This window comes from Massilia pinisoli (genome assembly GCF_024753285.1).
GTDB lineage: Bacteria > Pseudomonadota > Gammaproteobacteria > Burkholderiales > Burkholderiaceae_D > Telluria > Telluria pinisoli.
On the sequence record NZ_JANUGW010000013.1, the window covers coordinates 1 to 57,671 of the forward strand.

General features: G+C 63.1%; 43 protein-coding genes and 1 tRNA gene (1 of these 44 running past the window's edge). 21 read left to right on the top strand and 23 right to left on the bottom strand.

Annotated elements, in window-relative coordinates; genetic code table 11:
• Window positions 1-3: 3 nt before the first annotated feature.
• Together NX784_RS17380 and NX784_RS17385 are read right to left on the bottom strand one after the other, a co-directional pair.
• A complete protein-coding gene (locus tag NX784_RS17380) occupies window positions 4-1,017 on the bottom strand; it encodes a cation diffusion facilitator family transporter (protein ID WP_258817957.1) in 1,014 nt (337 codons plus the stop codon).
• A complete protein-coding gene (locus tag NX784_RS17385; protein WP_258817958.1) occupies window positions 1,014-1,343 on the bottom strand; it encodes an ArsR/SmtB family transcription factor in 330 nt (109 codons plus the stop codon). Before NX784_RS17385 ends, NX784_RS17380 begins: the two co-directional genes overlap by 4 nt.
• A gap of 245 nt (window positions 1,344-1,588) precedes the next feature.
• On the opposite strand from NX784_RS17385, the gene NX784_RS17390 reads away from it, so the two are divergent.
• The 3 genes from NX784_RS17390 to NX784_RS17400 all read left to right on the top strand — a co-directional run bounded on the left by NX784_RS17390 (window position 1,589) and on the right by NX784_RS17400 (window position 7,570).
• On the top strand, window positions 1,589-6,124 hold the full coding sequence (locus NX784_RS17390) for an RHS repeat-associated core domain-containing protein (protein WP_258817959.1): 4,536 nt from the start codon (window positions 1,589-1,591) through the stop codon (window positions 6,122-6,124).
• Window positions 6,124-6,294: a hypothetical protein gene (locus tag NX784_RS17395; protein WP_258817960.1), complete on the top strand. Its 171-nt coding sequence runs from the start codon at window positions 6,124-6,126 to the stop codon at window positions 6,292-6,294. The genes NX784_RS17390 and NX784_RS17395 overlap by 1 nt, the downstream gene beginning before the upstream one ends.
• A 709-nt stretch (window positions 6,295-7,003) precedes the next feature.
• Window positions 7,004-7,570 (top strand): lysophospholipid acyltransferase family protein, encoded by a 567-nt coding sequence (locus NX784_RS17400; RefSeq protein WP_258817961.1) that lies wholly within the window; start codon window positions 7,004-7,006, stop codon window positions 7,568-7,570.
• A 3-nt stretch (window positions 7,571-7,573) separates the two neighbouring features.
• On the opposite strand, the gene NX784_RS17405 is transcribed toward NX784_RS17400, so the two are convergent.
• The 3 genes from NX784_RS17405 to NX784_RS17415 are packed head-to-tail and all read right to left on the bottom strand — an operon-like array spanning window position 7,574 to window position 11,770.
• Window positions 7,574-10,372: a M16 family metallopeptidase gene (locus NX784_RS17405; protein WP_258817962.1), complete on the bottom strand. Its 2,799-nt coding sequence runs from the start codon at window positions 10,370-10,372 to the stop codon at window positions 7,574-7,576.
• A gap of 15 nt (window positions 10,373-10,387) precedes the next feature.
• Window positions 10,388-11,287: a metallophosphoesterase family protein gene (locus tag NX784_RS17410; RefSeq protein ID WP_258817963.1), complete on the bottom strand. Its 900-nt coding sequence runs from the start codon at window positions 11,285-11,287 to the stop codon at window positions 10,388-10,390.
• Complete coding sequence (locus NX784_RS17415; protein WP_258817964.1) at window positions 11,288-11,770, bottom strand: CinA family protein; 483 nt, start codon at window positions 11,768-11,770, stop codon at window positions 11,288-11,290. It abuts the gene before it with no gap.
• 324 nt (window positions 11,771-12,094) lie between these two features.
• Between NX784_RS17415 and NX784_RS17420 the strand changes: the two genes are divergently transcribed.
• Genes NX784_RS17420 through NX784_RS17430 form a run of 3 tightly spaced genes read left to right on the top strand, consistent with a single transcriptional unit; the run spans window position 12,095 to window position 17,303 of the window.
• A complete protein-coding gene (locus tag NX784_RS17420; RefSeq protein WP_258817965.1) occupies window positions 12,095-12,637 on the top strand; it encodes a YfiR family protein in 543 nt (180 codons plus the stop codon).
• 4 nt (window positions 12,638-12,641) lie between these two features.
• Complete coding sequence (locus tag NX784_RS17425; protein WP_258817966.1) at window positions 12,642-14,714, top strand: sensor histidine kinase, YfiR-like protein-associated; 2,073 nt, start codon at window positions 12,642-12,644, stop codon at window positions 14,712-14,714.
• Window positions 14,715-14,723: 9 nt separating this feature from the next.
• Window positions 14,724-17,303 (top strand): EAL domain-containing protein, encoded by a 2,580-nt coding sequence (locus tag NX784_RS17430; protein WP_258817967.1) that lies wholly within the window; start codon window positions 14,724-14,726, stop codon window positions 17,301-17,303.
• 94 nt (window positions 17,304-17,397) lie between these two features.
• On the opposite strand, the gene thiL is transcribed toward NX784_RS17430, so the two are convergent.
• Both thiL and NX784_RS17440 read right to left on the bottom strand, forming a co-directional pair.
• Window positions 17,398-18,372, bottom strand: coding sequence for a thiamine-phosphate kinase (gene thiL / locus NX784_RS17435; RefSeq protein WP_258817968.1), 975 nt, complete (start codon window positions 18,370-18,372; stop codon window positions 17,398-17,400).
• A 26-nt stretch (window positions 18,373-18,398) separates the two neighbouring features.
• Entirely contained in the window at window positions 18,399-19,343 is a 945-nt protein-coding gene (locus NX784_RS17440; protein ID WP_258817969.1) for an AraC family transcriptional regulator, read from the bottom strand.
• Window positions 19,344-19,469: 126 nt separating this feature from the next.
• Here NX784_RS17440 and NX784_RS17445 point away from each other — a divergent pair, with 126 nt between their 5' ends.
• The 6 genes from NX784_RS17445 to NX784_RS17470 all read left to right on the top strand — a co-directional run bounded on the left by NX784_RS17445 (window position 19,470) and on the right by NX784_RS17470 (window position 27,241).
• On the top strand, window positions 19,470-20,006 hold the full coding sequence (locus NX784_RS17445; RefSeq protein WP_258817970.1) for a carboxymuconolactone decarboxylase family protein: 537 nt from the start codon (window positions 19,470-19,472) through the stop codon (window positions 20,004-20,006).
• 134 nt (window positions 20,007-20,140) lie between these two features.
• A complete protein-coding gene (locus NX784_RS17450) occupies window positions 20,141-22,453 on the top strand; it encodes an NADP-dependent malic enzyme (protein ID WP_258817971.1) in 2,313 nt (770 codons plus the stop codon).
• 353 nt (window positions 22,454-22,806) lie between these two features.
• Window positions 22,807-23,850, top strand: a complete 1,044-nt coding sequence (gene gmd / locus NX784_RS17455; protein WP_258817972.1) for a GDP-mannose 4,6-dehydratase — start codon at window positions 22,807-22,809, stop codon at window positions 23,848-23,850.
• A 10-nt stretch (window positions 23,851-23,860) separates the two neighbouring features.
• On the top strand, window positions 23,861-24,805 hold the full coding sequence (locus NX784_RS17460) for a GDP-mannose 4,6-dehydratase (protein WP_258817973.1): 945 nt from the start codon (window positions 23,861-23,863) through the stop codon (window positions 24,803-24,805).
• 5 nt (window positions 24,806-24,810) lie between these two features.
• A complete protein-coding gene (locus NX784_RS17465; RefSeq protein WP_307736035.1) occupies window positions 24,811-26,067 on the top strand; it encodes a glycosyltransferase family 4 protein in 1,257 nt (418 codons plus the stop codon).
• Window positions 26,068-26,089: 22 nt separating this feature from the next.
• Window positions 26,090-27,241: a glycosyltransferase family 4 protein gene (locus NX784_RS17470; RefSeq protein ID WP_258818104.1), complete on the top strand. Its 1,152-nt coding sequence runs from the start codon at window positions 26,090-26,092 to the stop codon at window positions 27,239-27,241.
• Between the two features lie 41 nt (window positions 27,242-27,282).
• Here NX784_RS17470 and NX784_RS17475 read toward each other — a convergent pair whose 3' ends face one another.
• On the bottom strand, window positions 27,283-28,305 hold the full coding sequence (locus NX784_RS17475) for a response regulator (RefSeq protein ID WP_258817974.1): 1,023 nt from the start codon (window positions 28,303-28,305) through the stop codon (window positions 27,283-27,285).
• Window positions 28,302-31,664, bottom strand: a complete 3,363-nt coding sequence (locus NX784_RS17480) for an MHYT domain-containing protein (protein ID WP_258817975.1) — start codon at window positions 31,662-31,664, stop codon at window positions 28,302-28,304. The genes NX784_RS17475 and NX784_RS17480 overlap by 4 nt, the downstream gene beginning before the upstream one ends.
• A gap of 235 nt (window positions 31,665-31,899) precedes the next feature.
• Here NX784_RS17480 and NX784_RS17485 point away from each other — a divergent pair, with 235 nt between their 5' ends.
• On the top strand, window positions 31,900-32,640 hold the full coding sequence (locus NX784_RS17485; RefSeq protein WP_258817976.1) for a substrate-binding periplasmic protein: 741 nt from the start codon (window positions 31,900-31,902) through the stop codon (window positions 32,638-32,640).
• Between the two features lie 105 nt (window positions 32,641-32,745).
• On the opposite strand, the gene NX784_RS17490 is transcribed toward NX784_RS17485, so the two are convergent.
• The 3 genes from NX784_RS17490 to NX784_RS17500 all read right to left on the bottom strand — a co-directional run bounded on the left by NX784_RS17490 (window position 32,746) and on the right by NX784_RS17500 (window position 36,785).
• Window positions 32,746-33,009 carry a hypothetical protein gene (locus NX784_RS17490; RefSeq protein WP_258817977.1) on the bottom strand — a complete coding sequence of 88 codons (264 nt, stop codon included), beginning with the start codon at window positions 33,007-33,009 and terminating at the stop codon, window positions 32,746-32,748.
• Between the two features lie 806 nt (window positions 33,010-33,815).
• Window positions 33,816-34,802 (bottom strand): hypothetical protein, encoded by a 987-nt coding sequence (locus NX784_RS17495; RefSeq protein ID WP_258817978.1) that lies wholly within the window; start codon window positions 34,800-34,802, stop codon window positions 33,816-33,818.
• Window positions 34,803-35,642: 840 nt separating this feature from the next.
• Window positions 35,643-36,785: an acyltransferase family protein gene (locus tag NX784_RS17500; RefSeq protein ID WP_258817979.1), complete on the bottom strand. Its 1,143-nt coding sequence runs from the start codon at window positions 36,783-36,785 to the stop codon at window positions 35,643-35,645.
• Between the two features lie 951 nt (window positions 36,786-37,736).
• On the opposite strand from NX784_RS17500, the gene NX784_RS17505 reads away from it, so the two are divergent.
• Together NX784_RS17505 and NX784_RS17510 are read left to right on the top strand one after the other, a co-directional pair.
• Window positions 37,737-38,402, top strand: a complete 666-nt coding sequence (locus tag NX784_RS17505) for a recombinase family protein (protein WP_370662948.1) — start codon at window positions 37,737-37,739, stop codon at window positions 38,400-38,402.
• Between the two features lie 146 nt (window positions 38,403-38,548).
• Window positions 38,549-39,178: a hypothetical protein gene (locus NX784_RS17510; RefSeq protein ID WP_258817980.1), complete on the top strand. Its 630-nt coding sequence runs from the start codon at window positions 38,549-38,551 to the stop codon at window positions 39,176-39,178.
• A 510-nt stretch (window positions 39,179-39,688) separates the two neighbouring features.
• Here the strand turns inward: NX784_RS17510 and NX784_RS17515 are convergent.
• Window positions 39,689-40,231 carry an MbcA/ParS/Xre antitoxin family protein gene (locus NX784_RS17515; protein WP_258817981.1) on the bottom strand — a complete coding sequence of 181 codons (543 nt, stop codon included), beginning with the start codon at window positions 40,229-40,231 and terminating at the stop codon, window positions 39,689-39,691.
• Window positions 40,232-40,424: 193 nt separating this feature from the next.
• On the opposite strand from NX784_RS17515, the gene NX784_RS17520 reads away from it, so the two are divergent.
• From NX784_RS17520 to NX784_RS17535, 4 genes are all read left to right on the top strand, one after another.
• On the top strand, window positions 40,425-40,601 hold the full coding sequence (locus NX784_RS17520; protein WP_307736031.1) for a helix-turn-helix domain-containing protein: 177 nt from the start codon (window positions 40,425-40,427) through the stop codon (window positions 40,599-40,601).
• An 888-nt stretch (window positions 40,602-41,489) separates the two neighbouring features.
• Complete coding sequence (locus NX784_RS17525; RefSeq protein ID WP_258817982.1) at window positions 41,490-42,488, top strand: glycosyltransferase; 999 nt, start codon at window positions 41,490-41,492, stop codon at window positions 42,486-42,488.
• 234 nt (window positions 42,489-42,722) lie between these two features.
• Window positions 42,723-42,986, top strand: a complete 264-nt coding sequence (locus NX784_RS17530; RefSeq protein ID WP_258817983.1) for a site-specific integrase — start codon at window positions 42,723-42,725, stop codon at window positions 42,984-42,986.
• Window positions 42,987-43,039: 53 nt separating this feature from the next.
• Window positions 43,040-45,052, top strand: a complete 2,013-nt coding sequence (locus NX784_RS17535) for an acyltransferase family protein (RefSeq protein WP_258817984.1) — start codon at window positions 43,040-43,042, stop codon at window positions 45,050-45,052.
• 701 nt (window positions 45,053-45,753) lie between these two features.
• Here the strand turns inward: NX784_RS17535 and NX784_RS17540 are convergent.
• On the bottom strand, window positions 45,754-47,898 hold the full coding sequence (locus tag NX784_RS17540; RefSeq protein ID WP_258817985.1) for an AAA family ATPase: 2,145 nt from the start codon (window positions 47,896-47,898) through the stop codon (window positions 45,754-45,756).
• Between the two features lie 23 nt (window positions 47,899-47,921).
• On the opposite strand from NX784_RS17540, the gene NX784_RS17545 reads away from it, so the two are divergent.
• The gene (locus NX784_RS17545; protein ID WP_258817986.1) at window positions 47,922-48,485 is read left to right on the top strand and encodes a hypothetical protein; all 564 of its coding nucleotides are present in this window, start codon (window positions 47,922-47,924) and stop codon (window positions 48,483-48,485) included.
• Between the two features lie 38 nt (window positions 48,486-48,523).
• On the opposite strand, the gene NX784_RS17550 is transcribed toward NX784_RS17545, so the two are convergent.
• The 4 genes from NX784_RS17550 to NX784_RS17565 all read right to left on the bottom strand — a co-directional run bounded on the left by NX784_RS17550 (window position 48,524) and on the right by NX784_RS17565 (window position 51,401).
• Complete coding sequence (locus tag NX784_RS17550) at window positions 48,524-48,775, bottom strand: helix-turn-helix transcriptional regulator (protein ID WP_258817987.1); 252 nt, start codon at window positions 48,773-48,775, stop codon at window positions 48,524-48,526.
• A gap of 281 nt (window positions 48,776-49,056) precedes the next feature.
• Complete coding sequence (locus tag NX784_RS17555; RefSeq protein WP_258817988.1) at window positions 49,057-49,845, bottom strand: hypothetical protein; 789 nt, start codon at window positions 49,843-49,845, stop codon at window positions 49,057-49,059.
• An 87-nt stretch (window positions 49,846-49,932) separates the two neighbouring features.
• Complete coding sequence (locus tag NX784_RS17560; protein ID WP_258818107.1) at window positions 49,933-51,153, bottom strand: tyrosine-type recombinase/integrase; 1,221 nt, start codon at window positions 51,151-51,153, stop codon at window positions 49,933-49,935.
• Window positions 51,154-51,316: 163 nt separating this feature from the next.
• A tRNA-Leu gene (locus tag NX784_RS17565) sits at window positions 51,317-51,401 on the bottom strand.
• Between the two features lie 161 nt (window positions 51,402-51,562).
• Between NX784_RS17565 and NX784_RS17570 the strand changes: the two genes are divergently transcribed.
• A complete protein-coding gene (locus tag NX784_RS17570) occupies window positions 51,563-53,530 on the top strand; it encodes an APC family permease (RefSeq protein ID WP_258817989.1) in 1,968 nt (655 codons plus the stop codon).
• An 18-nt stretch (window positions 53,531-53,548) separates the two neighbouring features.
• Here the strand turns inward: NX784_RS17570 and NX784_RS17575 are convergent, their stop codons facing one another.
• From NX784_RS17575 to rho, 5 genes are all read right to left on the bottom strand, one after another.
• Entirely contained in the window at window positions 53,549-54,022 is a 474-nt protein-coding gene (locus tag NX784_RS17575; protein ID WP_258817990.1) for a hypothetical protein, read from the bottom strand.
• A gap of 225 nt (window positions 54,023-54,247) precedes the next feature.
• The gene (locus tag NX784_RS17580) at window positions 54,248-56,008 is read right to left on the bottom strand and encodes an ArnT family glycosyltransferase (protein WP_258817991.1); all 1,761 of its coding nucleotides are present in this window, start codon (window positions 56,006-56,008) and stop codon (window positions 54,248-54,250) included.
• A gap of 189 nt (window positions 56,009-56,197) precedes the next feature.
• Window positions 56,198-56,467 (bottom strand): type B 50S ribosomal protein L31, encoded by a 270-nt coding sequence (locus tag NX784_RS17585; protein ID WP_036236125.1) that lies wholly within the window; start codon window positions 56,465-56,467, stop codon window positions 56,198-56,200.
• A 142-nt stretch (window positions 56,468-56,609) separates the two neighbouring features.
• Complete coding sequence (locus NX784_RS17590) at window positions 56,610-56,882, bottom strand: hypothetical protein (protein ID WP_258817992.1); 273 nt, start codon at window positions 56,880-56,882, stop codon at window positions 56,610-56,612.
• Window positions 56,883-57,018: 136 nt separating this feature from the next.
• Window positions 57,019-57,671, bottom strand: the 3' portion of a protein-coding gene (gene rho / locus NX784_RS17595; protein ID WP_036236120.1) for a transcription termination factor Rho. The gene runs 610 nt beyond the window's last position; 653 of the gene's 1,263 nt are visible here — the last part of the coding sequence; its start codon lies beyond the right edge, outside the window; it ends in the stop codon at window positions 57,019-57,021.

Consider the following 57,671-nt stretch of genomic DNA (forward strand, 5'->3'; position numbering starts at 1 on the left):
GGCTCAATGCGGGTGCGGGTGAGCGCCGTGATCGTGATCGTGGCCGTGATGGTCGTGGTCATGATCGTGATCGTCGTGCGCATGCGCCTCAAGCCCATCGTGCAGGCTGCAGCTGCTGTGCTTGGTCGTGCCCTGCTCGACCTGCAGCGTGCAGTGGTGGATAGAAAAATACTCGCGCAAGTGGCCGATGATGTCGTCGATGGCCGCATCGCCCGGATAGCCGGCCGGCATGACGAGGTGGGCCGTCAGCGCCGTCTCCGTCGTGCTCATCGCCCAGATGTGGACGTCGTGCACTTCCGTCACGCCGGGTTGCGCGGCGAGGAACGCCGTCACGGCGGTCGCATCGACGCTGGCCGGCACGGCCGCCAGCACCATCTGGATCGACTCCTTCAGCAGCGACCACGTGCCGACGACGATCACGACGACGAGCAGGAGGCTCACGACCGGGTCGAGCCACGTCCAGCCCGTGTAGATGATGACGACGCCAGAGACGACCACGCCCAGCGACAGCACGGCATCGGCCGCCATGTGCTGGTAGGCGCCGCGCACGTTGATGTCGTCCTTGCTGCCGGCCACGAACAGCCAGGCCGAGAAGCCGTTGATCAGCACGCCGATGAAGGCCACGATGGACACCGTCGTGCCGGCCACCGGTTCCGGATGGGCGAAGCGGCGCAGCGCTTCCCAGGCGATGGCGCCGCACGCGACCATCAGCAGCAGCGCGTTGGCGAGGGCGGCCAGGATGGTCGTCCCGCGCATGCCGTACGTGAAGCGGCGCGTCGGCATGCTTTTCGTCAGCAGGGCGGCGCCCCAGGCGAGGCCCAGTCCGAGCACGTCGGACAGGTTGTGGCCGGCATCGGCCATCAGCGCCGTCGAGTTGGCGATGAACCCGTAGACGAATTCGATGGCGACGAAGGCCGTGTTCAGCGCGATCGCGAGGCCGAACGCGCGGCCGTTGTCGCCCGGCGCCGGGTGGTGATGGTGGCCATGTCCATGGCCGTGGGAATGATGGTGACTCATGCGTCCAGTCCGGTGGTTGGTTCGGCGACGGGTTCGGCGATGTGTTCGAACATGTTGGAAAGCAGGCCGCTGATGTGGGCGTCGGCGGCCGCATAGAACACCTGCTTGCCCTGGCGCTCCGCCTTGACGATGCGGGCCGCGCGCAGCAGGCGCAGGTGGTGGCTGACCAGCGAACTGGACAGGTTCAATGCCCCCGCGATGTCGCCCACCGCCGTCGGCTGCGCCAGGCAGGCGAGCACGATGCGCAGGCGCGTGGGGTCGCCCAGCAGGTGGAACAGGTCGGCGAGTTCGTCGACGGCATTGTCGATGTCGTGTGGGATGTTCATACTTAACGTGTGAAGAACTGTTCACATGCTAAGCGCATAGGTGTGGCGGGCGCAAGGGATATCGTTGTTCTCCTGCCGCCTGGTGTTGTCCGGCCACTGCTTGGTATTGCATCGATGCTTGGGGTCTCGCAAAGGCGAGTTCCAGTCCAGCAGTTATGTTTCCCATTGGAAAGTTAACTTTCTGGGAGCAACAAATGTCGAGACTATTCCAAAGCTTCACGCGAGCTAGGCCTCTTGCACACGCAATGCTCATTGTTTTCATGCTTACGTTGACAGGGCGTGTGAGCGCCGGTGAGACCGCGTTTCCAGTCGGAACGAAGGGGTGGTGGTATTACATTAATGCATACGCTTCCGGGTATGCGGCAAGTCCTGAAGAGGCATGCACACTGAACGCAAAAAATCATATGGGTACGCATTTGGTCGACATGAGTGCCCCTGTCGGCCCCGAACTCAGAATTCATTGCAAATATCCACATTTCTATGCAATCGGTGGCATAGACTGGTTTTCTTCAACGCATCTCGATTGTGAGTTTGGTTATCGACCAACTCCTGATGGTATTTGCGCAAAGGCGACTGAGCCTCCGCCTCCGTTAAGTTGTCAACAGGGCCAGCCCGGCTATGGAATCGGTAACCCAGTGATCGTGGCCAGCGGCGCCAAAGTGCAGAGTGAAACGGATTCGGTTGGCGCAGCGTCAAGTACTCTGAAGGTTGAGCGCACATATCGAGTTTTCAGAAGTGTGATCAATGGCACATCCGGAGGACAAGGCTGGTCGTTCTGGTTCGACCGTGCCTTCGTAGTCACGCAGCGAAGCGACGACGGACGCCCGACACTGATCGAGGCGGCGGACAGCGACGGCACATATCTGAAATTCGTCTGGAACCCCGCCATCCAAAAGTACGTATCAAGCTACGACAAGTCGGCAACCCTCGAGGCACTTACTTCCTCGTTCGACGACTGGTTGCTCACCTATCGGGGGCGGGTTGACCGATACCAGAAGCGCGTGGCAGGAGAAAGTACGGGTTTCGTTCTGGTGAGTTCCCGGAGACTGGACGGTTCCGTACAAAATTACATCTATAAACCGGGCAGCTTTCTCGTACAACAAATTACCGATGAACGTGGGCGAATTCTCGTCGTAACTTGGGGAGCAAATCACCAAGTCGCGTCAATCAGCGGCCCCGAAGGAAGTGTGCGCTATCAATACGATTTTCCCTGGGGCAGTTATCCATCATTTGGGCAATTCTTGCGCCTGACCTCCGTGCAATACGTCGATGCAGTCGGGGCATCGATCGGCACGAAGCAATACCATTACGAGGATCCAAACAATATATTCTTGCTAACGGGGATTGCCGACGAAAATGGGAACCGTTTCGCCTCCTACGCGTACGATAGCGCGGGCCGCGTCATCTCGTCCGAACATGGCGGCGGAGCCTATCGTTACAGCTTTGCTTATCCCGACAATAATAACCGCATTGTTACCGATCCCTTGGGGGCTCAACGCACGTTGGGGCTTCGATATATTAATGATGTGGGCTTGGTGACAGGCGAAAGTCAGCCCGGCGGATCTGGCTGCTCACCAGGATCAAGTGCTATTTCGCATGATGTGTCAGGTAGTATCAGTAGCCGGACCGATTTCAATGGCTACAAAATTTGCTATCAGCATGACTCGCGCGCTTTGGAAACGAGCCGGGTCAGTGGCCTCCTGAGCAGCGACGCCTGCCCGGCCAGCGGTACGTCCGCTCTGACCGGCAATAGTGCACGCCGCACGAGTACCCGGTGGCACCCAGACTTCCCGCTTCAAACTGCTGTAGCGGAGGTGGGGCGCATCACGACTTATCTCTACAATGGCCAGCCGGACGCTGCAGGAAAAATCGCCGAGTGTGCACACGGGGCAGTCTTGCCGAACGGGAAACCGTTGCCGCTGCTGTGCGCAATGACGATGCAGGCAACAACGGATGCGAACGGTGCGAACGGTTTTTCTGCCAAAAGCATCGGGACACCACGCGCCTGGACCTACACCTACAACGCCAACGGTCAGCTCCTGACGTCGACCGGTCCTCAAGATGCCAGCGGGCGCCGCGCGGTCGAGACGCGCACCTATTATCAGGATACGACTGCAACCCATTATGCCGGCGATCTGGCCAGTGTCACCAATGCCGCAGGCGAGGCGACTCAGTATCTCGCGTACTCGCCAGCGGGCTTGGCAACAAGTATCCGCCAGCCCAACGGGCAACTCGTGACGCTGGGCTATGGCCAAGGCGGACGCTTGCTGAACATTGCGATAGAAGATGGACACGGAAGCGTCGAGCGCAGTGAGTTCAAATACGACGCCGTCGGCAACCTGACCGGCGCAACGGCGCCAGATGGATCGTCGCTTACCTACGCCTACGATGCAGCCCATCGTCTGACCGATGTGGCCGACAATGCTGGCAATCGCAAACACCTCGACCTGGATGGCATGGGTAACGTCGTGCAGGAACAGCACTATGGCCCGGGTAGCGAACTGGCATGGAAACAGACGCGTTCGTTCGACGTACTGAACCGTCTCCAGTTCGAGCAGCGCGGGCTTCAACAGGCGGGAACGTCGTTTGAATACGATCGAAACGGTAATCTCACCAAGCTCATCGATCAGCTGGGCCGCAACACCACTAAACAGTACGACAGCCATAACCGCGTCTTGCGCGAGCAATTGCCTTCGCCCTCAACGAACGCCAGCCGCCCCAGCATCGATTACACCTATGACCGGCAAGACCAACTGCTCGCGGTGCAGGATCCCAAAGGCTTCGTGACGCGCTACACGTTCGATGGTTTTGGCGAACGAACCGTTCTCTCCAGCCCGGACACCGGCGTCAGCGCCTTCGTGTTCGATGGCGCTGGTAACCTGACGTCCAGCACGGACGCCCGCAGTGTCGTCACGCGCTATGCCTACGATGCGGCCGGACGTGTCACGCATGCCGGTACCAGCAGCTTCGAATTCGGCGCTCCCGGTACTGCAGGAGCTGGGCTCCTGATTGTCATGCATGACGATTCCGGGCAGACCGCATTCGGTTATGACGGCTTTGGCAGACTGATTTCCAAGACCCAGAGCGTCACCGGGATCAATGCTCGGACATTCAAGGTGGGATACGCCTACGGCGCGAGCGGTGCCGGCACCGGGCACGTGTCCTCGGTGACTTACCCCAGTGGGAACCGGATCGACATCGACTACGACAGCAGCGGGCGCCCGCACAGCCTGCGACTGCTGGCGCCCGGCGCGGCGCAGCCAGTCTTCCTGCTGAGCGAGATTAGCTACCGCCCGTTTGGCGCCGTGAGCGGCTGGACCTGGGGCATTGGCACGAACCAGTCGAACACCTACACGAGGGCATTCGATCTCGAAGGACATCTCGTCAGCTATCCGCTTGGCTATCCCGGCAAAAACGGCGTGATCCGGACCCTGCATTACGACGCGGCTGGACGCATTATGGGCACCACCCATACCGGTACCGCCCGCGCCAGTGCACTGGACCAGACCTATCATTACGACGACCTGGACCGACTGACGGGCTTCGATGCGGCCGGTACGCGTCAGCGATACGCCTACGACCTGAACGGCAACCGCTCACAGGTCACGTTCGGCAGCGCTTCCTATGCCTATACGCTCAATCCGACCAGCAACCGCTTGGACGCCACCGAGGGCCCCGCTCCGCGTAAGGTCAATACCTATGACAAAGCGGGCAACCTGACGGGTGACGGCACCATCAGCTACACCTATGGCGCCAACGGACGCATGGAAACCGCGTCGGCCGCCGGCATGACCACCCGCTATCGCTACAACGGACGCGGCGAGCGCGTCGTCAAGACTTCCTCCGCTGGCTCGACCTATTATGTCTATGACGAGCAGGGCCACTTGCTGGGTGAATACGACGCGACCGGTAAACCTGTGCAGGAGACGGTCTATCTGGACGACTTGCCGGTTGCGGTGATCAAGCCGGGTGTGTCCGGTCCCGCCGTCTACGATGTGTATGCTGACCATCTGCATGTGCCGCGCGTGCTGACACGGGCGAGCGATCAGCAGATGGTCTGGCGCTGGGACCATGCCGATCCGTTCGGTCTGCTTCCGCCCGATGAGAATCCGAGCGGGCTTGGAACGTTTATCTACAACCTGCGCTTTCCGGGGCAGGTCTTTGATAAGGAGACGAACAATCACTACAACTACTTCAGGGATTATGACCCGCAGACGGGGCGGTATGTCCAAAGCGATCCAATCGGACTAGCTGCTGGCATAAATACGTACATATATGTGGGAGGGGACCCGTTGTCGGTGATTGATCCCTATGGTTTGTGGGGTGTGGCAGATCTTCCAAGCATCCCGCAGCCCGCACTTGATTTCGCGACAGGCGTTGCGGATGCTGCGTCATTGGGCCTCGGACCTTTGGCACGTCAGGCTCTTGATATTAACGGTAGCGTGAACCGTTGTTCTAAGGCCTACGCGGCCGGAGAGTGGGCATCCGTTGCCCTTGGGGCCGGCCGTATGGCGTACGCGGGCATTGCAAAAGTCGGTGCCGCTGCTGCTGCAGACGGGGCGGCGGCCATAGCGTTCCGCAATGGACTGAAGCGCATTATGAGAGGACCGCTCGCAGGGTCCAATTATCGCATCAAGAATTACGAGGATTTGCTAGCCAAGTACGGCTCGGATGAAGCAATTCAAGCTGCGGCGGGAAGGACCAATTCGGCGGTGAATGCGGTCGGTGCAGATCTGGGAATTGGCGGCGCCGTCGATGCTGCAACTTGCGGATGCCACTGATGAAAAGAGCACTTTATATACTGACCTGGCTCGTCATTTCTTTGCTGGCCGGCGCGGTGGGCCACTATTTCTTCACGGTCAATTTTTGGGTAGCCTCATTGATCGCCGGGTTAGCGTTGATTGTAAACGGACTGATTGCTGAGTGGGAAGACCGTCGAGGTGATCGTTAAAGGCTAATGGCATGGCGGCGCATGCGTTAAATGCCTCGCTGGTCCGGTGCATCAAGCGTGCCAGCACAAGCAGCTTCGAAATGGCACTTCTGGTACTGCCGAAGCAAGGCGCCTGATTGTCATGCGTGACGAGTCCCGGCAGACCACGTTCGGCTGTGACGGCTTTGGCAGGCGGATATCCAAGACCCGGAGCGTCACCGGGACCGCTTTTCGGATCGAGATTGACTACAACAGCAGCGGGCGTCCGGTCAGTCTGCGACTGCTAGCGCCCGGCGATGCATCCAGTCTTCCTGCTCAGTGAGATTACCTACCGCCCGTTTGGTGCTGTGAGCGGCTAGACTTGGGGCACTGGCACGAACCCATTGAATACCTATGCCAGGGCATTTGACCTCGAAGGAAACCTCGTCAGCTATCCGCTTGGCTATCCCGGCAAAAACGACGTGATCCGGACCCTGCATTACGACGCGGCTGGACGCATTACCGTCACAATGAGTCAGGCGGGTTGTTGACCGAATGTCTTTGCCTCACGCAACATTACTGCCGGCGCTGCGATACAATTATCGTTGTCGCAAGAACGATCCGGACGAGCGCACACACAGCGGCTGCCTGTCCTAGACGCGCATTGCTCAATAATCCCGTTCCGCCCATGGCCAATACTTCGTCTGCCCCCACTAGATTGCCACTCTTCATCCGCGTGCTGAGAAGCCTCATGTCGCGCGTCGGCAAGGTCACGGTGACGGGGACCGAGCACCTGAATGGCCCGGTCGGAAAAATCATCGTCTGCAATCACGTAGGCTGGGCGGATCCGTTATGGATCGGCTACGCGGTCCTGCCGCGCGTGCTGCACCAGATGGCCAAAAAAGAGCTTTTCGATCACCCGATCAGCGGCTGGTTCGTACGCTCCGGAGGCGGGTTCCCGGTCGATCGGAGCAATCCTTCGACGGCCACCATCAAGCACGCGGTCTCGCTCGTCGAGCAGGGCAACCTGGTGCTGATCTTCCCCGTGGGGACGCGCAATCAGGACAATGCGGACGCCAAGCGGGGCGCCGCGACGATCGCGTTGCGCGCTCGCGGAGAAATCGTGCCTGCCCATTATCAGGGACCCGACCGGATCCGTTTCTCCGATCTGTTCCGCCGGCCGACGATTCGCATCACATTTGGCCCGGCCGTCGCCGTGCCGCCAGATGCCACCGTCAATAAAGTGACGGCGCTGCAGTTGACGAATGAACTCGACCAGGCGATGCAACTGGTATCGCAGCAAGCAGTGCCTGCCTGACGTTCACTGCACCTGCCCATCCGCATCGCGCACCTCCGGCGTGCCGAGCCCCAGCTTCTGCAACTGCGGCGCGATCGCGGCGCGGTCGCCCACGGCGATTACTTTCAGCCGGTCGGGCTTCAGCCACGTCTGCGCCGCCGCCTGCACCTGCGTCGCCGTCACGGCGCGGAACCGGTCGGGCAAGGTGCGCCAGTAGTCAGCCGGCAGGTCGAAGACGTACGTCTCGGCCAGGCTCGCGACGATGCCGCTGTTCGTCTCGAACCGGCCCGGCAGCGAATACACCTGCGAGTCGCGCGCGCCCGCGAGCTCGGGGGCCGGCAGCGGCTTGTCGCGTATGCCGTTCACTTCCTTGAAGATCTCCGCGACGGACGGCCCCGTCACGTCCGTGCGCACGCTGCCCGCGATCGTGAGCGGGCCCGGCGTGCGGTCGTAGCGGAACGCCGAGTACACGCCGTAGCTGTAGCCCTTTTCCTCGCGCAGGTTGAGGTTGATGCGGCTCGAGAACAGCCCGCCCAGCGCCGCGTTCATGACTTGCATGGCGGGGTAGTCTTGTGTCCTGCGCGCGGCCGCGATGGCCGTCACGCGCAGCGCCGTCTGCGGCGCGCCCGGCTTGTCGACGACGACGAGGCGCGCCTTGCTGCCTTCCGGATCGCCCACCGCCGACACGGCCGCGTCGGCACGTTCCCAGGCGCCGAAGCGCTTCTCCGCCAGCGCGCGCAGCTCGTCCAAGGTGATGTCGCCGGTGACGACGAGGGCCGCGTTGCCCGGCAGGTAGTGGCGGCGCCAGAAGCGCACGAGGTCTTCGCGCGTCGTGGCGCGGATCGCCCGCTCCGTGCCCAGCTGGCCGTAGCCGTACGGGTGGTTCGGGCCGTACAGCGCGCCGGCCGCCGCGACGGCGGCGACGAGGGCCGGATCGTCGCGCTGCTGCGTCAGGTCGCCCAGGCGCGCGGCGCGCTGGCGTTCCACTTCCGCGGTGGGGAAGGCTGGATGCTGGACGACGTCGGCCAGCACGTCCAGCGCCTGCCCGAACGTGGACCGCAGCGCGAGCAGCGACACGGTCGATGCGTCGTTCGACGCGGCGCTGCCGAGGAAGGCGCCGAGCTGCGCGACCTCGTCGGCGATGCGCGGTGCGCTGCGGGTGGCCGTCCCTTCCTGCAGCATCTGCGCCGTGTAGCCGGCGAGGCCCGGCTGGTCGCCCGGGTTGGCGTCGGAGCCGCTTTTCACGACCAGTTCCGCCGCCACGAGCGGCAGCGCGGGGTTCGGGTGGTGGATGACGGTCAGGCCGTTCGGCAGCGTGAACGACGCGCCCTGCGGCAGCGCGAAGCGGGGCGCCGGTCCCGGCTTCGGCGGCGTGCGGCGCCACGGTTCGTCGCGGTTGATGCCGGCGGACAGTCCCGTCTTCGACGCCTTCGGCGGGGGCGGCGTCGGCACGTCGGGCCCGAGGTCCGGCTTGCCCGGCACGCCGGAGACGATCACGCGCGCGTTCGGTTGGAGGTATGCCTGGGCCACGCGACGCACGTCGGCCGCCGTCACGCGGCGCAGGCGCTCGATGTCCTTCGGCAGGTAGCCGGGGTCGCCCGTGTACTGGTTGTACTGGTTGATCTGGTTCGCGAGGCCCGTGCCGCCCAGCTTCTCGATCCCCGTCAGCATGGCCGTCTCGATCGTGTTGCGGGCGCGCTCGATTTCCTGCTCGGATGGGCCGGTGTCGCGCAGCGTCTTCAGCTCGGCGTCGATGGCCGTTTCCAGCTCGGCCGCGTCGTGGCCCGGCCGCGCGGTGGCGTCGACGATGAAGGTCGACGTGAGGGCGTTCGAGTTTTGCGCCGCGGATGCCTCCTGCGCGATCTGCTGTTCGTACACGAGCGATTTGTACAGCCGGCTCGATTTGCCGCCGGCGAGGATCTGCGCGGTCACCTCCAGTTCCGCGTCGCCCGGCCGGAACGCGGGCGGCGTGAGCCACGCCATGTACACGCGCGGCAGCTCGACGCGGTCCGGCACGACGATGCGGCGCTCGCGCGTGATCGGGGGCGTGGCCACCTGCGGATGGACGACGGCCGCGCTGCGCTTGAAGCTGCCGAAGTACTTGGCCACGAGGGCGCGCGTTCTGGCCTTGTCGATGTCGCCGGCGATGACGATGCTGGCGTTGTTCGGGCCGTAGTAGCGCTTGAAGAAGTCGCGCACGTCGGCCAGCTTCGCGTTCTGGATGTCGGCGTGCGAGCCGATGACGGCCGCGTAATACGGGTGCGTCTTCGGGAACAGCGCGTGGTTCAGCGTTTCCTCGACGATGCCGTACGGGCGGTTCTCGACGCTCTGGCGCCGTTCGTTGCGCACGACGTCCTGCTGGTTCGACAGCGCGGTCTGGTCGAGCACGTCGAGCAGGTAGCCCATGCGGTCGGCGTGCACCCACAGCGCCAGTTCCAGCTGGTTCGACGGCACCGTGTCGTAGTAATTCGTGCGATCGTAGTCCGTGCTGCCGTTGCTGTCCGTCGCGCCCGCGCCTTCCAGCAGGCGGTCGGCGAGGCCGCGCGGCAGGTGCCGGCTGCCGGCGAACATCATGTGCTCGAACAGGTGGGCGAACCCCGTCAGTCCAGGCGCCTCGTTGGCGGGGCCGACGTGGTACCAGATGTTGACGGCCACGATGGGCAGCCGGTGGTCCTCGACGAGGATCACTTCGAGGCCATTCGGAAGCGTCGTCTTGTCGTAGCGGACCTGCGGCACGGCCGCCGCCGCACCGGGCTGCGCGAATGCGGCCGGCGCGCCCGCGCACAGCACCAGCAGGGACAGGGCGGACAGGAGGCGTTTCATGGGAACTCCGTTTTTTTAATGACAGGCGGCGCTGCCGTGGTCGGCCGGCGCGACGCCGAACGAATACAGCCGGGTGGACTCGACGAATTCCCAGCCGTAGCCGCCCGGGTACAGGCGCAGCCGGAGCACGCCGGTGCGGTTGCTGTCGCGGACTTCGCTGTGCGGCACGGTGAGCAGGAACGGCGTCGGATACGCGCCGCCCGTGCCGACGACGAACTGGCGGATCCCGCGCGCCGGGTCGAGCCGGCCGTCCGCGTCCTGCGGGGCGAAGCGTTCGTAATCGTGGTCGTGCCCGGACAGCACCAGTTCCGCGCCGGCGTCGTACAGCACCTGCCACGCGTCGTGCATCTTCGGGACGCTGCCATGGCCGCCCGAGCTGTACAGCGGATGGTGCCAGTAGGCGAGCGTGCAGTGCGCCGGATGGGCCGCCAGGTCGGCGCGCAGCCAGTCCAGCTGGGCCGCGTGCTGCGCCGGGGCCAGGTTGCTGTCCAGCGAGACGATGTGCCAGCCGCCGAGGTCGAAGCTGTAGTAGCCGCGGCCCGCGCGCTCGCCCCACCACGCGAAATAGGGCGTCGCGCCCGGCGTGTAGTACTCGTGGTTGCCGGGCGCGGGCCACGTGCGGTCCTTGAAGCGGCCCCACGTGGGCGCGTAGCAGTCGGTGAATTCGCGCGCCGCGCCGCGCGGGTAGGTCAGGTCGCCCAGCGCCAGCACGACGGCGCGCGGATCTTGCGCGAGCCCGGCCGCAACGGTGGCCGCGGTGTCGGCCGCGCCCGAATACGCGGGATCGGGATAGGCGCAGCGCGCGATGTCGCCGGCCGCGTACACGGTGACGCCCTCGTCGACGTCAGCGGCGGCGGCCGGACCGGCGAGCGCGGCAAGCAGCGCCGCCGCGGCCCGCATCGGCAAACCCCGCATTTACTCGAGGAGGCGCAGCAGCCCGGACAGCGCGTGCGCCACGGTCTGCTCGCGCACCGCGTGGCGGTCGCCGGAGAAAACGAGCCGCTCCGTGTACGTCGTATCGCCCTTCGACCAGCCGAAGCACACGGTGCCCACGGGCTTGCCGGGGACGGCGCCCGTCGGGCCGGCGATGCCCGTCGTGGATACCGCCACGTCGGCGTTGCTGTTGGCGACGGCACTTTCGGCCATGGCGCCAGCGACTTCCTCGCTGACGGAACCGAATTGCGCGATCAGCGCGGCCGGCACGTCCAGCATCTCGGTCTTGGACGCGTTCGAATACGTCACGAAGCCGCATTCGAACCAGCCGGTCGAGCCGGGGATTTCCGTGATGGCCTGGGAGACGCCGCCGCCGGTGCAGGATTCGGCGGTGGCCAGCAGCAGGCCCTTGGCTTCGAGTGCCCGGCCCACACGGGTGGCCAGGTCGAGGATGTCGTTCGTCACGTGTCGCTCCTTTGTATGATGGCGGCCGGGTGCGCCGCCAGGGTCTCCAGGATCAGTCGTGGGCGCGCCGCCGTGTGCCGGCGACAGGATCCGCAGCGCGCTCGGGTCCATTCTAGCGCGCCTTCCCGTGCGTGGCGTTGGAATCTTAACGAAAAGCCATGGCAGGGACGTTCTGTGCGACATCCCCCCCGGCCGTGCTGCTATCCTGCTCGACTTGCGGGCCGGCCGTGGGGCTCGCCCGCACCGTTGTCCACTGACCGAACCAGGACCTCGCATGCCGCTCGACCGTTTCGCGCATGGCCATCCGGGGCCGGCATACCCGTGATGGCGTCGTCCTTCTCAGCCGCGCGTCGCGCCCGCCAGGTGGCGCTGTGCCTGCTGATCCTCGCAGATGCCGCCCAGGCCCGGGCCGCCCCCGTTGCCGCTCCCGAGCGCAAGCTCAAGGCGGCCTACCTGTACCGCGTCGCCACGTTCGTCGACTGGCCGGACGCCGCATTCCCGCGTCCCGGCAGCCCATTGAAGGTCGGCGTCGCCGGCGATGACGCGCTGGCCGACGAGGCCGAGCGCTACATGGCGGGGCGCCTCGTCCACGGCCATTCGCTGGCCGTGCAGCGCATCGACCCCGCACGTGCCGTGCCGCCCGGGCTGCAGGTCCTGTACGTGGCGCCCGGGCCGGCGCGCACCCGCCTGCTGGACGCCGTGCGCAGCCGGCCCGTATTGACGGTCTGCGATGGCGCCCCCGTGCAGGGCTGCGTGATCGGGCTCGTGCAGGATGGCGCCCGCCTGCGCCTGCACATCGACCGGCCCGAGGCGCTGGCCGCGCAGCTGCGCATCAGCGCGCGCCTGCTGGCGCTGTCCGCGTGGTGACGCCATGATCCAGCCGCGCCGCTCCATCCGCGAAAAGCTCGTCACGATCGTCATGTCGACGACGCTCGCCGCGCTCGTCGTCTCGGTGGGCACCGTCGTCGCCTACGACCTGCGCAGCTACAAGCATGCGCTGCTGAACGACCTGGCGACGCAGGCGGAGCTGGTGGGCCACATGACGTCGGCCGCGCTGGCCTTCGACGATGCCCGGCTGGCGCGCGAGAACCTCGCGCTGCTGCGCAGCCGGCCGTCACTGCGCGCGGCCGCCCTCTACGACGAGCACGGTGCACTGTTCGCGACCTACGTCGCGCCGGGCGAGACGGGCGACTTCCCCGTGCGGCCGGCGAAGGGTGGCCGTCCCGTGCATGCGGGCGGCAAGGAAACCTATGTCGGCGCCGGCGACGAGCTGGTGCTGTACAAGCCGATCAGCGAGAACGGCGAGCTGCTCGGCACCGTCTACCTGCGCGCGCAGAACCAGCTGATGGAACGCATGCGCGACTACCTCGTGATCTGCGCGTGCGTCACGGTGCTCGCGCTGTTCACCGCATGGCTGCTCGTGCGGCGCCTCGGCCACACGATCACGACCCCCATCGACGCCATCACGAACATCGCGCGCGAAGTGGTGGCGCGGCGTGACTACTCGCGCCGCGCGCCGCGCATCAGCGAGGACGAGGCGGCGGAACTCGTCGACTCGTTCAACGCCATGCTGACCGAGATCGAGCAGCGCACGCGCGCGCTGGAAGACTCGAACCGCGAGATCGCACGCGAAGCCCAGGAACGCGCACGCGCGCAGCAGGAAGTGATGCGCCTGAACGAAGGCCTGGAAGCGCGTGTGCAGGAACGCACGGCCCAGCTGGAGCTGGCGAACTCGGAACTGGAGCTCGCGATCGAAGAGGCGCGCAATGCCAACCAGGCCAAGTCGGCGTTCCTGTCGTCGATGAGCCACGAGCTGCGCACGCCGCTGAACGCGATCCTCGGTTTCGCGCAGATCCTGGCGTCGAACGACATGCCGACGACGCCAGAACAAAAGCAGGAATTCGCGGGCCACATCCTGAAGTCGGGCCGCCACCTGCTCACCTTGATCAACGAGATCCTCGACCTGGCCAAGGTGGAGGCGGGCGCCGTATCGCTGTCGATGGAACCGGTGCCGCTCGCCGACGTGCTGGCCGAATGCCAGGGCATGATCGCGCCGCTGGCCGCCATACGCGGCGTGCGCGTGCTGTTCCCGGACGCGCCCACGGCCCGCGTGCAGGCCGACCGCACGCGCCTGAAGCAGGTCCTGCTGAACCTCTTGTCGAACGCCGTGAAGTACAACCGCGACGGCGGCGCCGTCGTCGTCGATTGCGCGCAGCCGGCGCCGCAGCGCCTGCGCCTGTCCGTGCAGGACACGGGCATGGGCCTGTCGCCCGAGCAGGTGGCGAGCCTGTTCCAGCCGTTCAACCGCCTCGGCCAGGAAGCGGGCACGCAGGAAGGCACGGGTATCGGCCTCGTGGTGACGCGCCGCCTGGTGGAATTGATGGGCGGCGAGATCGGCGTCACCAGCAGTCCCGGCGTGGGCAGCGTGTTCTGGATCGAGCTGGCCTGCGTCGACCTCGGCGCCGCCGCCGCCACCGCGGCCGAGACGCCGCCCGTCGCGCACGCCGGCGCCGCACCGGCCCGTGCCGACCGCGTCTCGGCCGCAAGCCCGGCCACCGTGTTGTACATCGAGGACAATCCGGCCAACCTGAAGCTGGTGCAGGAAATCGTGCGCTTCCGTCCCGACCTGCGGCTCGTGTGCGCGCCGGACGGCCACTTCGGCCTGTCGCTCGCGCGCAGCCACCTGCCCGACGTGATCCTGATGGACCTGAACCTGCCCGGCCTCTCCGGGTTCGAGGTGCTGGCGCAGTTGCGCCGCGAGCCGGACACCGCGCGGATCCCGGCCATCGCGGTGTCGGCCAACGCCATGCGCGCCGACATCGACCGCGCGCTGGCCGCCGGCTTCGCGCGCTACCTGACCAAGCCGATCGACATCGGCCAGTTCAACGAGGCCATCGACGGCGTGCTCGCCACCCGCGCCGTCGACGAGAAACAGCCCCAGTGAGGACGTTCCATGATTTCGCCTACCGACATCCGCCGCGCGCACATCCTCGTCGTCGATGACGAGCCGGTGAACGTGCAGCTGCTCGAATTCCTGCTCAAGTCCAGCGGCTACGAGCACGTCGCCAGCACCACCGATCCGCGCCAGGTGGCCGCGCTGCACCTGCAGCACCGCTACGACCTGATCATCCTCGACCTGCAGATGCCGCACATGGACGGCTTCCAGGTGATGGAAGCGTTGAAGCCGATGGAGCGCGAGTCGTGGCTGCCCGTGCTCGTCGTGACGGCGGAGCCGGACAAGAAACTGGCCGCGCTGGAGGCCGGTGCGCGCGACTTCATCGGCAAGCCGTTCGACACGGTCGAGGTCCTGACGCGCATCCGTAACCTGCTCGAAGTGCGCCTGTTCCACAAGGAGTCGCGCGACTACGGGGCGCGCATGGAGCGCACCGTGCGCGAACGGACCGCGGAGCTGCAGCGCTTCCGCGGCGCGATGGACGCGACGTCCGACGCCATCTTCCTCGTCGACGCGCGCACGATGGCGATGGTCGACGTCAGCGACGGCGCCTGCCGCATGCTGGGCTTTTCGCGCGAGGCGCTGCTGCGCATCGATCCGGTGGCGCTCGGCCTCGCGCAACGGCCGCAGCTGGAACGCTATGCCGACCCCGCGTCCGCGTCGCGCGAGCACGACATCGTCGAGACTGAGCTGCTGCGCGCGGACGGGCAGGGCGCCGTGCCGGTCGAGATCAGCTGGCAGCTGCAGCAGGAAGACGTCGACCGCACGCTCATTGCCGTGGCGCGCGACATCAGCGAGCGCCTGCAGGCGGCGCAGCGCCTGAAGCACATGTCGAACTACGACAGCCTGACGGGCCTGCCGAACCGCAGCCTGTTCTTCCACACGCTGCGCGATGCCATCGAGCTCGCGCAGGACAAGAACTGGCGCATCGCCGTCCTGTTCATCACGCTCGACCGCTTCAAGATCGTCAACGACTCGCTCGGCCCCGCGCTGGGCGACGAGCTGCTGCGCCAGTTCAGCACACGGCTGGTGCGCTGCGTGCGCCTGCGCGACACGATCGGACGCCTCGGCGGCGACGAGTTCGCGCTGATCCTCACGATGACGCGCGAGCAGACCGAGGACGAGGCCGTGAGCGTGGCCAACGAGGTGCGCGAGGCGCTGCGCGCGCCGTTCGACCTGAATGGCCAGCAGGCCGTGCTGACGGCCAGCATCGGCATCGCGATGTACCCGGACGACGCCACCGACCCCGGCACGCTCGTCAAGTACGCCGACGTGGCGATGGTGCGCGCGAAGGAGGCCGGCCGCGACGGCTACCGCTTCTTCACGGCCGGGATGAACGTGCAGGTGCTGGCGCGGCTGGAGCTCGAGCTGGCACTGCGCGGCGCCATCGACGGCGACCAGTTCGAGCTGCACTACCAGCCCAAGCTGGACCTGAACACGGGCCGCGTGAGCGGCGTCGAGGCGCTGCTGCGCTGGCGCCGTCCCGGCGTGGGCCTCGTGTACCCGGCCGAATTCGTTCCCTTGCTGGAAGACACGGGCATGGTCGTGCGCGTGGGCGCGTGGATCATCGGCGCGGCGTGCCGCCAGATCGCCAGGTGGATTCAGGACGGCGTGCGCGACGTGCGCGTGGCCGTGAACGTGTCGAGCCGCCAGTTCGTCGAGGGCGACCTCGAAGGCGACATCCGCGCCGCGCTCGCGGAACACCGCGTGGACCCGGGCCTGCTCGAACTGGAGCTGACGGAGAGCGCGCTGATGTCGAACTTCGAGCACACGGTGCAGGTGCTGGAGCGGTTGAAGGCGCTCGGGATCCGCATCGCCATCGACGATTTCGGCACCGGCTATTCGAGCCTGGCCTACCTGAAGCGCTTCCCGATCGACAAGCTGAAGATCGACATCGCGTTCGTGCGCGACATCACGACGAACCCGGACGACGCCGCGATCGCATTGGCCATCATCAGCATGGCGCACAGCCTGCACATGCAGGTGATCGCGGAAGGCGTGGAATCGCGCGCGCAGATGGCGCTGCTGCGCCGCCACCGCTGCGACGAAATCCAGGGCTTTCACTTCGCGCGCGCGCTCGCCCCCGCCGACCTGGCGCGGCTCGTGCTGGAAAACCGCGCCCAGCCCACGCGGCCGGCGGAGGACGACCGCAACGTCCAGACGCTGCTGCTCGTCGACGACGACGTCAATGTGCTGGGCACGCTGCACCGCCTGTTCAGGCGCGACAATTACCGCGTGCTGACGGCCGCGTCGCCGTCCGAGGCGTTCGAGCTGCTGGCGCTGTACCACGTGCAGGTGATCCTGTGTGACCAGAAGATGCCCGTGATGAACGGGACCGAATTTCTCAGCAAGGTCAAGGAGATGTATCCGGACACGATGCGCATCATCCTGTCCGGCTACACGGGCGTGGAGACGGTGCTCGACTCGATCAACCGCGGTGCGATCTACCGCTTTTATACGAAGCCGTGGAACGACACGGAATTGCGCGACAACGTGCGGCTCGCGTTCCGCCAGTACTGGCTCACGCACGGGCCGTACGACGATCGCAAGGCGCCACGCGGGGACGAAGAAGCCGCGTGACGGCGACGGGTAGGGTGGACGGCTCGGCCGTCCACCCTACGTGTTAGCCGACGTCGAAATGGCCCCTGCATCGTACGGTGGGCACGTTTCAACGTCACCCTGGACTGAAATGGTCCCAGCCCGCGAGCTGCAGATCGAGCGCCGCGCCTTCCGCATCGACCAGACGCAACCCTGGCTCCGCCGTGATCGTCCCTACGCGCGTCACGGCCGTGCCGCTGGCCGCGCCGGCCGCGATGATGGCGGCGCGCTTGTCCGCCGGCGCCGTGAAGCACAGCTCATAATCGTCGCCGCCCGCCGCCGCGAACCGGCGGCGCAGCGCGCGCGGCTGGCGGGCCAGCGCGGGCCCCGTGGGCAGCGCGTCGACGTCCAGCACGGCCCCCACGCGCGACGCGGCCAGGATGTGCTTCAAATCGCCCACGAGCCCGTCCGAGATGTCGAGCGCGGCGTGCGCGAGCCCGCCTTCGGCCAGCAGGCGGCCCAGCGCCACGCGCGGCGTCGGCGCGTGCATGCGCTGCGCGGTGGCCGCATGGTCGGCGGCGTCCAGCGCGACTTCGCTGCGGCGCGCGGCCAGCCACAGGCGCGCGTCGCCCAACGTACCCGAGATCCAGACGTCGTCGCCCGCGCGCGCGGCATCGCGGCGCAGCGCCCGGCCCGGCGCCAGTTCGCCGAAGATCGTGATGCAAACGTTCAGCGGGCCCTTGGTCGTGTCGCCGCCCACGAGCTCGCAGCCGTGGGCGTCGGCGAGCGCGAACAGGCCGCGCGAAAAGCCGTCCAGCCAGTCGGGGTCCGCCGCCGGCAGCGACAGCGCGAGGGTGAAGCCGAGCGGCGTCGCGCCCATCGCGGCGAGGTCGGACAGGTTCACGGCCAGGCATTTGTGACCCAGCAGCAGCGGGTCGGCGCCGGCGAAGAAATGGCGGTCCTCGACGAGCATGTCGGACGAGACGGCCAGCAGCTTGCCTGGTGTGGGCGCGAGCAGGGCGCAGTCGTCGCCCACGCCGAGGACGGTGTTGGCGCCGGGCGCGCGGTCGCGCTGGAAGTAGCGTTTGATGAGATCGAATTCGGAGAGCATCCCGCGATTCTAATCCGGGACGCCCGTCAGGCGGCAACCGCTGCCGGCGCCGCCGCGCGCGCCGCACGCCGGTAGCCGCCGGGGCCGACGCCGTAATGGCGCTTGAACACGCGGTTGAACGCCGCCTCCGACTGGTAGCCGACGGCCAGCGCCACGTCGCCCACGGCCCCTTCGCCGTGCAGCAGCGCGCGGGCGGCGCGTGCCATGCGCAGCTGGGTCAGCACGTCGGCCGGCGGCATCCCGCACAGGCGCGCGAACAGGCGCGCGAACGTGGCGCGCGACATGTGGCACGCCTCGGCCAGGTCTTCCACCTTCCACGCCCGCTCGGGCGATTCCAGCATCCGGGCCAGCGCATTGCCCAGGCGGCGGTCGGCGAGGACGGCGAACAGGCCGGGCGCCGCGCCGTCCGTGCCCGCCAGCCACGCGCGCAGCAGCAGCGCGAACAGGGCGCCGGACAGCTGGGCGACGACGACGTCGCCGCCGGGCCGGACCACCGTCGTCTCGTGCTGCAGCAGCCGCACGAGCGCGTGCAGGCCAGGGAAGTCGTCGGCGCGGCTGGCGCGCACGACCATCACGTCGGGCAGGGCGCGCACGAGGGCCTGGCGCGCGGCGCCTTCGAAGACGAAGCTGCCGCACAGGATGGCGGTCCCGGGGCCGGCGCCGCCGTTGCCCTTGCGTTGCAGCGGACCGTCGGCGGCGAGCGGGCGTACCGGCGCGGCGTCCGCGGCGGGACCCGCGTGTAGCCGGTGCGCGCTGCCGGCTGGGAAGACGACGACGTCGCCGGGGGCGAGGTCCAGCGTGGCGTGGCCCGGCACGTCGACGCGGGCGTCGCCTTCGACGATCACGTGGAACGGCGCCACGCCCGGCGTCGCGGCCGGTTCGTCCAGCACCCAGGGCGCGGCCAGCTCGCAGCGGATGTCGAGCGACGTGCGGATCGTGTACAGCGAGAGGAGGCGGCTCAAGGTGTCCATGTATTTTTCAGATGAGACGATCGGACAAATTATGGCAGCAAATCGGCATTCATTGTGCAGTCGACCGCGCCTAGACTTCTTTCCATGCCAAACGGCATTTCATCCACGAACGAAGAAAGGAAGATCATGAGCCGTCTGAATACCCTGGGTACCCACGCCACCGGCCGCACCGCCGAGCTGTTCGCCGCCGTCAAGGCCAAGCTGGGCAAGGTCCCGAATGCGTACGACGCGATCGGCAGCAACAGCCCCGTCGCCCTCGAGGCCCTGCTGCACTTCGATGCGAAACTGGCGGACACGAGCCTGTCGAAACGGGAAATCGAGGTGGTCAAGCTGGCCGTCAGCGAAGTGAGCGGTTGCGACTACTGCGTGGCCGCGCACACGCTCGCGGGCAAGGCCGCCGGCTTGTCGTCGGACGGGGTCCTGGCCGCGCGCCGCGGCACGCCGGGCGGCGATGCGAAGCTGGATGCGCTGTCGACCTTCGTGCGCGCCGTCGTGGGCAGCCGCGGCACCGTGGCGCAGCCCGTCGTGGATGCCGTCAAGGCGGCCGGCTACACGGACGAGCAGGTCGTGGACACGATCTTCGCGATCACGAGCATCACGTTCACGAACCTCGTCAACCGCATCAACGACACGGCGCTGGACTTCCCGAAAGCGCCCGCCTGACGCGGGCGATGGGGCGGGTTGCCATGCTACCCGCCCTTGGTCGCTGCTGTCGATACCAAGAAATACGTAGACGGGGACTGGTGACACTCTGCTAAAATCGGAGACCCCCCGTCAGTTCAAAAAGGCAGCAGAGCATGGATTCGTCAATCGATAAAAAAGAAGAATTACGTCAACAACTGCGGGCTGCCGCGCTCGAGTACCACCAGTTTCCCACTCCCGGCAAGATCGCCGTCACGCCGACCAAGTCTGTCCTGAACCAGCGCGACCTGGCCCTGGCGTACTCGCCGGGCGTTGCCGCGCCCTGCGAAGAAATCGTCAAGGACCCGGCCTCTGCCTATAAATACACGGCGCGCGGCAACCTCGTCGCGGTGATCTCGAACGGCACGGCCGTCCTCGGCCTCGGTAATATCGGCCCGCTGGCATCGAAGCCCGTCATGGAAGGCAAGGGCGTGCTGTTCAAGAAGTTCGCCGGCATCGACGTGTTCGACATCGAGATCAACGAAAACGATCCGGACAAGCTGATCGACGTGATCGCCGCGCTGGAACCGACCTTCGGCGGCGTGAACCTCGAGGACATCAAGGCGCCCGAGTGCTTCTACATCGAGCGCAAGCTGCGCGAGCGCATGAAGATCCCCGTCTTCCACGACGACCAGCACGGCACCGCGATCATCGTCGGCGCCGCCATCCTGAACGGCCTGAAGGTCGTCAATAAAGATCTCAAGAAGTGCAAGATGGTCGTGTCCGGCGCGGGCGCGGCGGCACTGGCCTGCCTCGACCTGGCCGTCGACCTCGGCTTCCCCATTGAGAACATCTATGTGACCGACCTGGCCGGCGTCGTCTACAAGGGCCGCACCGAGCTGATGGACCCGGACAAGGAACGCTTCGCGCAAGACACGCCGCACCGCTCGCTGGCCGAAGTCATCCCCGACGCCGACATCTTCCTGGGCCTGTCCGCCGGCGGCGTGCTGAAGCCGGACATGGTCGCGAAGATGGCGCCGAACCCGCTGATCCTGGCGCTCGCGAACCCGAACCCGGAAATCCTGCCGGAAGATGCGAAAGCCGTCCGCAACGACGTCATCATCGCCACCGGCCGTTCGGACTACCCGAACCAGGTCAACAACGTGCTGTGCTTCCCGTACATGTTCCGCGGCGCACTGGACTGCGGCGCGACGACGATCACGCGCGAGATGGAAATCGCCGTCGTGCACGCGATTGCCGACCTGGCCCACGCCGAGCAGTCGGACATCGTGGCGTCCGCGTACGGCATCTCGAACCTGTCGTTCGGCCCGGAATACCTGATCCCGATGCCGTTCGACCCGCGCCTCTTGACGCACATCGCGCCGGCCGTCGCCAAGGCCGCGATGGACGGCGGCGTCGCCACCCGTCCGATCGCCGACCTGGCCGCCTACGCCGAGAGCCTGCAGCAATTCGTCTACCGCAGCGGCAGCTTCATGAAGCCGCTGTTCCAGATCGCGAAGAGCGCGCCGGCCGAACGCAAGCGCATCGTCTTCGCCGAGGGCGAGGAAGAGCGCGTGCTGCGCGCCGTGCAGGTCGTCGTCGACGAGAACCTGGCCCGTCCGATCCTCGTCGGCCGTCCGGCCGTGCTGGAAAAGCGCATCGAGAAATTCGGCCTGCGCCTGAAGCAGGGCAAGCACTTCGACGTCATCAACCCCGACTTCGACGAGCGCTACCGCGATTACTGGCAAAGCTACCACCAGCTGGTCATGCGCAAGGGCGTCACGGAAGACCTCGCCCGCCTGGCAATGCGCCGTCGCCACACGCTGATCGGCGCGATGATGATCCACAAGGGCGACGCCGACGGCATGATCTGCGGCACGTACGGCACGACCGACGTGCACCTGCAGTACATCGACCAGGTGCTGGGCAAGCGCGCCGGTGCCAACGTCTATGCGGCGCTGAACTTCATCATCACGCAGGAACGCCAGATCGCCATGGTCGACACGCACGTCAACGAGAACCCGACGGCCGAAGAGCTGACCGAGATCACGCTGATGGCGGCCGAGGAACTGGAACGCCTGGGCATCAATCCGCGCGTGGCGCTGCTGTCGCACTCGAACTTCGGCACGTCGAACAGCGCGTCGGCCAAGAAGATGCGTGCCGCCCTCAGCCTGATCCAGCAGAAGGCCCCAAGCCTGGAAGTCGACGGCGAGATGCACGGCGACACGGCGCTGGACTCGAAGCTGCGCGCCAAGATCATGCCGCAGTCGACGCTCAAGGGCGATGCCAACCTGCTCGTCATGCCGAACATCGAAGCCGCGAACATCGCCTATAACGTCGTCAAGACGGCAGCCGGCAGCGGCGTCGCCATCGGCCCCGTGCTGCTGGGCTGCGCGCGTCCGGTGCACATCCTGACGCCGTCGGCCACCGTGCGCCGCATCGTCAACATGACGGCCTTGTGCGTCGTCGATGCCGTCTCGGAGCGCTGATACCGTGCTGTTGTAGATTCGTCACCGGTAGTAAGATCCGACAAAAAGGGCCCATCCGGGCCCTTTTGTCATTTAACTGTAGAAATTTCCTACAAATCGTGAAGGTGTAATAAAGCTTGAGTAACAAGTAACAATGCGTAATCACGCGCCGTCTTTTCAAGGTTTCAGTCCATAATAGACGAGTCTATCTTGTTTATTTTGCATCTTTTCCGGGGTGCAAGACACAAGTGAAACTCGCGGCAACGTGGCGTATCGGAGTGTTATTGCCTCCATGCCACCGCGTCCGACGTCCCGGGCCGCCCCGCCAAGGCGGTCGCGGCTGTCGCTACGGATCACCAACTGATACCAAGAACATGCAGACTACGAAAACGGCCCTGATCACCGGCATTACCGGCCAGGACGGCGCCTACCTGGCGCAGCTGCTCCTCGACAAGGGTTACCGCGTGACGGGCACGTTTCGGCGGTCCAGTTCGGTCAACTTCTGGCGCATCGCCGAGCTCGGTATCGAGCAGCATCCGAACCTGTCCCTCGTCGAATATGACCTCACGGACCTGTCGTCGAGCGTCCGCCTGATCGAATCCACCCGTCCGGACGAGGTGTACAACCTGGCCGCACAAAGCTTTGTCGGCGTCTCGTTCGACCAGCCCGTGACCACCGCCTCGATCACGGGCCTGGGCGCCGTGCACCTGCTGGAAGCGATCCGCATCGTGCATCCGACAGCGCGCTTCTACCAGGCGTCGACGTCCGAGATGTTCGGCAAGGTGCAGGCCGTGCCGCAGGCCGAGTCGACGCCGTTCTACCCGCGCAGCCCGTACGGCGTGGCCAAGCTGTATGCGCACTGGATGACCGTGAACTACCGCGAATCGTATGGCATCTTCGGCAGCTCGGGCATCCTGTTCAACCACGAATCGCCACTGCGCGGTCGCGAATTTGTCACCCGCAAGATCACGGACGCCGTCGCCAAGATCGTCCTGAACAAGCTCGACGTGCTGGAACTGGGCAACCTGGACGCCAGGCGCGACTGGGGCTATGCGCGCGAATACGTGGAAGGCATGTGGCGCATCCTGCAGGCGGCCGAGCCCGACACCTTCGTGCTCGCCACGAACCGCACGGAAACCGTACGCGACTTCGTGACGATGGCCTTCCGCGGCGCCAACCTGGACGTCGAGTGGAAAGGCGCGGGCGAACAAGAGACGGGCCATTGCGCCCGTACCGGCAAGCTGCTCGTGCGCGTGTCGCCGAAGTTCTACCGCCCGGCCGAGGTCGACCTGCTGATCGGCGACCCGTCGAAGGCGCAGCGCGAGCTGGGCTGGAAGGCCGAGACGTCGCTGGAACGGCTGTGCCAGATGATGGTCGACGCCGACTTGCGCCGCAACGAATCCGGTTTCTCGTTCTGACGTGCACGGCATGGCCACGGAAAACATCGTCCGCATCGGTGAACGCCACGACGAACCTCGCGAGGGGGAGGGCAGGCGCGCCCTGATCACGGGCCTGCGCGGCTTCACGGGCCGCTACATGGCGCGCGAACTGGCCGCGGCGGGCTATCGGGTCTACGGCACCGTACAGCCGGGTGCCGAGACGGGGCCGGATGTCTTCGCCGCCGACCTGCTCGACCGCGCCGCGCTGGCGGCCGTGGTCATGCAGACGCGGCCGGACGTCGTCGTCCACCTGGCCGCGATCGCGTTCGTCGCCCACGACAATGCCGAACAGATGTACCGCGTCAACGTGGCCGGCACCCGCAACCTGCTGGAAGCGCTGACGCAGGGCGCGCACAAGCCGTCGTGTGTTCTGCTGCCTTCGTCGGCCAATATCTACGGCAACGCCGCCGTGCCCGTCATCGACGAATCCGTGGCGCCCGCGCCCGCCAACGACTACGCCGTCAGCAAGCTCGCGATGGAATACATGGCCCGGCTGTGGATGGCCAGGCTGCCGATCGTGATCGCGCGGCCGTTCAACTACACGGGCGTCGGCCAGCACGAGTTGTTCCTGCTGCCGAAGATCGTGTCGCACTTCCGCAAGGGCGCGCGCCGCATCGAACTGGGCAACCTCGCGATCGCGCGCGATTTTTCCGACGTGCGCATGGTCGTGAAGAGCTATCGCCGCCTGCTCGCGGCGGCGCCGGCCGGGGAGGTCTTCAACGTCTGCTCCGGTCGCTCGCAGTCGCTTCAGAGCGTGATCGACATGATGAGCGACATCGCCGGCTACCGCATCGACGTGCACGTCAACCCGGCCTTCGTGCGCGCCAGTGACGTGGCAACGCTGACCGGTAGCAACGCCAAGCTGACCGGCGTGATCGGGCCCGTCGCCTCGCCGCCGCTGGTCGACACGCTGCGCTGGATGTACGAGGCGTGAGCACGATGCCGACCGGCCAGGACAACACCATGATCGAACTGGGCCTCCCCAAACGACGCGCGGTCGGCACAGCCGGCCTCCAGGACCACCTGCGCACGCTCGTCAGTACCGCCGAGGCCGCGAATGACGCGCTGGCATTGCCCGACCTGCGCATCGGCATGGGCACGACCATGATCGAACCGGCCTACACGGGCGGGCACCTGGACGGCATCGGCGTCTATACGCAGGCGCTGCTGCGCCACCTGCCCCGGGCCGGCTGCGCGCTGCTGCCGTATTCCTGGCCGCGCCTGCGCGGCGGCGGCGCCATCACGGCGGGTGAAGCGCTGCCCCATTCGTTCGAGCGCGCGTCGTTCGTCGACCTCGTGACGCCGCACGCGCACCGCGTGCACATGCCCGTCGACGTGTTTCACGTGACGGACTACCGCGTCGTCCGCATGGATTGTCCCGTCGTGGCGAGCCTGCACGATGCGCTGCCGGTCAAGCATCCCGAATGGTGCAACCCGCGCCTGCGCGGCGTGAAGAACTGGCTCCAGCGCAAGGCCGCGCAAAAGGCCGACCACGTGATCGCGCTGTCGCATTTCGCGATCGACGAACTGGTCGAATGCTTCGGCATCGACGAGCGCCGCATCACCGTCGTGCCGTGCGGCGTCGACGACGAGTGGTTCGAGCCGCCGCCGGCCGACGCCGTGGCGGCGACGTTGCGGGTCAACGGTTTGCGGCCGGGTTATTTCCTGTTCGTGGGCACGCTGCAGCCGCGCAAGAACGTCGAGCGCTTGCTGGACGCCTACCTGTCGCTGCCCGCGGCCGTGCGGGCGGAACGCCAGCTCGTCATCGTGGGCAGTGCCGGCGCGCGCTCGGACGACGTGCTGCGCCGTATCGCGGCCGCCGTGCAGGACGGCGCCGACGTCGTCTGGCTGAACCGCCTCGTCGACAATGCCGACCTGCGCCACGTGTACGCGGGCGCGGGCGTGTTCGTGTTCGCCTCGCTGTACGAAGGTTTCGGTATTCCTGTGGTGGAAGCGTTTGCAGCCGGCGTGCCCGTCGTCGCGTCGAACACGACATCGCTCCCGGAAGTGACGGCCGGCGCGGCGCTCGACGTCGATCCGCTCGACACGGGCGCGATCGCCGATGCGATGCTCACCCTGGCGCGCGAACCCGCCGCGCGGGAGCGCTGCATCGCGGCCGGTCGCGCGCGCGCGGCCCAGCTGACGTGGGCCGAGACGGCACGCCAGACGGCCGCCGTCTATCGCGCCCTGGTCTGAAGGACCGCCCATGTCCAGCCCGATGCGCGTCCTCCATTTCTACAAGACCTATTACCCCGATTCCGTCGGCGGGGTCGAGCAGGTGATCCGCCAGATGTGCGTGGGCACGGGACGCCTGGGGATCACGAACCAAGTGCTGTCGCTGTCGCGCGACCGGCACCTCGAGCCGTTCGACTACGAGGGCCACACGGTGCACCGGGTGCCGCTGAATGTCGAGGTGGCGTCCAACGCCGTGTCGGTGCAGGCGATCGGCGCGCTGGCGCGCATGGCGGCGCAGGCCGACGTCGTGCACTACCACTTCCCGTGGCCCTTCATGGACCTGGCGCACTTCCTGGCCCGCATCGACAAGCCGACCGTCGTCACCTACCACTCCGACATCGTGCGCCAGAAAATGCTGCTGAAGCTGTATCAGCCGCTGCGGCACCGGTTCCTGCGGAGCGTCGATGCGATCGTCGCCACGTCGCCGAACTATCTCGCGTCGTCGGCCGTGCTGCATGGCTACCGCGACAAGACCCGCGTCATCGCGTTCGGCCTCGACAAATCCAGCTATCCGGTGCCGGAGCAGGCGCGCCTGGACCACTGGCGCGCGCGCGTGGGGCAGAAATTCTTCCTGTTCGTGGGCGTGCTGCGCTACTACAAGGGCTTGCACATCCTGCTCGATGCCGTGGCGGGCACCGACTATCCGGTCGTGATCGTCGGCGCCGGGCCGATCGAGGCGGAACTGAAGGCGCGTGCCGCGCGCCTTGGCCTCAAGCACGTGCAATTCGTCGGCGCCGTCGACGACCACGACAAGGCCGCGCTGCTCGAGCTCTGCTACGCCGTCGCCTTCCCGTCGCACCTGCGCTCGGAAGCGTTCGGCATCTCGTTGCTGGAAGGGGCGATGTACGGCAAGCCGATGATCTCCAGCGAGATCGGCACGGGCACCACGTACATCAACGTGCACGGCGAGACTGGGCTCGTGGTGCCGCCGTCCGACCATGAGGCCTTGCGCGCCGCCATGCAGCGGCTGTGGAACGACCCGCGGATGGCGCAGGAGATGGGGCAACGCGCCGAGGCGCGCTACTGGCAGCTGTTCACGTCGGCGCAGATGGCCGAGAACTATGCGCGGCTGTACGAGGAACTCGTGGCGCGCAAGGCGGAAGTGCGGCTCACGGCCGCGGCGCGGCTGGGGTAACGCTTGGTGGGCTCTCCGAGCCCACCATTGCATCCGCCGATCTACGCCGCAACGGGCATCGCCGCCGGCACATCATCCTGCTCAGCCCAGCGCGTGCGAATCGCGCGGATCGCCGGCATCTGTTCGAGGAACAGGTCGACCAGCACCGGATCGAAATGCCGTCCCTTCTGCTTGACGAGGAAGTCGAGCGCCTCCTCTTCCGTCCACGCTTTCTTGTACGGGCGCACGGACGTGAGCGCGTCGAACACGTCGGCGATGGCGCAGATGCGGCCTTCGAGCGGGATATCGGCGCCGGCCAGGCCGTTCGGGTAGCCGCTGCCGTCCCATTTCTCGTGGTGGGTCAGGGCGATGTTGCGCGCCAGGGCGAGCACGCCGTGGTCGTGCTGGCCGATGATCTCGGCGCCGATCAGCGCGTGCCCCTGCATGATCTGCCATTCGTCCGCATCGAGCGGCCCCGGTTTCAGCAGCACGCGGTCGGGGATGCCGATCTTGCCCACGTCGTGCATCGGGGCGGCGTGCAGCAGGTCGTCGGCTTGCGCCTCCGTCATGCCGGCAGCGAGGCCGAGGATGCGCGCGAAATGGCTCATGCGGATCACGTGCAGGCCCGTCTCGTTGTCCTTGTACTCGGCGGCCAGGCCCAGGCGCTGGACGATTTCCAGCCGCGACGCGCGCAACTCTTCCATGCGCACGAGCGACAGGTGGGTGCGCACGCGCGCACGCACGATCGGCGGGCTGACGGGCTTCGTGATGTAGTCGACGGCGCCGGCCTCGAAGCCTTCCAGCTCATCCGCCGTGTCGTTCAGCGCCGTGACGAAGATGACGGGGATGGCCGCCAGCGCCGGGTCGGCCTTGAGCGCCGCGCACACTTCATAGCCGCTCATGCCGGGCATCATCACGTCGAGCAGGATCAGGTCGGGAAGTTCTTCGCGCGCCAGGTCGAGCGCGCGCGGGCCGTCCTTGGCGAAGCGCAGGCGGTAGTGGTCTTGCAGAATCTGGCGCAGCAGTTGCAGGTTGCTCGCCTCGTCGTCGACCGCGAGAATCAGTGGCTGGGTGACGTTGGTCATTCGAAAATCTCCTGTGCCGGCTCGTCGATGGCCGCCAGCACGGCGTCAAGTTGTTGCAGGGCGAGGTCGAACTCGAAATCGGAAATGGCGGTGTGCACTTGCGCGACGCGGGCGGCCAGCGGATGGCCGCTCGTGGCGGCGGCGAGGCCGGCCAGCGCGGCGTCGTCCAGGCCGCCGCGCTTGAGCGCATCGCGCAGGACGTTGGCCGCGCGCCGCGCGCGGCCCAGGTCGGCCCCCTGCGCTGTCGTCTTGGCGGGCTGGCCGGCCGGGCGGGGCAGGACAGTACGGATCGCGTCCAGCGCGTCGTCCAGCAGGGAGGCCACGTTTGCCAGCGTCGCCTCCAGCTTGTCTTCGGTACCGGGGTACAGCTTGCCGCTGTCGCCGTCGACGAGGCCTTCCAGCCCCGCCAGCGCGTCGGCGAGCAGTTCCAGGCCGAGGTTGGCGGCGATGCCGCGGACCCGGTGCGCCTGCATGCGCAGCGCGAGGTAGTCGGCGGCGGTGGCCTGGGCCGCGAGCGTCGCGGCCAGGCCGTCGTGCTGGGCGGCGAAGTGGGCGAGGGCTTCCACGTACGCGTCTTCCTTGCCGCTCCAGCGGCGCAGGCCCGCGTGGCGGTTCAGCGTATGGTGCTCCTGCGCCGGCAGGTCGTCCGGCTGCTGGCCGGGGCCGAGGCCCAGCACGCGCGCGATCTCGTGCGACAGCGCGAACCAGTCGACGGGCTTGCTGGCGAAGCCGTCCATGCCGGCCTCGATGCTGGCACGGCGGTGTTCGGCCAGCACGCTGGCCGTCATGGCGATGATCGGCACGCGCGGGCGGCCCGCCGCCGCGGCCTGCTGGCGGATCATGCGCGTGGCCGAGAGCCCGTCGAGGGTGGGCATCTGGAAGTCCATCAGGATCAGGTCGAACGGCTCGCGAGCCGCCATCTCGACGACGGCGGCACCGTCGCCGACGGCCGTCATCGTGTGGCCGCGGCGCGCCAGCAGCAGTTGCAGCAGCTCCTGGTTCTGCGGGACGTCGTCGGCCAGGAGCACGCGCAGCGGCGGCAGGGCGGCGGCCGTGCGCACGCGCGGCTGCTGCGGGGCGAAACGGGCCAGCACGAGCGGCAGCACCACGTGGAAGGTCGTGCCCTGGCCCGGCTCGCTCTCGGCCCAGATGCGGCCGCCCATCAGTTCGACGAGCTGCTTGCAGATCGTGGTGCCGAGGCCTGTGCCGCCGAACCGGCGCGTCATCGAGGCGTCGGCCTGGGTGAACGGTTCGAAGATGGCGGACAGGCGGTCCGGCGCGATGCCGATCCCGGTGTCGCTCACCAGGAAGTGCAGCTGTTCGCCCTGCAGCTCGGCGCGCAAGGTGACGGTGCCTTTTTCCGTGAACTTGATGGCGTTGTCGAGCAGGTTCGTGAGCACCTGGCGCACGCGCAGCTCGTCGCCGCGCAGGCAGGTGGGCAAGGTCGGGTCGTAGTGAATGTCGACATGCAGGCCTTTTGCGCGCGCGTTGGCGGCCAGCGTGGACGACAGTTCGTCGATCAGCGACAGCAGGTTGTAGTCGTTCTGTTCCAGCTCGACCGCGCCCTTTTCCAGCTTGGCCGTGTCGAGGATTTCGTTGAGCAGGCGCAGCAGCGCACGGCCCGAACTGCGGATCGTGTCCAGGTGGCGGCGCTGGTCGGCGTTCAGCTGGCCGTCCAGCAGCACGTCGGTGAAGCCGAGGATGGAATTCATCGGCGTACGGATCTCGTGGCTCATGTTGGCGACGAAGCTGGCGCGCGCCGCTGCGGCCTGCTCGGCGTTTTCCTTCGCGACGCGCAGCGCGTCTTCCATGTGGCGGCGCTCGGTGATGTCGAGGATGACGCCGTCCAGCCAGCACAGCTCGCCTGCGTCGTTGCGCACGCCGGTGCCGTTTTCCCACATCCAGCGGGTGCTGCCGTCCGCGTGCAATAAACGGTATTCGACGAGGTAGGGGCGGTCTTCGCGCAGCGCGGTGGCGATCGTCTCCGACACGCGTACGCGGTCGGCCGCGTGGATCAGCGGTGCGAACGTGCGGCGCGGCGCCGTGCCGAGGAAGTCGCGGCCCGGGTAGCCGGTGACGCGCTCGACGGCATCGCTGATGAACAGCATCGGCGCGTCGCCTTCGATGAGGCTGCTGCGGTAGGAAATGCCGGGGATGTTGCCGATCAGCGAACGGAACTGCTGCTCGCTGGCGCGCAGCGCCTGCTCCATCTTGCGGCGGTCGCTGATGTCCGTGATGAAGCAGACGAACAGGTCCTGCTGGTCGAGGCGTGCGTGGCCGATGGCACGCCGGATCGGCACGATGCTGCCGTCCTTGCGCCGGCCCGTCACGTCGGCGCCGCGCGCGCTGGCGCTGATCTCGCCCGTGCGCAGCGAGCGCAGCAGGCCCACTTCTTCCGACGCGGCCTCGTCGCCGATCAACAGGCGGATGTTGCCGCCGACGATGTCGTCGCGGTCCCAGCCGAAGATGCGCTCGGCCGACGCGTTGAATTCGCGGATGGTACCCTCGCGGTCGACCGTGATCACGCCATCGACGGTGGTGGTGAGCAGCGCGCGCATCCATGCTTCGCTGCGCGACAGTTCGCGGAACATCTGGCGGTAGCGCAGCAGGCCGTTGGCGGCGAGCACGAAGACGGTGAACGCGACGACGATCAGCGTGATCGCCAGCGCGAGGAAGGTGTCGTTGCTGGCCTTGTGCGGCGTCAGCTTGTCGACGTGGCCGACGAAGCGCGCCGCTTCCATGCCCGTGTAATGCATGCCGGAGATCGCGCAGCCCATCACGATGGCGGCCAGCAGCAGGCGGCGCTGCTCGCTCAGCCGGTGCGACAGGCTGGACAGGCCGAAGCGCACCCACAGCGCCAGGGTCGCCAGTACCACCGCGACGACGATGGACAGGCCGAACGTGAACGGATCGTAGCGCAATCCGAGGCCCATGCGCATGCCGGCCATGCCGGCGTAGTGCATCACGCCGATGCCAGCGCCGACCAGCACGCCGCCGGCCAGCAGGCCCCAGCCGCCCAGGCGGTCGCGCGCGATGACGGCCAGCGCCACGAACGAGGCGGCGATGCTTGGCAGGCTCGACAAGGTGGTGGCGGTCGGATCGTAGTCGACGGTCGTGCACAGGTCGAACGCGAGCATGCCGATGAAGTGCATGGCCCACACACCGGCGCCGAGCGACAGGCTGCCCGTGCCGAGGATGATCCAGCGCTGGGCGCGGTTGGCGGTGGCCTGGCCGGCGATCTGCAAGCCCATCCACGATGCGAAAATGGCAACGAGCACGGACAGCGCGACCAATTTCGGCGTATAGAGCCCATAGCTGAGCAGCGATGGATCGGATGGGAGCGTGAACACGGACAACATGGCGCGTGATTTTTCGAGAGAATTGATGAGTTTGAGCGCAAGTATGGCATTTCTGGCAGTGAAAGTCTTTCCGATGAGAACTTAATGCCAGATGAATACGTGAAGTTGTCGCATGTACGCCACCTGAAGTCAGGCAATGTTGCCGGTTCGGCACGCGTTGCCGCATTTGCGATGTTGCTGCTATGCTAGTTATACGGGTCGTCCGTCTTGGGCGCCCGCAATAGGTGCGACGTGTATGAAAACGACAGTTCTTGCCGCACTGCTGGCCGGGGCCTGCGCGCTGGCGCAAGCGGAGCCGGCGCCGCGGCTGTATCTGACCACCGAGACCTCGGCGCCGTACAGCATGCGTGATGGCGACCGCGTGACGGGCATCGGTACCGACATGGTGCGCGAAATCATGGCCCGCTCCGGCGTCGCCTATTCGATCGACCTGCTGCCGTGGAAGCGCGCCTATACGGCCGCGCTGGAACGCAAGGACGCCTGCGTCTACTCGACCACGCGCACGCCCGAGCGCGAACCGCATTTCAAATGGATCGGCCCGATCGGCGAGGCCGAGTGGGTGCTGATGGGCCGCGCCGACCGCCATTTCGCCGTGCACAGCCTGGACGACGCACGCGCCTACCGCGTCGGCACCTACAACGGCGACGCGCGCGACCAGTTCCTGCGCGCACGCGGCTTCACCGTCGACCCCGCCCCGAACGACATGATCAACCCGCGCAAGCTGATGATGGACCGCATCGACCTGTGGGCCGCCAGCATCCGCCGCGACAGCCTGACGCTCGACCGGCTGGGTTACACGGGCAAGCTGGTGCCGGTGTTCGTGTTCAACCGTATCCGCGTTTATCTTGCGTGCAACCGTGCCGTGCCGGATGCGCTCGTCGCGCGCATGAACGGGGCGCTGGATGCGATGGAGCGCGATGGGACTGCCCGGACCATCGTGCACAAGTACGATGATTGGGGTGTGCCGCCGAAGTAGTCGGCACGTAATCGTTTCAGTAAGACGGCGGCGCGATGCGGTCGCGCGGACTTACCAGGATGGGAATCCCGATGGGCGGCGGCACACCGTTGGGATACGCGCCCATCAGCCAGCCAGTCGCCCGTCGGCAGCCACAGGACAGTTCACTGTCGGACGCCAGCGCCTCTGCCAAGGCCGGGTCAATACCCGCATGGCGAGGTTGAGCGGTATCAGTCGTGCATATAAATATTTTGCGGCTGCGGACGTTCCAAGCATTTCCTGCAGAACAAGTGCAACCTCAACCTGTTCGGCTACAAGGCGGTTCGAGCGGTTGGATGACGCGTGGGGCTCCGGTTCCATGGCATTGCGGATGCGCTCAAGTTTGCTCATACACAATCCTTTGAGGATGATACGTATGATTATTTTTGGTTCTTTTATTTATCCAGGGACCGAAAAACCTGCGTTCCCAAGGCCGCGTTAACACGCGCATTGCGACCTCTATAGGGATGCCGTTGTGAGCCAAAGCGCGAGCGATTGTCTGAATACTCTCAAAAGGACGGTTTCTCAGAATGGCGTCAATGAGGATGGCGGAAAGGCGGTCGAGTCTATTTTTCATTACCTGCCCTTGGAGTGAATATGTCATTTTGGACTCCACAGGCATTGCTACCTACGATTCAAATGTAACGCATGTCAAAAGTGCACAGATGTTCAGTCTGAAAGGAAAGTTGTACAAAAAACGGATCGGCTTAGCGGAGGCGGATTCTTGTCGAGGTGAAAATGGCGGCTTAGCTGGTAATGGACGAGCTCAAACGTCGGCGCACAAAAAAACCGCGTTCCCAGAGGGAGAAACGCGGTTTCATGGACTTTGCGGGACTACTACGGATGAGTAGGTGGTGCCTCCGGCCGGAACCACATTTCAATATGGTGAGTCTTGATGAATTCTTAAAAGTACCAACATAGGTACCAACAGAAATTTTTGCTACCTATCCACGCGTGCAGCCGGCCGGGCCAGCGCGTAACGGCGACGATGATTCGATGCTTGAGGTTAGTACTCGGGACTCGCCCGCGTCCGGTTCATCCCGGTAGGCGAGATATTCGTCGACGCCGGCCGCGCGGGCGTACTCTTCGCATTGCTCGCACGCCTGCTTCGCATCCGTGCCGCGTTCGCGCATGTATTTCTCTTGCATGGTCCCGGCTCATGGGCAGCCGTCGGGGCCAGCTGCCCAGGCATCGGTGTATGCGCGCACATCGGGACTAGCTTGATAGAGATTCAACTTCGTTTTGATATACTCGTCTGGATCTATAAACTGACGGATACCTTGATGAACAAGCTTGTGGAAGGGAGTTTCCTGAACCGCAGTCAGGCCGGGCAGTGCGTCACGGAGAAGGTAGACCGTCCCGCGATAGGTCGCCCCCATGATACCGCACTGCTTTGTCGCACCCGGAACAATCCCTTCCCGGTGGTACCGGATCACAATCCGGGGCTGATGCGCAAATTTCTCAATGCGCTTCTGCACTTCGGCCGTGATGACTTCAACCGGCAGCATCTTCTCCGGCGCCGTGATGACTGATTCCCGCGGGCGGCGATACAGGCCCGGCATCGGCTCCTGACGGCGATACGAGCCGTCCACGTTTTGCAGCGGGTTGCCGCGCAGCGTGATATTGCGCCCTGGCGTCGACGGGCCGCTCGACAGCTGGCGAATCACTTCCTCCAGTCGCGCATTTTTTTCGTCCAGCTCGGCCTGCTCCTTGAACGGGCCGACCTGTCGCGCTTGCAGCTCGGGCAGCGTGGCTTGCGCGCGCGCGAGGCGGTGCTCGATGGTCTCGCGCACGTACTCCAGGCGCGCCGGCTGTACCAGCTTCTCCAGCTCGTCCAGTGCCGTGCGCATGGCCGACGTCGTGTAGTTCCAGTCCTCGCGCAGCTTGGTTTCGCCCGACGTGAGCGTCGAGCCGTCCGGGCGCAGGACGGCGAGCGACGTCCAAAACTGCTTGTCGTCGCCGCGCGAGAACGTCGCATGCAGCGGCATGCCGTAGAACTCGCCCAGGTCGACCGTCGCCGCATCGTCCTGCGCCAATCCCACCGAGCGGCCTTTCGCAATTTCCGCGATCGCGCGCGCGGCGTCGGTGCGCGCGATGTACTCCTTGCCGTCGACGGTCATCGCGAAGGTTTTCTCGTCGCCCATTTCGCTGCCGACGGCGCTGAGTGCGCCCTCCAGGGACGTGAGGCGGCGCTTGCCGACGGAGATCGAGACCTTCGCCTTTTCGTCGCCGCCGCTCTGCTCCTTGAAGATGTCGTAGACCGCCTCACGCGCTTTGGTGTCGCTCGTGACTGTCGGCGTGCCGGAATCCGCGGAGCGTGCTGGTGGCCGCCAGAGGCGCTGGACTTGTCGCCGCTATCGGTACGCAATGGGCGCCAAGGGCATCGATATGCTCCGCACCGAGCGTACCTGGGCGCGAACAACGACCCGCGCGGGTACAAGTCAACACCGTGACGCCGACCGAGACCGCCTATAGGGCCATCGGCTTCTAGTCGAGCACTACGGCCCACATCTAGGGCAACCAAGGGCAAGCTCTGAACATTATCAGCCAGACCTGAACGGCCTCATGCGAGATCGCGGACCGTTGGGCGCAGTCGATCGCGGTCGGTCACGCGCAGATGATGAGAAGGTGGGCGACTTGCGCGACGACCGGAATAGCAAGAAGCCGGAAACGCCGATCCGGGTCAAGTTTCAACTTGAAACCCCTGTAAGCTATTGATTTAGAAGAGGGGAGACAGTTGAAACACAGCTTGAAACCCGTTTTTATACAAGTTGTATAAAACAGCGCCTTCGCCGACCACGTGCCTGATCCGAGTCAGATGCTTCCCGTAACCGCTCCAAGGTCGACGTCGCGTCTGTCGGGTGCACGTAGGAGAACATGCTCGGCGCGCGCGCGACAATGGCATGCAAATTACGTGCATGAGCTCGGCCCCAAGGGAGCGACGACATACGATCTGCCGCACCATCTTAACTGATGGGGTCACTTTACAAAGCGCTGCTGGGAAGACGCTTACTGAGCAGCGGCGTGAGCACCGATCGGTACCACTTGGTGCGCCGTTCGGTCAACTCTCCCATTGCGAAAATGCCGAGCATGAGCAGGCCAAAGAATGCCAATGGTGAACGCACGTCAAGTCCATTCCAGATGAAGACCGCCAGCGGCATGTGAAAAACATACATAGAGAACGTGAAGCTGGACAGGTAACGTATTGCTTTCTCGCATTTCTGCAGGAGGCCCATACCCAATGAACCGGCCGCGAGGAAGTTAGCAGAAACGATTATGCCAAGGATGAAATCGCCAACGAACTGATTTGAGCCGCGCGTGTGTTCCATAACTACTGGCCAAGCCTCGCGCATGACTTCGCGAATCCGAACGCCGAGATCGAACCAAACGAACGTCAACCCAGCTGCGACCGAGATCAAAAAAACCTGGATAGCAAACTTTCGATCTAACGCTGCCATTTTCCGGTACAAGTAGCAGCCAAGTAACCACACAGGCATAAGCAAGAGAATTTTGGGCCCCGCGATCAAAGCTGCGCAAAGCATGAGCAATCTACTGGGGTGATAGCACCAGATACCAAACAGGATGTAGTACCAAACTTCATAGTTCAATGACCAAAAAGGCGCGTTGTAGGGTAACGAAACGTTATCCCACGATTGACCGACGAAGGTCATGCTCAAGAGAAGATCCTTTGTAATCGAACCACCCGGCGAGGCATACGGTAGACCATCCACAGCCAGCGCACTCAGCAAAGCCGATAACACGGCCGAACCGAGCACAACGGGGTATATCCGAGCGATCCGATGGTGTAAGTAGGTACGCAGCCCAAGCTCCCGACGCGCAGCGTGGGAAATCACAAATCCAGACAACACGAAGAAGATAACCACGGCCGAATGCCCCGGCCATGGCAGTGGACGGTTCGGTATCACAAGCGCCCAAAGGTGTGACATCACAACAGTAAATGCGGCACCGAATCGGACAAGGTCAAGATAAACGGAGAGCCCAGGTGGAATTTTACGGTGCATCTTATGAATCTCTTGTTGGTAGTATTTTTTGCTAACCAAAATACGACATTTTTCCTGGTCGTTACGTGCGGAGGCTCTAATGAGGTATTGATCTAGTGCGCCCATTCAACCTACTTGCCAGATCAATGCAGCCGAGCACCAAGCCTTGCAAACGGCCGGATTCGACACAAAGAAGTGACTAAACGGGCCAGTTCAAGAAAAATCTCTATCTGTACCGAATATTTTTTTGGCTTCTTAGATTGCTCGACAAAAGTTTTTTTCGATGCCTCAACTCTACGATTGCGTGATCCAGCATCCGAGCCTGGCGGCAGATGACGCATTCGCAGCTCGTGGCCGGAGGGCTCGGAGCGGCAAACGATCCCGATGACCTACCACGAGGATATGGGAAGCGGCGCCCGTAGCGGTTACGCCAGAGAGGCCGGCGTCGGCTGAGTAGTCTCGTCCTCTGGCACGTGGATTGCTGGCGATTGATCCTTGGTCGCTGCAACGTGCGCTCTTTTGTCGCCCGCACGAAGTAGTCGCCAAGATCCGGCAACCCAGCCGTCGGTCTCTTCGTACTGCTCAACGCGCCCGCAAACTTGGCAGGTACGGTGCTCGTCAGTACATTCGGCATCCCAAGTGTGGTCGGGGAAAAAACGATCAATCAAGTTGAATAACATTATTCCTCGCTAGGCAACAGGAGTTGTAAATCCGTAAATTTACGCCTGTTATTTCCTGCTTGCAAACAATTTTTCATCAACTTGGCAGTAGCACCTGTCGGTTCGCTTGGCATTGCTCAGGTGGAGATGCGATCACGCGTGCGGCTACCTCTCTACGGGACCCGCCCGGACATTCATCAGCCTTTCTCTTGCTGGCCTGCTCGCTCATCTGCTGGCAGTACGTTGGATGCTCATCAAGGTCGGATAGTAGCGGGAAAGTGTGCTACCTCACTGCTGCCCCGTTGGCTCAAGCGCAAACCGCTTGTCTTCAGGACAAGCGCAATAAAGGACCGTTTATGAACAGTGCTCGACAACGCAGCCCCATACTGTCCATAAAATATATATTTGAGTTTTGAACATGTTCAAATGTAGAATAGATCTTATTGAACAGGAAGGCGCGCGAACGGGAGCAGAAATGGCGATTTTTGGGTATGGCAGGGTTAGCACAAAGGAACAGACGACGGGGAATCAAAAACAGGAGATCAAAGCGGCCGGATATGTTGTTGACTATTGGCACGCGGACGAGGGTATATCGGGCAAGGTGCCGGCGATGCAACGACCTGAGTTCGCCAAGATGATCAGTCAAATCCGTGACGGAGAAACCTTGGTTGTGACGAAACTCGATCGCTTAGGGCGTGATGCGTACGACGTCGGTGCTACGATCAGGATGCTAGCGGCGCGCCGCATTGAAGTCATCGTTCTGCAATTGGGCAAGCTGGATATTACAAGCCCCGCTGGGAAACTGATGTTGACGATGTTAGCGGCCGTGGCCGAGATGGAGCGCGATCTGCTGGTGGAGCGTACGCAGTCCGGTTTGGCGCGAGCAAAGGCCGAGGGTAAGACGCTGGGCCGTCCATCTCGTACGACGCCAGAGCAACGCGTTACTATTGCGAAGCGGCACAAGGCTGGGGAGTCGATCAGCGCACTGGCTCGGGAGTACGGGCTATCTCGCGCAAGCGTGATGCGGATTGTGGCGCCGGCAACGGTAACTCCGAAAGCAGACATAAATCGGGTTTCAACTTGAAACTTTTGTAAGTCATTGATTTATATCGGCACGAATCGCAGCGCCGATTATCGCTGCGTTGCCTATTGGACACTTATGGTGTCAAACGCTACACTAACCAGGTTACCGCTTTCGCCACCTCGCCCATATAGCCCCACAAGGAAGCCATGAGTTCACAAGCATCTGTGATCCAGCCCCAGCAGCGCACATCGCCAGTTGCTTTGAAGATCGCCGCAGCCGTTCTTGCTGTCACGTCCGTAGCGCTGGCTGCACTCTACTATCAAGCTGCCCGTGACATCGAAACCCAGAAAGCAAGCGTTGCTAGTTTGCAGTTAGAGCTTGCTAAGGAAGTTGCTCGCGCAGCTGAACTCAAGTCTGACCTGAACGCTGCACGTACCGATGCTCAGGCTCAAGCAACGAAGTCAGCCCAGCTTTCATCCGAAGTGGAAAGCAAAGAGCAGGCGCTAGCAGCTGAAACATCGAAAGCAGAGTCCGTGCAGGCGGCGCTCGATCAAGAGAAGGCGCGTTTGCCCTCTGTACCAGTCCGTATAGAGATGCGACGCTCTGCCATGGGTCGTGGTCTTGTTGCAATGTTTACAAACACGTCCGCCATGCAGCTCTCAGTGATTATGGTAGCCCGTAACCCAACAACTGAAGGGGTAAAGGAAAAATCGTTTCAAATCGCGCCTGGCAGAAAGGTTGAGATCGGGTATCTCGAAGGTGTCCAGTTCGCATCCGGCGACCAGGTACGGTTACGTAGTGCCGGGTTTGAAGAGCTGCACTACACTGTTCAGTAAAACGCCCCGGCCGGGACGCTTCCATTGGCGTGAACCGCGCCTATGGTTGATAACGCGGCCGGTCTTGCTATCCCTGGCGTGGTTAGCGAACGAAGAGTTAGCAAGACAGTTAGTGCTTACCTGAGAGTGTGGCGACGTAGCTGCTGCCGATTGCACCGACACCAAGCTAAGGTGAAGTGGAGTCAGGACGAGTCAATGACAGCAGCAGACCAAGGCGCCTTTATTGTTGTCTTAGCTTCGCAAACTTGATCGCGAAGCGCTCCCATTCGCTCTTGGGGCGGAAGTACTCTCGTACATGCCAGCGAAGCCGACCAAAAAAGTTTAGGCCCGGTTCTGGTTCAGGAGGATCAGGCAATATAAGCCGTGGGCCATGGCACCAACCTCTACAACTGCGCTGGAACGCTTCAAAGCTGTCTGGAGACTTCATTTAGTTTGCTGAGACGTGAGTTTGAGGCTGAACGACCTGCTGAGTATTCAGAACGATCATAGCCGGGTGTTACTAGACTGTCCTCATGAGTATAGGTCGTCAAGCATTTTCTGAACTTGATCGCAACCTTCCAAGGTCCCGAGTAGATCGACAGGCCTTCGTCCTTGCAACGAGACCTTGGGACCTTCAAGCCATTTTTTTGCCTGCTGAGGCGAACCCAGTTTTTCTAAAGCAGCATTTCGGATTTCATCACGTCGCGCCAGTACTTCGGCGGGAATTTTGGGGTGCACTGGTTGATCGTTTGGCAATATTCTCTCCACTAAGGCGTCAGTAATATCTGCAAGTTTGGTTAGACCGGCAACGTACATCGTGTTTGCGGACCGATGTATCTTCTTGACGTCGGGTAACTCAAGAGGTGCCGCGTTGAGTGGACGCTCGCCCCAAGTTTTTGCGAAGTGGCTTCCGACAACCTGCTCGCAAATTTCGTCTGCGCTCGGTCCTGAACCCTGCTCATTTTTTGCGAAGTGGCGTCCGACAATCTGCTCGCAAATTTCATCTGCGTTGGATTCTGAGTCCTCCTCATCGTAAGAGCAGGGGCTGCGTGGTCGGTCATCTTCTTCGGCCATGATCTCTACCTATCTTGCGTTAGTTGGCTTCACTGGGCGCGGGCATGTAGGCCAGTACGGCAATTCCCCACATTGTGACGTAAACGCGGCTGACGTAAAAGCGGCACGTTGTGAAACTGCTTCCATGCAGTCACCAAGCGCTCCGCCTCTGCCCCAGACGACATACACACTCCGGGCTGTGTTGGCCAAAAATATGATCCGCCTGAGGCAAGAGCGTAAGTGGTCGCAGGAACACCTGGCATATGAAGCCGGGTTGCATCGGACCTTTGTCGCTCACGTTGAGCGCCATGCTCGGAATATTTCCCTCGACAACCTCGAAAAAATTGCCGTGGCTTTCGGTGTAGAAGCATATTCCCTGCTTCAGCCGTAGAGGAGCGTACCAATGCCAGAGCGAGCTCTCGGAAGTAATGTCGAGGCCTCATGGCGGCATCCGAGCCTGATGCAATGCTCAGATGGTACGATCAAGCACTATGTAGGGGACGCTACCAAGAGTGCGCTAACGCCCAGGTCGCTCTTTACGACTGGCCGAAACTGGGGCAAACTGCTATAAAAAATAGATCGATAAAATAAAGGCAGCGAGCCAGCTGCGACTATAGATTGGCGACGACAGGGGGCTGGTGAAGCAACGCTTCGACCCGCGTACGGCACACACTATCGATACCACAATCCAAATGGCAATGCCAGAGTGTTACTTCCTGGCTGCCCGCTATCTCGCTAAAAACGGGATTCCGCTGCGGGTCGTCATGAGAGTGCGGACGCAGTCCGACAGCCGGCGTGGCCTGTCGATCGCCCCCCGAGCGAGCTGATCTAGCGTCAGAACGCCGCGCGTCGGTGCTGGTGTTCTGGACAGACTGCTGCCTGTGGAACTTCAGCATTCCACCCAGGCCGTGTATACGCAGGCCAAGGCAAACAGAACCGTCCCGGTAAACGTTGAGCCAGTGTCTCATCAATACGGATGCAACATGAGATGGGATGCGCCATTGTTGCGGAGCTTATTTACACTTTGCTATCTAGAAATACTGGTGCTATTCTTGCTACAAATTGTTCGAGAAGGGAACTTTGTGGCACTCGACCAGCGCGATGCTGGGCTTGTTGCTGGTTGTTTTTCCTTCTGAGTGTCGAGTGAGCTGAAGACCGAGCACTGCCCTCGGGATGAAAAGCGAGCCGTCGCAATGTATCGATTGGAAAGCATCGCTACTTGCTGTACAGAAATAAAAATACAGATCTGCGCGAAGAACAAAGCAGGTTATAAAAACAATTGTCCAAAATTAATTTTATGAGCGTAACTTTTTTTCTTCCCAACGCAGAACTTGTCGAGCAGATCAAAATTGCCGATCCCGAGCGCGACTGGCGCTTGTTTAGCACTGGCGTCCAGGTATGGATTGGCCAGACCTACCTCCGTCTAAAACGCGCTGGGTACGACGTTATACTGAGTACTCGTGCTCCAAGTCGCGGAACAGTCGTGGCGCATGCTGACCACGTTTCTAAGCTGTTATCGGAACGCAGTCTTCTGTCCAAACTGACCATTGTATCGGCCCGTGCGGACCGCCCGTCGCAGCGAAACGCCGACATTGAAGTGGTGCAAAACCGCCACTCATCCGACAGTGAACGGGCTTTTCACATTCAGCACTGGCCTCAGCCAGGATTGATTCCTCGCGATCCGAAACGTCGAACCACGATTGAGAATGTCGCTTTCAAGGGAGCTGCCGGCGAAATGGCGACATCGTTTACCGATGGCTTGTGGGAACTAATGATGGCACGGTTGGGCGTGGCTTGGCGAGTTGACGCGGCTCAATGGACTGGTAACGACGCTCAGTATGTGACCAACTGGAACGACTACAGCGATACCGATGTGGTCGTTGCCGTGCGCAAGGATATGACAAGTAGCTACACCAAGAAGCCGGCAAGCAAGCTGATCAATGCTTGGTTGGCGGGAGTTCCGGCGGTTTTGGGCCGAGAGGAAGCTTATCGTGAACTTCGCCGCACAGAGCTGGACTACATCGAAGTCACCAGCGCGGCCGACGCGTTTCGTGCAATCGAAACTTTAAAAAATAATCCTCAGCTGTACGACGCAATGGTTCGCAACGGAAGCGAGCGCGCGGCAGAGGTTACTGCAAAGGTTTGCACCGACGCGTGGGCCGATTTGCTTTTCAAGAAGGTTCCTAAGATCGAGCCGACGCCGATGCTTGGTCTTTGCGCAAGAACATTGCGTTGTCGTGTTCGCGGAATTATTGGGGGAACCCGGTCGACGGCGTAAAGCGACCGAAGATCGACATCCAGGAAGGAAAAACGCCAGCGATCGGCGACAACCAAGCGCGCGAGCTGCTGGCGATGCCGGACGCGTCAACGATGCAAGGCCTGCACGATCGCGTAATTCTGACCACGCTTCTACACCACAGCTTACCCCACACTGAGCTGCGGGCTGCACCCAAAGCCGACCTGCAAGACCGCAACGGCGCGCGATACGCCAGACGACGTCTGCAAAGTGCTCATGAGATATGCGGATGTGGTCGGAATCAAAGTCGATGGCTTTGGACCGCGGGCGCTGCTTGCAACGGTCGCCAACGACGCGCTCGCGCACGACGCTGACGTCGCCAAGGTACAGCAGTGGCTGGAGCACGCCAACATCTCGACCACGGCCGCGCACGACCGGCCTGAGATGCGCGCTGAAGACAGCCCGAAGTTCAGTGTGATTTATTGCGTTGTGGTACACAAAGTTTACTTTAGTCATTATAGATGTTTCGACAGGCCGTGAACGGTCGCGCCCCGCGCGACGCTCGGCCATACACTTCGATATCCCGCTTCTTCATGCAAAACAAGATTCCGCATTCGCTGCCATATCGCCCGGAAATCGATGGTCTGCGCGCCATTGCTGTGCTACCAGTCATTCTGTTTCATGCCGGTTTCAAGCTGTTCAGCGGCGGTTTTGTTGGCGTCGACATCTTTTTCGTTTTGTCTGGCTACCTGATCACTTCGATTATCCTGAAGGACTTGGCAGCCGAACAATTCAGCGTGAGCCAGTTTTACGTACGCCGTGCGCGCCGGATCCTTCCCGCGCTGACCGTCGTACTGCTAGTCAGTTTCCCGCTAGCGGTGTGGTTGATGCTGCCAGACGAGCTCAAGCGTTTCGGCCAGAGTGTAATGGCGGTCGCAACGTTTTCGTCGAACCTGTTTTTTTGGCTGAAGACCGACTATTTCGCGCCCGCCGCCGAAGAGCAGCCGCTGCTTCATACTTGGAGCTTGGCGGTGGAAGAACAATACTACGTGCTCTTTCCACTGCTGCTCATACTGGCATGGAGGCGGGGCACCGGCCGCATGGCAGGGATCGTTGGCGGACTCGCGATCGGATCGTTCGTCCTTGCCTCCGTCGTCCAGCAACAGCATCCACAGGCCGCGTTCTACTTGTTGCCGACGCGTGCATGGGAATTGCTGGCCGGCTCGCTCGCCGCCATCGTGCCTCGCCTCGGTGGTAATCCGGCGTTCGGACCACGCCGTTCGGAGCTCGGCGCGGGGCTGGGCTTCGCCTTGATCCTGTGGGCGCTGTTCATGTTTGACGGCCATGCGCCGGTACCACCTGCGCAGATGCTTATCCCAGTGCTCGGCACCGCACTGGTGATCCATTGCACGCACGGGCGCACGTTGGTCGGAAGGTTGCTGGCAAGCCGGCCGTGCGTGGCGCTGGGTCTGATTTCTTACAGCGCCTATCTGTGGCACCAGCCCGTACTCGCATTCGGAAAACTCAAATATTTCAATGGCGTCCCGTCGGGTCTCGTGATGGCCCTGGTGGCACTCAGCCTGTTGCTGGGTTATCTCAGCTGGCGGTTCGTCGAATTGCCGGTCCGCACCGTGCAGTGGCGTATCTTAAAGGCGCGCGCGCCAGTGTTGGGTATGGCCGCAGGCACGTTGGTCACGGCGCTGCTAGTGGGTGTGGGGCTGCATGCAACTTCGGGTTTCGCCGGACTGCACCGCTGGAAGGGCATCCAGGGGCCGCTGCAGGCCAATGCCGAACGTGGCAGCGGCGAGAAATTCTGTCTTGCTCATCCGGCGGGTTCGCCGCTGGGGCCGGTCAACTGCATCGTCGGCGACCGGCGCGCACCGGTCGACGGTGTGTTGTGGGGTGATAGCATGGCCGCTGCCCTGCTGCCGGGGCTGGACGAAGAACTCTCTCGGCAACACCGCGCTTTCGTCGCTGTGCTGAGCGACGGGTGCATTCCCATCGAAGGCCTGACGCGGACCGTGAAAAAGGAATTTGGCTGCGAGGCGCAACGTCAGCGTGTGGTCGTGGAACAGATCCTGCGGCAGCCTGCGTTAAAGAATATCGTCTGGATTGGGAATTTCGGCTTGCTGACGTCGGGCCAGCCGCATGATTTCGCCCTCGACGGCCGGCCTGCGACGCCAGCGGACGTCCGTGAACGCCTGCTAGCGACGGTCGATAAGCTGCACGCCGCTGGAAAGACGCTGATCCTGGTCGGAAACACGCCGCGATTCAATGTGAATGCGGCGGATTACGCCATGCGGATGTACGCCCGCTACGGTGCGGACGTTACCCTGCAGGCGCAGCACGTGACGCGCGCCGACGAGGAAACGGGCTTCGGCAGTCTGGCGCAGCTGTTGCGAGAGGCGAGCTCCCGTAGTCGCGTGGTCGATGGATTGGACATTTTTTGCAACGGCCAGGACTGCAGCTCGCATGACGCTCATGGACAATTGCTGTACACGGACATGAGCCACCTTTCGCACCTCGGTGCCCGCAAACTTGCACGATCGGTCGCCACCCGGCTGGATCCGCCGCCCTCGGCCGTGCTGGCGCAACGGGGAATATGACTCTGCCGCCGTACGCTCATGGAGTCTAACTATCGCACTTCGTATCGTACTAATCGCTGAAGCCCCCTCGATCTCCACGGCGCTTAGTGTCATCTGAATCGGCAGCAGACCACACCTAGGGGCCAAAAAACAGAAAGCCCAGCCATGGAGGCTGGGCTAAGTAGCTGTTATATTGGAAGAGGTTTCATATCGAGGTGACGGTCCGGCCGGCTGGATCGCTCATGCATGGGTGTGCTGGCGCGATCCAGTATTCTGAGGCTCCCCTTTACTCATTAATTGGAAGGCTTTGCAGCGCTGCAAGACGAACGGTAGCTCACGTGGCACCTGTGGGCCGCCAAACTTGGCATGTCTCCAACTGGAGCAACGGTAGACACCTTGAGTACCGCTGAGGCAGCCGCACTCAAGGCAAAGTCGGCGTTCGTCGCGCTGGGAGTCGCGGGTCTGTAGGCGCAGCGCGAGCTCCCAGGCCGTGCCAGTGTCTACGCCCCGAGTCGTGAATACCGCTACACGTCGCTGAATGACTGCGGTCGCATGCCTAAATCTTTCCAGCAATTCGGACTTTAGCGAACGCAGCAGCGGACGCCACTCTTCGAGGCGCATTTGTTGGCCGGTCACGACCAATTTTCCGCCGCCATCGACCGATACAGAGACTCCCTCCGCTGCGCACTGATCGACTACGAAGTCAAGTATGGAAGTGATGGTCATAGCTCCTCCGTATTGACGTCATTGAACGGCCCATCAGAGTCTGAAGGGAGTACCGAAGAGCGCGAAGAGAGCAAGCTTTTATGCCGGTACTCTTCGGCATTCTTCGTGCTCCGTTCGAGCACACCCGAATTTCCGACCTTCGGCAGCCTCCAAACCCAGGGGCCGCCCATGCTCAACTTGACCGACTCGATACCCAGGTCTTTTTTGAGTCTTTTAGCGACGTCCCATGAATGTCCGGCATCGCGCACCTCAGCCTGTAACGCTTTGGTTGGCATCGTTCCACCGGCGTCCTTAAGGATGTCGGCCAGCATTCGTTTGAGTTCATCGCGCGAGTCGCCATCAATGCTCGCGTCAACTTCGACTTCACCCAGGATCTCGCGTGCAGTGCCTTCGATGACGCCATCCCACAAAGCGTGTGTTGTTGCGATGCCATCGTCCAGAGCAGCCGGTTCGATCGAGTACGCAACGCCGCCTTCGTCAACAGCGATGTTCGATTTGGCTCGCGCCAGTACACGTCTGCTGCCATCCTCTTCCTTGGCCGTCACCAGTACCATGCGGGCCAGGGCACCGAACGCTTGCGAGCCAATCACACGATCTTGCGGCGTTCGTCCAGCGCCGCCTTTGGCGAAGTGGCTGATCCCGATGACAGCGCATCCATGCACGTCTGCGAAGTCGACCACCGCCTGCAAGCTGCGCCTTACATCATTTGCCTTGTGCATGTCCCCAGCCACGGCGGAGACAATCGGATCGATCAACAGCAGGCTGACACCGCCAATCGCCTCGACCGCGCGATGCAGCTCCACGATGTCTTGGGCTGGATCAAACGGCACGCTCACGCCGTTTTGTGCAATGCCTTCAATAAAGTGGCAGCGGCTGAGGTCTGCACCCGATGCAATCAACCGAGGTACCAGGGTATCCTCAGCCACATCTTCGCTTGACCAGATCAGCACGTTGCCCTTGCGTTGGCTAACAGTTCCGTCAGGCCAGGTGCCGCCGGCGGTAACGATAGCGGCCAGTGCAAGTGCGAGCGTCGTTTTGCCGGTACCAGCTGCGCCGGCCAAGATGGTCAACTTCCCTGCCGGGAGCCAACCAGGCCACAACCAAGTGATTGGTTGTGGTTTGATGTCGGCACCGCAGCGGATCTTAACCACACGGGTTTCGGTCAATGCGGCCGGTTCGCTACCAGACTGGGCTGGTGTAGTAACCTGCGGCTTGATATACAAGGCCTGCTCAGTTGCGCTGATCACGGCATTGGCTCCTTCGCGTTGAGCCAGGTCGTTGAAGTCAGTAGGGTTTCCCTCGTCGGAAGTGAATTTTGGCACTGCTAACCAACCGCCGACTGCGCGAGCTGCGGCCATCGCGCTTGCCATGCCTACGTTGCCGACTGCATTGAAGCGGTCGTTATCTGCGCATACAACGATTCGGACGTCCGGGAGCTTGCTTCGCAATGCTAGTGCTACCGCCACCAAATTGCTCGCATTAAAGGCAACGGCAACCGGGTGTCCGACGGCCTCGAACAGGCTAGCGCCGGTGGCAAAGCCTTCACAGATCAGGACGGTATCGCGAATATTTCCACCGAAGGTGTGATACATGCCCTGAACGCGGCCGTTCGATTTAAATCGTTTGGTTCCGTCTGCGTAGATGAACTGGAGGCTACGCAGTTTGCCGTGTTCGTCACGCATCGGTACCAGCAACGTGCGCTTGTCCTTGAGCTCCTTGAGACCGAAGGGCTTAATGCCCTTGCGCGCGCAGTAGGGATTGTCGTCTGTAGCATCAACCGCGCAAGCGAAGAGGCGCTCGCACTCTGCAGCGGCGGCCTCCTCCAGCTGCATACGTGCGGCTTCGGCCTCCTGGCGGGCCAGAGCGATTTTGGTCAAGTACTCGGTGCGTTCAGCCGATGTGAGCGCTTGATTCGATTTACCGCACCATTTTTCGGACAAGCCCGTTTTCCAGTTGCCGAAGGCCCCGGCCGGAACACCGTCACCGTGCAGGACATACCAAGCGGATTTCTTTCCTTTCCTATCGTCGTCCGCATCGAAGCGACGGCGCACTCCGTCAGCGATGATTTCGGGCGGGTTTAAGCCAAACGATGCCAGTACCGCGCCGAACTGCACCTCAATATTGATGTGTGGTGTATTCAAGTTGGCGCTCCATCGATCGCGCGGTGGGCAGCGATCTCGATATTCGAGGTTTTTCCACCTTGAACGAAAGGAAGGTGTTTTTTCTTGAGGCCTTTAAAAATAAGGCTCCAACCCTCAAACGAAAAATTGAGGGCATTACATTTGCAACGGGATGTGCGTCCGGCGCTGGCCTCTGGGGGCTTGAATTTGGGTCGAACGGACGAGTTATTGCCAGGCATGTCTGCCTCCGTGTGTGGTTGAAGAGCCGCACGGCCCGTCGCCAAACGGGGAGAGCGGCAAATGGCGGGGTTGGCGAACCGGCACACACGGAAACCGGCATACCCGAAGGTATCCCCACCACCGCCGCCCATGGGAGATGCAATGGCCTGGACAAAAAAAGACCGCCGGATGGCGGTTGTCCGCCGTATGTATTTCAGGTCGCCAAACCCGGTCGCGTTTTTATCTACGACATAGCAAGAATACGCTGTGTAGTCGAAAAGCGTCAAGAAGCCCAATGCAAAGAGCTCGGCGCTTTCTTTGATGGGACGCAGAAGGGAGCACGAAGAATGTCGAAGGGTGTAGAGGGAAAAAAACGCTCCCTTCGGTAACTTGTGGCTCCCTTCGCTAGCGCAGAAGCGAGCCACAATCATTGCTGGCTGCCACTCGACAGGCTGGTTTCCGCCTGTTGCGAAATGAACGCCTCGACCTCATCGGCGTCCCACACCGTGACGCTCGCGCCGAGCTTAAACGGCTTGGGGAAGCGGCCTTCGCGGACCCAGCGCCACACAGTGGTTGGGCTGACTGGCAGTTTGCCGGGCTTGCCCTTGGTCGATGCGAGCTCGGAGATACGGATAACACGTTGTAACACTAAATACCCCTTAAAAATAGGCCACAGCACGGTATGTGCTGCGCAGGGGCGCATATTTGTTGATGCTGGACGCCTGTGCTATGACGTCAAGCGGCTACACGGCACCGTCTAGCCCCTTGACGTGTCGGTCTAGGGGCTAGACGGATTTTTTTCTAACAATTTGGCGTCGCGCGTGACACAATTTTCCTAACAATAGGCCTAAGACGGTATGTGTTGTGGTGGAGTATGGCGTCATGGATGAGGGTAGGCTGCGCTAGGACGTTACCTCGATAGTCGGTCGCATCTAGCGGTTTGACATGTCGGTCAAGGTGCTAAACGGACTTTTTTCTGAACCATTCAGCTATCGTGCGTTGTGCGTTTGTCGGTTGAAGGACAGCGTTGATAGTGCGGCCGTGCTCCATGATTTGCCCTTGCAGCGCGTATGCCGCTTGGCTTGCAGATTTCCACTCCCGAGGGTTGTACAGCGACAGGGCGTAATCACGAAGAGCACTCATCGGACGATGTCGCGCGACAGCACCGCGTCTACCAAAAGCAGAGAAATTAAATTTATCGACACTTGCTTTTTCATCAGCACTTAGCTCGACTGTATGACTAAGTCTTTCGGCATACCAAAGAGCTTGGTACGCGTTCATAAGACACTCGGCCCTGTGGTCTATCACATCTACTTTGTACCAACCTTGGGAATTAAGTCCATGTTCGTCATAATCCTCATCATTAGATGGCCCGGCGACTTCTAACTCGGAGTCGATGAACCATAGGCCGAATGCAGCCATTTGCTCAACGCCTGAGATTGGACGTATTAGGCTGTCTGGTATTAGTTGTTTATTGTCATCAAAGAGTTGGCCGCTAGTATCAGCGAGATCTTCTACGGTAAGGCCCCCGTGTTTCACGATCCACTCAAACAGTGCGCGTACCGGAAATAGTATTTGATAGGAAACTTCGTAGGAATAAACATCGTTAGGAGTGTCTCCAGCAAAGACGTAATTTATCTCAGCCGGGATCGTTCGCTTCAGGCGACTTGCGATGGAGTCTTCTGGTACATACACCATTAGTTTCTGGCGCAAAAAGGGGATGTGCGAATAAATATTTAGACGTCGCATTGCTTGCCTCTTGGACTGCGAAGAATTACGGCAGCTGGATGCCGCGTCAGCATCACTGCCGCTGTAACGTATTGTTCAACTGTACGATTACGCGGCCGCTAGAGGCCCGTTTCCAGCTAAACCATCGCGCAAGTTGTCGAGGTAATCCGCCCAACGTTGCATCATTTGTCGGCGCTCTTTTAGGAAGGCCGTACGGTTATATGCCCGTCCATTTGCGTCGCGGACGGCATGCGCCAATTGGTGTTCGATGAAGTCCGGGCGTTCGCCAAGGACCTCATCTAGGATAGTGCGGGCCGTAGCCCTGAAACCGTGAGCTGTGACGATGTCCTTGCTATAACCCATCGAGCGAAGCGCCGCGTTTACGGTGTTCTCGCTCATGCAGCGGTCGTTGGTTCGGATGCTGGGAAACACGTACTTTCCTTCGCCGGTGAGAAGGTGCATGGAGCGCAGCACCTCAACCGCTTGACGGGCCAGCGGTACGATGTGGTCAATGCCCATCTTCATTTTGGTAGCAGGAATACGCCACTCCCCAGCATCGAGGTCAAACTCGGACCACTCGGCGGCGCGCAGCTCGCCCGGGCGAACGAATAACAGGGGCGTAAGTTTGAGGGCGGCTTTCGCGTACGGATGGCCGCTGTACGCATAGATCGCGCGTAGTATTGCGCCAACCTGTTCAGGCGCCGTGATCGCGGCATAGTGAGCTTTTGGCACCGCTGAAAGGGCGCCGCGCAGGTCTGTAGTCACATCGCGCTCGGCTAGGCCACTCGCAACTGCAAAACGGAACACCTGGCCGCACAACTGCTTGATCTTGTGCGCGGATTCTATGGCGCCGCGCGCCTCGATTTTCTCCAGCACTGCCAAGACGTCACGTGGTTTGATAGTCGAGATCGGCATCGCGCCGATGGCGGGGAACACGTTCTTTTCAAGCCAAGACGTATTTTTTTCCAGTGTGCCTGGAGTGCGGTCGGGGGCAATTTTTTTCAGATAGGCCCGCGCCATGCTTTCAAAGGTGCTCGATGCTGCCACTGCTTTAGCGGCGCGATCATCGCGCTTGGCCTGCATTGGATCGATGCCAGCGCTGACCAGCTGGCGCGCTTCGTCCCGCAGTTGGCGAGCACGAGCCAGCGTGATCGTGGGGTACACGCCCAAGGCTAACAGTCGCTGTTTGCCATTGAAGCGGTAGCTCATGCGCCAGTACTTGCCGGCTTCCTTGACGTGCAGGTACAGCGCTTGGCTGTCAGTGTATTTGTCGCCAGCCGGTTTGCCAGAGTGTTTGACCTGCCGGATGAAGGTATCTGTGAGGGGCATGTTGGTACCTAATTTTTGGTCTTTTGTGGATACCAGCAAAAGTACCATCAAATCATCCGCATGGGGTAGCGTTCGATGGCACGGGGTAGCGCAACAAAAAACCCGCGCTCTCTATGAGAAACGCGGGTTTTGGTGTTCAGTGGTACATGTTGCTACAAGGTATTGGTGCCTCCGGCCGGAATCGAACCGGCACGCCTTTCGGCGCTTGATTTTGAGTCAAGTGCGTCTACCAATTCCGCCACAGAGGCTGCAAGCGCAGGCGCGCATATTAGCACATGCGATGCCAAACTGACCAGTGCTCGTCGCGACGGAGGCCGATGGCGTGCCGCCGCAGTGGGCGCTGGGGGCGTTCCGGCGTATGATCTCGCCTACCTGAGCAAATGCGCCGTCCGGCAAGGCGGCCTGTACGATGAAGAATAAGAAAATACGCGAGATCATCCTCGGCAAGCCGCTCGACCCCATGAAGAGCGAGACGCGCCACTCGATGGCCCTGGTCGCTTTCCTTGCCTGGGTCGGGCTCGGTGCGGACGGCCTGTCCTCCTCCTCGTACGGTCCTGAAGAAACCTTCCGCGCGCTCGGTCCCCATACACACCTTGGCCTGTACATGGCCATCGCGACGGCCGTCACCGTGTTCATCATCGCGCTTGCCTATAATCAGGTGATCGAACTTTTCCCGACCGGGGGTGGCGGCTACCGCGTGGCCACGAAGCTCGTCGGCCCCTATCTCGGCCTCGTGTCCGGCTGTGCTCTCATCCTCGACTATGTGCTGACCATCGCGATCTCCATCGCGTCCGGGGTCGACGCGCTCGCATCGTTCCTGCCGCTGGGGTTCCAGCCTTACAAATTGTGGGCCGAGGCGTTCTTCATCGCGCTGCTGATCGTGATGAATCTGCGCGGCCTGAAGGAGGCGATCCAGATCCTGCTGCCGATCTTCCTCGGCTTCGTCGCCACCCACCTCGTGCTGATCGTGTACGGCATCGTCGCGCATGCGTCGCACCTGCCGCAGCTCGTGCCGAACACGATCGCGGAGACGGGCGCGCTCGCGCGCGAGATCGGCTGGGCCGGCGTCGCCGGCATGCTGCTGCTCGCGTACTCGCAGGGCGGCGGTACCTACACTGGTCTGGAAGCCGTGTCGAACAACGTGAACCTGCTGGCCGAGCCGCGCGTCCGCACGGGCAAGATGACGATGTTCTATATGGCGCTGTCGCTCGCCCTCACGGCCGGCGGCATCATCCTGCTGTACCTGTTGTGGGATGCGCAGCCGACGGCCGGCGAGACGCTGAACGCGACCGCGTTCCGCCGCATCATCGCCAGCATGGGCTTCGGCAGCGAACTCGTGAACCAGGTGCTGCTCGCCGTCGCCCTCGCGTTCGAGGCGGGGCTGCTGTTCGTGGCGGCCAACACCGGCTTCCTTGGCGGCCCGTCGGTGCTGTCGAACATGGCGTCGGATTCGTGGGTGCCCCACCAGTTCCGCTACCTGTCGACGCGCCTCGTCACGCAGAACGGCATCCTCGTGATGGGCATCGCCGCGCTGGCAATCCTGTTCTGGACGCGCGGCCAGGTCACGTTGCTCGTCGTGCTCTATTCGATCTCCGTGTTCCTGACGTTCGCGATCTCGCTGTTCGGCCTGTGCCTGTACTGGTGGCGCCATCGCAAGGACACGGACAATGTGCGCTGGGTGCGCCGCTTCCTGCTGTCGCTGGTCGGTTTCGTGATCTGCGCCGGCATCCTGGCCGTGCTGCTCGTCGAGCGCTTCACGCAGGGCGGCTGGGCCACGGCGCTCATCATCGCCGCCATCGCCGCCCTGTGCATCTTCATCCGCAACCACTATCGCGAAACCAAGCGCGCCATCCGCTCCGTCGACCGCGTGTTCGCGAACCAGCCGTTCGGCCCGGTGACGGAACCCGCCGAGCCGGACCCGGACGCGCAGACGGCCGTGTTCATCGTCGGTAACTCGCGCGGCGGCGGTCTCCATGCGCTGCTGTGGGTCCTGCGCATGTTCCCCGGCCACTTCAAGAATTTCCTCTTCGTGAACGCGCGCACGGTCGACTCGCATGCCTACGGCGGCGAAGGCGCGCTGGAAAAGATGCGGGAGGATGCGGCGCGGACGCTGGAATACTTCGTCGATTTCTGCCAGAGCCACGGTCTGGCGTCGGCGTCGTACATCGGGTTCGGCACGGATGCGGTGGAGGAGGTGACCCGCATGTGCGAGCAGATCAACCGCGAGTACCCGAACACGATCTTCTTCACCAGTAAATTGATCTTCGCATCCGACAACTGGTTCACGCGGCTGCTGCACAACCAGGCGTCGCTGGCGGTGCAGCGCCGGCTGCACCTGGAAGGCTTGCAGATGGTGATCTTGCCGATGAAGGTGTGAGCCTTCCGGCAGGGCCCGTCAGCAACTGAGATGGCGGCGCAGGGCGCGCAGCATGCGTACGGGCCCGGTGACTTCGAGCAGGTGATCGCGCACGGTCACCGTGATGTCCGCCCCGCGCGACGTCGGCCAGCGCGCTGGGCGCATGCGATAGCGTACCGTGCCGGGACCGCGGTCGGTGGGGGCATAGCCGAGCCGTTCCATTGCATCGTCCAGCGTGCCGACCAGGTGGCATGCCGAGAACCGCGTCGTGACTTCCAGGCGGCCGGGCAGCGTCCGCGCGGCCGTCGGCAACAAGGCGCCCATCAGCACCGGCACGACGATGTAGCCGAGCGGCGCCGTCGGATCGATCAAATGGAAGGCGACGACCAGCGCCGGCAGGCCCAGCACCATGCTCAGCACGAGCAGCGCGAGGCGCAGGGCGGGATCGGCGGGGAGGGGACGATGCGGGCCCTGCCGGACGCGCCCGATCTCGGAAAACGTCACGCTTTTCATGGGAGAGTCCTTTCGTTGAAGGGCGGCTGGGGCCGGCCACACGTCCCATTTTGATCAAGCGCTCCTATGGCGGATTGACTTCTCTCAAATTCGGTCTTTCCGAGATGAATCGTTCTGCGATCGAAAGGTTCCTAGGTGGAATAACGTTTTCGATGCAGAAACGTGCGGCCGGCGCAGATAAAAAAGGGCCACCCGGGTGGGTGGCCTCGTGTGGAGTATGCCGGGTCAGCGCGCGCGCCGGTACAGGCGGAAGCGTTCGTCGCGGTCGGATGGACGACGGCCTTCCCACAGCAAGGTCCAGTCGCGTCCGTCGAACGGCACGGCGGCGCTGCCCCGCAGCAGGGCGCTATTCTGGATTGCGCTGTTCTGCGCGGCCGCTTTCTTGCCGACGCTGTCTTGCAACAACAGGACGCTGCACTTGCCGCCGTCGACCGACGCGAAGGGCAGGTGGCCGAAGTAGGCGAACGAGGCGCGCTGGGCCGGACCGACGTTCGTGTCGATGCAGTCGGCGTCGGCCGGCAGGCGCGCGGCGATCTGCTGGGCCACGCTGGCGTAGCTCTTGCCATAGTTCAGGTCGGGCAGGAACAGCGTCATCAAGAGGACCCACAGCAGGATCAGGCCGCCCGACGACAGCACCACCGCGCGCCACAGCACGGACGGCTGGCGCGACAGGCGCCAGTGCACGAGGTAGATCCAGCCGACCGTCGTCGCGGCCGCGACGAGAAAGGCGACAAGGCCGAATTCCGGCTTGAATCCCGGCACGAGCTTGAGCGCGTTCTTGGCCAGTTGCGCGGGCCAGCCCGTCAGCTTGGCGATCCAGAACACCCAGACGAGTCCGCCCAGCAGCGTGAGTACCATCACGGAGAACCAGTCGATGGCATTGATCGCGCCGCGTTTCATCGTCGGCAGGCCGAACGCGGCCATCAGCGCCATCGGCGGCAGCAGCTTGAGCAGGTCGCCGCTTTCCGGCACCGGGTCGCACAGGGTCACGAGTGTGAGGACGCCGACGAAGCAGGTCGGTACGATGATGTGCAGCAGCCCATGCTGGCGCCGCCATGCCCAGGCGGCCCACGCGGCGAACGGCCACGCCGGCCAGAAATACCAGATGCCCACGCGGAAGAAGGCCTTGATCGCATGCCAGCCCGGCACGCTCAGCTGGTCGGCGTTCCACGCCAGCCAGCCCGCGACAGGCGACAGGCCGTACGGATGCGCCAGCGTGGCCGGCACGGCCCACACGAGCGTGATCAGCAGCGCGGCGCCCGCGGCCTGGCCCAGGCGGCGCAAGGTGAGCGTCGGCGGCAGCTTGAGGAAGCGCGTGCACAGGTAGAGCGCGGCCAGCAGCGCGAGCGACGGGGCGTACCCGCGCGTCAGTGTGAGCAGGCCCAGCGCGACGCCGACGAGCATGGCGTTGCGCGGCGTGGCGTCCTCGATGTAGCGCACCGAACGGAACAGGAACCAGGACAGCAGCGCGCCCTGCAGCGTCACGGCCAGGGTCTCGTGGCTGTGCAGCAGCAGGCCCAGGCAGCCGAGGTAGATCAGGACGGCCGTGTCGGCCAGCGTGCGTCCATAGTCGTCCGGTTCCGGCTGGCCGCCGAACGCCAGGCGCAGCGGCTGCGCTTCCGAGCGCCGGCCCAGGTGGAACGCCGTGTGCCACAGCGACAAGGCGCCCAGCGCGAAGGTGCCGATGGTCGAGATGCGCGCGCCGAGCACGTCGCCCACGAGCCAGCCGAACAGCTTGATGCACAGCGCGCCGAGCCAGAATGCCAGAGGTCCTTCGTCCGGCATGGGCAGGCCGGCGATATGGGGCATCAGCCAGTCCTGGATGCCGCCGTGCGCCATCGTCCACATGATGCCGAAGCTGGCGGCATCATCCTTCCACGGATCGCGCCCGATGAGGCCCGGCAGGATGTACAGCAGGCCGAGTGCATACAAAGCCCAGCGTGGCAGCGCGAGGGTGGCGGCGGCGGGAAGGCGGACGGGTTTCATCGATAGCGCGAAGTCATGCAATAAATTATTGTCGCGTAGTATAAGGGGACCTTGGGAAAGCGTCGCGGTTGGCATTGTTGCCAGACGTAAGCCGATGGGCCGACGACGGTTTTTCGAGGTGCCCGCATTGGCGATCCGGCGAAAAAAAAAGGAAGCCCGCAGGCTTCCTGGTGTTCGCTCGTCGGGAACTTAGCCGTTGGCGACGCTGGTCTTCGAGCCGACCGAGCCGAACTTCTGGCGGAATTTTTCAACGCGGCCAGCGGTGTCGACGATCTTGTGCTTGCCGGTAAAGAACGGGTGCGATTCAGCCGACACCTCGATCTTGACCAGCGGGTAGTCTTTACCTTCGAAATTGATGGTTTCGCGGGTAGCGATGGTCGAACGGGTGATGAATTTGAAATCGCAGGACAGGTCGTGGAACACGACTTCGCGGTAATCCGGATGGATATCGGTCTTCATGGTTTTGCCTCGGTTAGGTTGGTAGCCAAACGGCACTTCGTCGGTCGACCTGCTTCTTGACCCGATTGCCGATCACTTGCCAGGGTTGGATACGGAACCGGAGATTATAAGCCAGCCGTGCCGCCAAGGCAACGGGTGCGATTCAGGCGCCGTGCAGGCGGGCCATCATCGTGAGGATCATGCCGCCGAAGCCGAACACCATGGTGACGGCCGTGGCTGCCATCCACTTGCTCAACCGCGCGGCTTCGGCATGGATGTCGGTCTTGAGTTCGGCTTTCAGTTCCGAGAGATCGGCTTTGTTGGGCAGCATGGTCAGCGTCGTATCGAAGCGGGTTTCGAGGACAGTCAGCCGGCGGTCGAGCATCAAGTCCTTGTTGCACTGGGCCGGCGGATCTTGCAAGTCGTTGGAAGTCATGAGAGTCTCCTTGGTTGTCTCGGTGCGGATTCTCCGCTCCCTGACCACCTTCGACTTGAGCTAAACGAATCGTAGCGCAAAAAGCAGAAAAGGCGAGTACGACTCGCCTTTTCGTTCGATGCCAAGGGCTGGAGGATCAGCCGCCGCGACGCATCAGGTCGAAGAATTCGACGTTGTTCTTGGTCGCGCGCATCTTGTCGAGGATGAACTCCATCGCCTCGATCTCGTCCATCGAGTACAGCAGCTTGCGCAGGATCCAGATCTTCTGCAGCTGGTCCGGCTTGATCAGCAGTTCCTCGCGGCGGGTGCCCGACTTGTTCAGGTTGATCGCCGGGTAGACGCGCTTCTCGGCCAGGCGGCGCTCGAGGTGGACTTCCATGTTGCCGGTGCCCTTGAATTCCTCGTAGATCACGTCGTCCATGCGCGAGCCGGTCTCGATCAGCGCCGTCGCGACGATCGTCAGCGAGCCGCCTTCCTCGACGTTACGGGCAGCACCGAAGAAGCGCTTCGGACGCTGCAGCGCGTTGGCGTCGACACCGCCGGTCAGCACCTTGCCCGAGGCCGGGATCACGGTGTTGTAGGCGCGTGCGAGACGGGTGATCGAGTCCAGCAGGATCACGACGTCCTTCTTCATCTCGACGAGGCGCTTGGCCTTCTCCAGCACCATTTCCGCGACTTGCACGTGGCGGGTGGCCGGTTCGTCGAACGTCGACGCGACCACTTCGCCGCGCACCGAGCGCTGCATCTCCGTCACTTCCTCGGGACGTTCGTCGATCAGCAGGACGATCA

What these genes read in the sequence shown, in the direction of transcription:
- NX784_RS17420 (WP_258817965.1), top strand. Translation starts at nt 12,095, where the DNA reads ATGGCGTCGTCCTTCTCAGCCGCGCGTCGCGCCCGCCAGGTGGCGCTG.
- NX784_RS17470 (WP_258818104.1), top strand. Translation starts at nt 26,090, where the DNA reads ATGCGCGTCCTCCATTTCTACAAGACCTATTACCCCGATTCCGTCGGC.
- NX784_RS17535 (WP_258817984.1), top strand. Translation starts at nt 43,040, where the DNA reads ATGCAAAACAAGATTCCGCATTCGCTGCCATATCGCCCGGAAATCGAT.
- NX784_RS17520 (WP_307736031.1), top strand. Translation starts at nt 40,425, where the DNA reads ATGATCCGCCTGAGGCAAGAGCGTAAGTGGTCGCAGGAACACCTGGCA.
- NX784_RS17440 (WP_258817969.1), bottom strand. Translation starts at nt 19,343, where the DNA reads ATGGACACCTTGAGCCGCCTCCTCTCGCTGTACACGATCCGCACGTCG.
- NX784_RS17425 (WP_258817966.1), top strand. Translation starts at nt 12,642, where the DNA reads ATGATCCAGCCGCGCCGCTCCATCCGCGAAAAGCTCGTCACGATCGTC.
- NX784_RS17555 (WP_258817988.1), bottom strand. Translation starts at nt 49,845, where the DNA reads ATGCGACGTCTAAATATTTATTCGCACATCCCCTTTTTGCGCCAGAAA.
- NX784_RS17430 (WP_258817967.1), top strand. Translation starts at nt 14,724, where the DNA reads ATGATTTCGCCTACCGACATCCGCCGCGCGCACATCCTCGTCGTCGAT.
- NX784_RS17505 (WP_370662948.1), top strand. Translation starts at nt 37,737, where the DNA reads ATGTTCAAATGTAGAATAGATCTTATTGAACAGGAAGGCGCGCGAACG.
- NX784_RS17390 (WP_258817959.1), top strand. Translation starts at nt 1,589, where the DNA reads ATGCTCATTGTTTTCATGCTTACGTTGACAGGGCGTGTGAGCGCCGGT.
- NX784_RS17500 (WP_258817979.1), bottom strand. Translation starts at nt 36,785, where the DNA reads ATGGGCGCACTAGATCAATACCTCATTAGAGCCTCCGCACGTAACGAC.
- thiL (WP_258817968.1), bottom strand. Translation starts at nt 18,372, where the DNA reads ATGCTCTCCGAATTCGATCTCATCAAACGCTACTTCCAGCGCGACCGC.
- NX784_RS17515 (WP_258817981.1), bottom strand. Translation starts at nt 40,231, where the DNA reads ATGGCCGAAGAAGATGACCGACCACGCAGCCCCTGCTCTTACGATGAG.
- NX784_RS17395 (WP_258817960.1), top strand. Translation starts at nt 6,124, where the DNA reads ATGAAAAGAGCACTTTATATACTGACCTGGCTCGTCATTTCTTTGCTG.
- NX784_RS17465 (WP_307736035.1), top strand. Translation starts at nt 24,811, where the DNA reads ATGCCGACCGGCCAGGACAACACCATGATCGAACTGGGCCTCCCCAAA.
- NX784_RS17450 (WP_258817971.1), top strand. Translation starts at nt 20,141, where the DNA reads ATGGATTCGTCAATCGATAAAAAAGAAGAATTACGTCAACAACTGCGG.
- NX784_RS17590 (WP_258817992.1), bottom strand. Translation starts at nt 56,882, where the DNA reads ATGACTTCCAACGACTTGCAAGATCCGCCGGCCCAGTGCAACAAGGAC.
- NX784_RS17560 (WP_258818107.1), bottom strand. Translation starts at nt 51,153, where the DNA reads ATGCCCCTCACAGATACCTTCATCCGGCAGGTCAAACACTCTGGCAAA.
- NX784_RS17570 (WP_258817989.1), top strand. Translation starts at nt 51,563, where the DNA reads ATGAAGAATAAGAAAATACGCGAGATCATCCTCGGCAAGCCGCTCGAC.
- NX784_RS17530 (WP_258817983.1), top strand. Translation starts at nt 42,723, where the DNA reads ATGAGATATGCGGATGTGGTCGGAATCAAAGTCGATGGCTTTGGACCG.
- NX784_RS17510 (WP_258817980.1), top strand. Translation starts at nt 38,549, where the DNA reads ATGAGTTCACAAGCATCTGTGATCCAGCCCCAGCAGCGCACATCGCCA.
- NX784_RS17485 (WP_258817976.1), top strand. Translation starts at nt 31,900, where the DNA reads ATGAAAACGACAGTTCTTGCCGCACTGCTGGCCGGGGCCTGCGCGCTG.
- NX784_RS17445 (WP_258817970.1), top strand. Translation starts at nt 19,470, where the DNA reads ATGAGCCGTCTGAATACCCTGGGTACCCACGCCACCGGCCGCACCGCC.
- NX784_RS17495 (WP_258817978.1), bottom strand. Translation starts at nt 34,802, where the DNA reads ATGGGCGACGAGAAAACCTTCGCGATGACCGTCGACGGCAAGGAGTAC.
- NX784_RS17585 (WP_036236125.1), bottom strand. Translation starts at nt 56,467, where the DNA reads ATGAAGACCGATATCCATCCGGATTACCGCGAAGTCGTGTTCCACGAC.
- NX784_RS17400 (WP_258817961.1), top strand. Translation starts at nt 7,004, where the DNA reads ATGTCGCGCGTCGGCAAGGTCACGGTGACGGGGACCGAGCACCTGAAT.
- NX784_RS17385 (WP_258817958.1), bottom strand. Translation starts at nt 1,343, where the DNA reads ATGAACATCCCACACGACATCGACAATGCCGTCGACGAACTCGCCGAC.
- NX784_RS17475 (WP_258817974.1), bottom strand. Translation starts at nt 28,305, where the DNA reads ATGACCAACGTCACCCAGCCACTGATTCTCGCGGTCGACGACGAGGCG.
- NX784_RS17480 (WP_258817975.1), bottom strand. Translation starts at nt 31,664, where the DNA reads ATGTTGTCCGTGTTCACGCTCCCATCCGATCCATCGCTGCTCAGCTAT.
- NX784_RS17575 (WP_258817990.1), bottom strand. Translation starts at nt 54,022, where the DNA reads ATGAAAAGCGTGACGTTTTCCGAGATCGGGCGCGTCCGGCAGGGCCCG.
- gmd (WP_258817972.1), top strand. Translation starts at nt 22,807, where the DNA reads ATGCAGACTACGAAAACGGCCCTGATCACCGGCATTACCGGCCAGGAC.
- NX784_RS17410 (WP_258817963.1), bottom strand. Translation starts at nt 11,287, where the DNA reads ATGCGGGGTTTGCCGATGCGGGCCGCGGCGGCGCTGCTTGCCGCGCTC.
- NX784_RS17490 (WP_258817977.1), bottom strand. Translation starts at nt 33,009, where the DNA reads ATGAGCAAACTTGAGCGCATCCGCAATGCCATGGAACCGGAGCCCCAC.
- NX784_RS17380 (WP_258817957.1), bottom strand. Translation starts at nt 1,017, where the DNA reads ATGAGTCACCATCATTCCCACGGCCATGGACATGGCCACCATCACCAC.
- NX784_RS17460 (WP_258817973.1), top strand. Translation starts at nt 23,861, where the DNA reads ATGGCCACGGAAAACATCGTCCGCATCGGTGAACGCCACGACGAACCT.
- NX784_RS17580 (WP_258817991.1), bottom strand. Translation starts at nt 56,008, where the DNA reads ATGAAACCCGTCCGCCTTCCCGCCGCCGCCACCCTCGCGCTGCCACGC.
- NX784_RS17405 (WP_258817962.1), bottom strand. Translation starts at nt 10,372, where the DNA reads ATGAAACGCCTCCTGTCCGCCCTGTCCCTGCTGGTGCTGTGCGCGGGC.